This window comes from Kribbella orskensis (genome assembly GCF_004342085.1).
Classification (GTDB): Bacteria; Actinomycetota; Actinomycetes; order Propionibacteriales; family Kribbellaceae; genus Kribbella; species Kribbella orskensis.
This window is the reverse complement of the sequence record NZ_SLWM01000020.1, coordinates 57672-112729: the sequence shown is the minus strand read 5'-3', so window position 1 is coordinate 112729 and position 55058 is coordinate 57672. Positions and strand designations below refer to the sequence as shown.

The following is a 55058-nucleotide window of genomic DNA, read 5'->3' as shown; positions in this document are numbered from 1 at the left end:
CCGTAGTCCCAGGCCGACTTGGTACCACCGTAGATCTCGCCGCACGGGTAGACGAAGCCTCTCCGCTTACTGAGGCTGACGACGGCATCGACGGTATCCACGGGCACTTTTCGACTCCAGTTTGGTGGTACGGGAAGGGTCCAGGCTATCGGGCCGGGGAGGCCCTCGTCGCATTCGTGCTCGCGACGATCGATCGCCGCTCAGCGCAGCGGGGCGAACTCGCTCAGGTCGTCGTAGGCGGTCGGCTCGTCGATCGCCTGCGACAGCAGCGGCACCGCCGCCAGCTTCACCTCGTACGGCGAGAGCGCGCGGCGGTAGCTGCCGATGTTCTCCCACTCCATGCTCAGCGCGAGAAGTTCGGGGTCGTCCGCGTTCCGCCCGGTCCGGGCCGCGACGAATCCCTTCTGCCGCGACAACACCTCGACAGCTGTCTCCAGCCGCCCCAAGAACTCCGGCTGCGCGGTCTCGTCGACCCGGAACCTGATCACCACGAACACGCGCGCAAGCGTACGGCGTCACGCTCCGCGATCCACACCGCCCCGGTACGGCGTACTCCCGGCGGGCGTCAGCGTTCCTGCTGCGGCGCACTCCGCGATGGTCCGGCGGAGGTGGTCTGACCACGCCGGCCGAACTGCGACGCATCAAGTGGCCGCGAACTCGACAGCGGCTGCTGCCCGGCCCAAGCCTGAGCCACCGCCCGCTTCGCATCGAGCTCAGCCTGCCGCTGCGCCTGATTGCCGCCCGACGAGGCCGGGCGGTCGCCGAATCGGTTCAGGCCGGGCTGCCGGTCGTTGGGGTGCCGGTTCAGGCGGGCACAGGTGTGCTCGTAGATATTGCCGCTCCCCTGCCGCGGCTTGATCGCCAGCAGCTCGCGCCGCGGCTGACCACCTGGCGTGGCAGGACCGCTCTCACGGAAGACCAGCCGGTGGTCGGCCTTCTTCTGCGGATCCGACTGCACATAAGCCGTCACGCAGTCCCGCAGATCCCCCTTTCCCGCCTCATACCCCAACGGATGATGCCCGTCGGTCTTGCCCGCACGCAGCTTCTCGATCTCGCGCAGGGTCTCGCGATAGAGGTTGCCGTGGCGGGCGGGATCGGCCATCGCTCTGCTCCGGAGTAGTTGCAGGTCCTGCGCGAACTTTGGGCTTGCCGAGATCGAGTAACCGCTCTGCTCACTGGTCACGTGGCGGCAGGCCCTCCTCCGTGCGGATCTCGTCGAGGATCTGCTGGGTGAAGGGGTCGTCAGCCGCCCACTCGTCGAGATCGAACGGCTTGCTGTCGGGGAGGGGTTCGGTGGTGTAGGTGCGCTGGGTGGGGTCGTCGACTACGCCGGCTGGGGGCTCGTCGTCGCCGCGGAGGAAGCGGTACTGCGCTGTCGACAGCACCACCGCCTCCGGCTCGCCTTCCTCGCCCCACACCAGCGGGGTCGGGGAGGCTCCGGCGCGGATCGCCGTGAGCAGCCTCGGCAGCTCGGCCGCCACCTGCGGTGGCTCCAGCACCGACGGCGCGAGGTCGAACTTGGCCTCACCACCGAGATCCTCGAACTCGTCGTACGTCAGCACCACGGCCTCCGGCACCCCGTCGCCGAAGCTGAAGGCACGGGTGGACCCAGCGCGGAACCGGCCCAGGATCCCCGGCAGGTCGCGGCTGATGTCGTCGACTGATGGCAAACCGTTCATCCACAGACTGTAACCAGAATGCGGTCAGCGCGGAGGCGACTATCCACAGACGACCAGGGGGCTGGAACACTGTGGAGATGAGCAGCGCATCTCCCAGCAGTGAGCCGTCGAGTCCGCTTCGCACGCGGATCACGAAGTTGAGCTACCCGGTGGTGGCCAAGCTGCACGAGATGCCGAAGCTGACGCTGCCCGCGATCACCCTGGTGCTCGCCCTGATCGGGGTCTTCGCGCCGGTCGCCGCCGGCGTCCCCGCGCTGATCCTGCTCGCACTGCTGCTCGCCTGGCTCGGCTTCCTGTCGTGGCCGGTGGTGTCGAACGGCCAGCGCGCCATCCGGATCTTCTCCGTTCTCGTCATCCTGCTCTTCGGCGTCTCCCGCATCGCCAACGGCTGAGCGACACCAACTGGGTCTGGCCTGCAGGGTGCGAGCCGAGTCAGGCCCGCAGGGTGTCGACGGCGGCTGCGACGGCGGCGGCTCGGAGGTCGGCGGGATCGACGTGTTCGAACATCACCGCGCAGTCGGAGAGACCGCCGAGGGCGACCATGCCGCGGACCTGATGGTCCAGGGACGGATCCGGGCCGATCAGTAAGGCGATCAACCGCTGCCGCCAGTCGATGAACTTCGACGCCAGGTCCAGTTGGTGCAGCACGGTCATGTCGCTGATTGCGACCTGGATCAGCCGCCGGTGCTTGTAGGCCAGGTCGAAGTACGACTCGAGCAACGCGCGCGGATCCGCTGACGCCGTGGCCTCCTGCTCTTCGACATAGGTGTTGAAGTCGTCGAACAGCGGTGTCACCAGACTGCTGACCAGTTCTTCGCGGGACGCGAAATGGTAGTACAGCGCGGGCTTGGTCACGCCCAGCCGGTCGGCGATCTGCCGGAGGCTGGTCTGCTGCATGCCCTGCTCGGCGAACAGGTCCAGCGCCACCGCCTGGATCCTCGCCTTGGTGTCCCCGCTTCGTGCTCTCGGCATGCTGCGAAGTTTAGCTGACCTACCGTTAAGTAAGCCATTGACAAGCCCCCTCACGATTGCTTACCTTCCGTTAAGTAAGCAATCGGGCAAGGGGGTGGAGGCAATGCAGAAAGTGCTGATCTCCGGCGCGAGCGTGGCCGGACCAGTGCTCGCCTACTGGCTGCGGCAGTACGGTTTCGAGCCGACGATCGTCGAGCGCACGCCGGCTCTGCGCCACGGGCTCGGAGGTCACGCGGTCGACCTGTTCGGCTCGGGCGTCGAGGTCGCCCGGCGGATGGGGATCGACGAAGCCGTCCAAGCGGCGCGGACACGGACTGAGTGGATGACGCTGTTCCGCAACGGCAAGAAGCCGGTCGAGATCAACGTCGACAAGCTCAGCTCCGGCATCTCCGACCGCCACGTGGAGATCCTCCGCGGCGAGCTCACCAGCCTCCTGTACGACGCGACGCGCGACCGGGTCGAGTATCTCTTCGGGGACTCCATCGCCACCCTGAACGACGACGGCCACGGGGTCGACGTCACCTTCGAGCACGGCGAGCCCCGCCGGTTCGACCTGGTGATCGGTGCCGACGGCATGCACTCCACGGTCCGGCGGCTCGCGTTCGGACCGGAGGAGTCGATGCGCCGGCCACTCGGTGGCTACCTCGGGGTGTACTCGATGCCGGATGAACTCGCACTGGGCAACCGAATGTTCGTGCACATGGAGATCGGCAAGATCGCCAGCACCTACGGCGTTCACCAGACGGGCCAGGCCCGGGCCGCCTTCCTGTTCCGCCGGCAAGAGGAGTTGCGGTACGACTACCGCGACAAGGACCAGCAGAAGCGGATCCTGGCGGACGAGTTCCGCGACTACGGCTGGGAGGTCCCTCGCCTGCTGAAGCACCTGGACGCGGCCGAGGACTTCTACTTCGACTCGATCACCCAGATCACCCTCGACTCCTGGCAGCGCGGGCGGATCGGCCTGGTCGGCGACGCGGGGTACTGCCCGGGTCCGGCCGTCGGTGGCGGGACCAGCCTCGCCGTCGTCACGGCGTACGTGCTGGCTGGTGAACTGGCGGCGGCTCGCGCCGACCTGCCGTCCGGGCTGCGGAACTACGAGAACAAGATCCGGCGCTTCGTCGACCTGAGCCGGGCGGTCGGGCCGAAGGTGATGGGCTCGATCATCCCGGGCAGCGCGACCGCGCTGCGGGCCGTCCCACTCGTGGCGAGCGTGCTGCCGCACCTGCCACTGTGGGCGCAGCGCAAGGTGTGGTCGCAGAACGGCGTCGGCAAGGCGCTCGACTCCCTGCCGCTCCCCGACTACAGCGATCTGGTCAGAGTGCCTCAGTCGTAGTCGTCATTCGCGAATCGGCCTGAGCCCCGGCGTTTCCGGCTGGATCAGGCGGTTATGGCTGGATCAGACGGTTCCCGCGGGATCAGAGCATCTTCTCGGCGCCGGACTCCGCACCGGGCGGAACGGACTCCGGCAAGCCGACCAGGTCGCGGGAGCGGTCGGCGACGGCCAGCGCGGCGAGCGCCGTGGTGAGCGGGACGGCGGCGATGATGCCGAGGCTTCCCACCAGGCCGCGGACGATCTCCTGGGCCACGATCTCGGTGGTGAGGACATAGCCGGTCGACACCCCGCCGATCGCGAAGGTCATCAGGATCGGCAGCGCGGCACCGGCGTACGCGAGCACCAAGGTGTTGACGACCGACGCGACGTGGGCGCGGCCGATCCGCAGACCGGCGCCGATCAGGTTCGCGCGGCCGGCTGACGGGTTCGCGGCGGACAACTCCCAGACCGCGCTCGCCTGCGTCACCGTCACGTCGTCGAGCACGCCGAGGGCGCCGATCACGATGCCCGCGACCAGCAGGCCGGTGAGGTCGAGACCAGGCACGTAACTCTTGATCGCCGACGCGCCCTCGGTGGCGAGGCCGGAGAAGTCGCCGACCTTCACGAAGGCCCAGCCGAGGAATGCCGTCAACCCCAGCGAGGCGATCGTTCCGGCCAGCGCCACCGAGGACTGGGCGTTGATGCCGTGCGTCAGATACAGGGCGATCACCATGATCACCGAGCCGCCGACCACGGCCACCAGCAGCGGATTCGAGCCCTGGAGAATCGCCGGCAGGATGAACTGTGTCAGCGTCAGCGCGGTGACGCCCAGAGCGATCAGCGCGCTGACGCCTCGCCACCGGGACAACGCGATCACCGCGACCGCGAAGATGCCGGCCAGCAGCATGAGCGGGATCGAGCGGTCATGGTCGACGTACTGGTACCTGCTCTTCAGCGGCGCGCCCTTCTGTACGCCGAGCAGCACCTTCTCGCCGACCTTGATCGGCACCGCGGCCTGCTTGCCCTTCGGTACCTCGACCGGTACTTCGAGTCCCTTGTCCGAGCCGGGCGCCTTGCGCAGTTTCACGGTCGCCAGATCACAGTCGGCCGGGGTCTTGGCGCACGGCTTGAGCGACACGACCGTGCCGCTCGCGCCGGTCTGCTCGGCCGCCGGCACCTTCAGATCACCGCCCGGCCACATCACGATCATGGCGATCACCGCGGCGGCGATCAGGGGGATCAGAAGGGCCGCGACCACTATTCGGACACGTCGGGCGACCACCGCGTCCGAGTCCACCACCGAGGTATCGACCACCGCGTCGCCATGGCCGTGACCGTGTCCGTGCCCGTGACCATGCGGAATTTCGATCCGGTGCCCGCGGTTCGACCTGTTGTCGGCTCGCCTGCGCCCGACGTTCCGCCTAGCCATCCGTCAACTCCCTGTTTTGACAACCATCCCCACTTAAATGAAAATGATTGTCATGAGATCTAGTACGCGTGCCGTCGTCGCCGGCCTTGCCGCTCTTGCCACCATCACTCTGGCAGGTTGCGACAACTCGTCCCCAGGCGGCTCCGGCGGCAAGCTCGACGTCGTCGCTTCGTTCTACCCGCTCGAGTTCATCGCGAAGTCAGTGGGGGGCGATGCCGTGAACGTCACCACGCTGACCGCCCCCGGCGTCGAGCCGCACGACCTGGAGCTCACCCCCAAGCAGGTCGGCACCATCGCCGACGCCAAGCTGGTGGTGTTCGAGAAGGGCCTGCAGCCGGCCGTCGACAAGGCCATCGAGCAGAACGCGAAGGACGCCGGTTTCGACGTAGCGCCCGCCGCCAAGCTCGAGGCCACCGGCGCGAACTTCGAGGAGCACGAGGAGGGCGAGGCGGCCGGCCCGAGCGGTTCCACCCCGAGCGGCACGACCAAGCCCGCGGCGTACGTCGAGCCGGCCACCGCCACCCAGTCCGCGGCGCACACCGAGTCCGCTGCAGACACCGAGGACGCTGCGCACACCGAGGACGCGCTCGACCCGCACTTCTGGCTGGACCCGGTCCGGTACGCCGGGGTGGTCCAGGCCGTCACCGACAAGCTGGTCGAGGTCGACCCTGCGAACGCTGCGGCCTACAAACAGCGCGCGACCACCTTGCTCGGCGAGGTCACCAAGCTCGATACGGAGTACAAGACCGGTCTGGCGGACTGCAAGCTGAAGACGTTCGTGACCAGCCACGAGGCGTTCGCCTACCTCGCGAAGCGGTACGGTCTCACGATGGTCGGCATCGCCGGTTTCACCCCGGACGCCGAGCCCACCCCGTCGCGGATCAAGGAGGTCCAGGACATCGTGCGCGAGCAGAAGGTGACCACGATCTTCTACGAAGAGCTCGTCAGCCCGAAGGTGGCCGAGTCGATCGCCCGCGACGTCCACGTCAAGACCGCGGTCCTGAGCCCGATCGAGGGGCTCTCGGACGCGAACTCCCAGGAGACCTACCTCTCGCTGATGCGCGAGAACCTGCAGGAGCTCCGGAAGGCGAACAGCTGCGCGTGACACAGGACTCAAGCTCTACGGCGAAGGCCGTCCAGGTCGCCGATCTCTCGGTCGACCTGGGCGGTCGGCTCGTACTCCGGGGCGTCGATCTGCAGATCCGCCAGGGCGAGGTGGTGGCCGTGCTCGGGACCAACGGCTCCGGCAAGTCCACCCTGATCAAGACCATCGTCGGCCTGCTCCCGGCGGCCCGGGGCGAGGTCAAGCTCTTCGGTACACCGGTGCCGCGGTTCCGCCAGTGGCAGCGCATCGGTTACGTACCGCAGCGGATCACCGCGGCGGGCGGAGTACCGGCGACTGTGCAAGAAGTCGTGTCTTCCGGGCTGCTGTCCAAGCGGCTGTTGTTCCGGCCGTTGAAGGCGATCGATCGGGCTGCCGTCGAGGAGGCGCTGGAGATCGTCGACATGGCGGACCGGCGCAAGGACGGCGTCGCCGAGTTGTCCGGCGGCCAGCAGCAGCGGGTGCTGATCGCCCGGGCGCTCGTGTCGGACCCGGACCTGCTGATCCTGGACGAGCCGACCGCCGGGGTCGACCTGGCCAGCCAGGGCATCTTCGCCGAGGCGATCCGCGAACGCGTCGCCCGCGGCACCACCGTGGTCATGGTCAGCCACGACCTCGGCCCGATGGACGCGCTGATCGACCGCTCGGTGGTACTGCGCCGCGGGCGGATCGTGTACGACGGACTGCCGCACGCCTCCCAGACGCACGCACACGTCCACCCGCACGGTTCCGCCGACGACGAGGCGGGGTGGCTGTCATGACGATGTTCGAGCTCGAGTTCATGCAGAGGGCGCTGATCGCCGGGCTGCTGACGGGGTTGTCGGCCCCGGCCATCGGCACGTATCTGGTGCAGCGCCGGCTTTCGCTGATGGGAGACGGCATCGGCCACATCGCGATCACCGGTGTCGCCCTGGGGCTTCTGACGGGGACCGCGCCGGTGCTGACCGCAGTACTGGTCGCCATCGCGGGTGCTACTGCGATCGAGCTGGTCCGGGCGCGCGGGAAGGCCAGTGGTGACGTCGCGCTCGCACTGCTCTTCTACGGCGGTATCGCTGGCGGTGTGTTGCTGATAGGCCTGGCCGGGCAAGGTGCGGCCACGCTGAACACCTATCTCTTCGGCTCGCTGACCACCGTGTCGCCCTCCGACCTGTACGTCGTCGTCGGGCTGGCCGTGACCGTGCTGGTCGTGGCGATCGGGCTGGGACCGCAGCTGTTCGCGGTGTGCCAGGACGAGGAGTTCGCCCGGGTCACCGGGTTGCGGGTCCAGCTGCTGAACCTCCTGATCGCCGTGATGGCCGCGGTCACGGTTACTGTCGCGATGCGGACCGTGGGGTTGCTCCTGGTCAGCGCGCTGATGGTGGTGCCTGTGGCTACCGCACAGCAGTTCACGCGGTCGTTCCGCACGACGTTCATGACCGCGTGTGCCATCGGGGTCACCGCCTGCCTGGCCGGGATCATCACCTCGTACAACGCGAACGTCGCCCCCGGCGCCACCATCGTCGTACTGGCCCTGGCCGGCTTCGTGCTCGCCGCCATCGCCGGCACCCTGGTACGGCGACGCCGTGGCGTCCTCGCGCCGTTGGCCGACGAGGAACCCGAGATCGGCGTACCGGAACCCGCGCCGCACGTCGTGAGCACTGCCCACCAACACGCCCATGACAAGAAGTGCGGCCACCCGGCCGTCGAGCACGGCGACCACGTCGACTACGTCCACGACGGACACCTGCACGCCTCGCATGGAGACCACTGGGATGAGCACTAGTTTGTTGACTTCTGAGAGAATTGGGCGGGTTGCCGGGGAAATCGCGGTGACGGTATGACAGGAGGAACGGTGGCCATCGGAACACGCTCGACCCGTCAGCGCGCAGCGGTCGCTTCCGCGCTCGACAATCTCGACGACTTCCGGACCGCCCAGGAGATCCACCAGGAGCTCCGCGGCGCGGGCGAGGCCGTCGGCCTGACCACGGTCTACCGGACTCTGCAGGCGCTCGCCGACTCCCGCGAGGTCGACGTACTGCGCACGGCCGACGGCGAAACGGCGTACCGGCGGTGCTCCAAGGGCCATCACCATCACCTGGTCTGCCGCAACTGCGGGCGCACCGTCGAGGTGGAGGGCCCGGCCGTCGAGCGCTGGGCGGACAAGGTCGCGGCCGAGCACGGCTACGCCGAGATCAGCCACACCCTGGAGATCTTCGGCACCTGCGCCGAGTGCCAGCAGCCCGGCCAGGCCTGATCAAGCGGGCAGGTGCCGCCGGGACGAGGCCACCACCACGCCGGGTGCATGCCAGCGTGATCAGAGCGACCCCGGCCAGCAGTACGGCGTACGGGGCGAGGCTGGCGATCGCGGCCAGGATCGGCTGGCGAGGTTGGTGAGTGGTGGCGGTCCGGCCGGGTCCGGTGCGCCGTGCCGCCTGTGGGGTTCGGCTGTGGCAGGCGGCCTGTGCGGCGGTGGGTTACTCGATGTTGCCGAGCTCTGCGGCGATTGTCGTGGTGTCGCCGTGGCCGGTGTGGACGACCGTGCCCGTGGGCAGGGTCAGGAGCTTGGTGCGGATCGACGTCAGGATCGTGGGTTTGTCCGAGTACGAGCGGCCCGTTGCGCCGGGGCCGCCGTGGAAGAGGGTGTCTCCGGTGAAGACCGCCTCCAGGTCCTCCGCGTAGAGGCAGGTGCTGCCGGGGCTGTGGCCGGGCGTGTGGATCGCGCGCAGCGTCGTACCGGCGACCTCGAAGACCGTTCCGTCCTCGAGCTCGTGGTCGGGCGCCACCTCGTACTGCGTGTCCCACAGCATCCGGTCGGCCGGGTTGAGCCAGATCGGCGCCTTGGTGGCGTCCCAGAAGCCACCAGCCGCGTTGATGTGGTCGTTGTGGCCGTGCGTGCAGACCAGGGCGACCACTCGGCGGTTCCCCACTGCCTCGACGATCGCGGCGGCGTCGTGAGCCGCGTCGATGACGAGCACCTCGTCGTCGTTGCCGACCAGCCAGACGTTGTTGTCGACGTCCCAGGTCCCGCCGTCGAGGCTGAAGGTTCCCGAGGTGATGAGGCGTTCGATCCTGGCCGTCATCAGAAGAGCACCACCGAGCGCAGTACGTCGCCGCGGTGCATCTTGTCGAACGCGGCCTCCACCTCGTCCAGCGCGATCGTCTCGGACACGAACCGGTCGAGCGGCAGCCGCCCCTGCAGGTGCAGGTCGATCAGCAGCGGGAAGTCGCGGCTCGGCAGGCAGTCGCCGTACCAGCTCGACTTGAGCGAGCCGCCCCGGCCGAAGAAGTCCAGCAACGGCATGTCGAGCTGCATCTCCGGCGTCGGCACGCCCACCAGGACCACGGTGCCGGCCAGGTCGCGCGCGTAGAACGCCTGCTTCCACGTCTCGGGACGTCCCACGGCGTCGATCACCACGTCCGCGCCGAAACCACCCGTGAGCTCCTGGACGGCTTCGACCACACCGTCGTGGTCCAGCCCCTTCGAGTTCACCGTGTGGGTCGCGCCGAGCTCCTTGGCGACGTCGAGCTTCCGCTCGTCCAGGTCGATCGCGATCACCCGGGCGGCTCCGGCGAGCCGCGCGCCGACGACGGCCGCAGTACCGACGCCGCCGCAACCGATCACGGCGACGGTGTCACCGCGGCCGACGTTGCCGGTGTTCACGGCGGCACCGAGGCCGGCCATCACGCCGCAGCCGAGCAGCCCGGCCACCTCGGGCTTGACGGCCGGGTCGACCTTGGTGCACTGACCGGCGGCGACCAGGGTCTTCTCCGCGAAAGCGCCGATGCCGAGCGCCGGCGACAACTCGGTGCCGTCGGCAAGGGTCATCTTCTGCTTGGCGTTGTGCGTGTTGAAGCAGTACCAGGGGCGACCGCGCAGGCAGGCCCGGCAGTTGCCGCAGACCGCCCGCCAGTTCAGTACGACGAAGTCGCCGGGCTCGAGGTCGGTGACGCCCTCGCCGACGGACTCGACGACACCGGCCGCCTCGTGGCCCAGCAGGAAGGGGAAGTCGTCGTTGATGCCTCCCTCCCGGTAGTGCAGGTCGGTGTGGCAGACGCCGCACGCCTGCACCTTCACCACCGCCTCCCCCGGACCCGGATCGGGGATCGTGATCTCTTCGATGGTCACCGGTGCGCCCTTGCTCAGGGCGACTACTCCACGCACGGTCTGGCTCATGTGCCCGAACCTAACCGGCGCCGCCACCTCTCGTCTGCCCCAGCGCGCGTCGTGCCGCGGATTTCCGTACTCCGGACCGCCCGCCCCCGGTACTCCGAGCCGCCGCCGGCGGGCGAATCCCCGGCGCCCGGCAGCTCGTAGTACGGGGAGCACGCGGACCGGAGTACAGAGTCTGTCCCCCGACCGGTGGACAGCCGGTCCGTCGTCCGGCGCTCCCGGGCGGGGGTGCGCGGACGGGAAGGTTGACCCATGACCGAGAACGACAACGCAGTACGGGTTCGCGGACTCGTCAAGCGCTACCCGGACAAGGTCGCCGTCGCGGGCGTCGACCTCGACATCCACCGGGGCGAGGTGTTCGCCCTGCTCGGGCCGAACGGCGCCGGCAAGACGACGACGACGGAGGTGCTGGAGGGGTACCGCCGGGCGGACGAGGGCGAGATCAGCGTGCTCGGCATCGACCCGGCCCGGGGCGACCGGCACTGGCGCAGCCGGATCGGCATTGTCGCCCAGTCCTCGCGGGACGAGGCCGAACTGTCGGTCGCCGAACTGGTCAGCCACTACGCCGGCTACTACCCCTCCCCGCGCGACCCGGAGGAAGTGATCGCGTGGGTCGGGCTGCAGGAGAAGCGCAAGACGCGGACCCGCAAACTGTCCGGCGGTCAGCGCCGACGGCTCGACGTCGCGCTCGGCGTGATCGGGAACCCGGAACTGCTGTTCCTGGACGAGCCGACCACCGGGTTCGACCCCGAGGCCCGCCGCCAGTTCTGGACGCTGATCGAGAACCTGCGCACCGAGGGCACCACCATCCTGCTGACCACTCATTACCTGGACGAGGCTGAGCACCTGGCCGACCGGGTCGGCGTGATCGCGGACGGCCGGATGATCGAGATCGGTACGCCGGAGACGCTCGGCGGCCGCGGCGCCCGCACCGCGCGGGTGTCCTGGCTGGACGCCGACGGAGCGCACGAAGTACGGACCGACAGGCCGACCGCGGAGGTCGCGGCGTTGAGGGCGCGGTTCAACGGCGAGGTACCCGAGCTCGAGGTGCGCCGGCCGAGCCTGGAAGACATCTACCTGGAACTGATCGCGTCCGTGGGCGCCGAGCCCGCTGTCCTCGAAGGAGCCGTCCGATGAGCACGACGACCACCACGACCGCGCCGACGCGCACCGCCAAGCCGTTGCCGACGCCGCTGAAGGTCGGCCTGTCGCGGACCGGGCTGGAGGTGAAGCAGTTCTTCCGGGAGAAGGAGCAGCTGATCTTCACCTTCTTCTTCCCGATCATCTTCCTGGGCATCTTCTCCGCCGTCTTCAGCGGTACGGAATTCGCCGACGGCGTGGACGCGGCGACCTACTTCACGCCGGGCATGATCGCCTCCGGCATCTTCCTGACCAGTTTCCAGTCGCTCGCCATCACGATCGCGATGGAGCGCGACGAGGACCTGCTCAAGCGGCTGCGCGGTACGCCGATGTCGCCGCAGTCCTACTTCATCGGCAAGATCGGCCTGGTCCTGGCGACGTCGGTCATGCAGTTCGCGTTGCTGCTGGTGATCGCCGGGCTCGCGCTCGGGGTGGACCTCCCGACGGAGCCGGTGAAGTGGCTGAACTTCGTCTGGATCTTCGTGCTCGGTACGGCGTCGGGGTCCGTGCTCGGCATCGCGTTCTCCGTCGTACCGAAGTCCGGCAAGGCTGCCTCTGCTGTCGTCACCCCCGTGGTCCTGCTGCTGCAGTTCATGTCCGGCGTGTACTTCGTCTACGGCAGCCTGCCGGCCTGGATGCGGACCGTCGCCGAGTTCTTCCCGCTCAAGTGGCTCGCCCAGGGCATGCGGTCGGTGTTCCTTCCGGACAGCTTCGAAGCGAACGAACCCGGCGGCTCCTGGCAGCTGGGCACCGGCGCGATCGTGCTGAGCCTCTGGCTGGTGGCCGGACTCCTGATCGCCCAGCGGGTCTTCCGCTGGACCCGCCGGGACGCCGGCTGACCGTCATGTGCGAGCGGCGGCGGTACTGGAGCAAGATAGTGACCATGCAGCCCACCAGCGACAAGGTCGACCAGCCGGTCTGGATCCGCACGTTGGTCGCCTGGCACATCGCCTTCTGGACACTGCTGGGCGTCACCGCGATCGCCTCGCTGATCCCGGACCTGAGCAGCCGGGACCAGCTCGTCTACCTGGGCCTACTGGCCACTCTCGCGCTGGGCTACCAGTTCGTCGCCAAGCCCGCGATGCTCTCCCACCGCCTGCTGCCGTCGCACTTGTACCGGCTGCTGATGATCGTGTGCGTCGCCGGAGCGGTCGCGATCTATCCGCAGTCGGTGTTCATCCTGTTCATCGTGTCCCCGCAGATCTGGCTGCTCAGCAACCGGGTCCGCGACGCCATCTTCTTCAGCTTCCTGCTGCTGGCGACGGTCGGCGCGGCCCAGCTCTGGTCGGCCGGCTGGACGCTCGACGCGTTCTGGGAGATCTTGCCGTGGATGCTGATCAGCCTGGTGGTCAGCATGTTGCTCGGCATCTGGATCGAGAAGGTGATCACCCAGAGCGAGCAGCGTGCCGAGCTGATCGAGCAGCTCGAGGCCGCCCGGGACGAGCTCGCCGACGCGCACCACACGGCAGGTGTGATGGCCGAGCGCGAGCGGATGGCCCGCGAGATCCACGACACCCTGGCGCAGGGCATGACGTCGATCGTGATGCTCGCGCAGACCGCGGCCGTGGAGCTGTCCCGGGGAGCCACCGATCCCGCCGCCGCCCGGCTGGCCGCGATCGAGGACACGGCCCGGGAGAACCTGGCCGAGGCGCGGGCACTCGTGGCCGCGTTCACCCCGGTGGCGTTGTCCGGCGCCACGCTGACCGAAGTACTGCGCCGGCAGGCCGAGCGCTTCACAGCGGAGACGGGAGTCGACGTACAGGTGTCTCTCGACATGCCGGACGACGAGGTGGCCGCGTTGCCGCAGGGACAGCAGGTCGTGTTGCTGCGGGCGGCGCAGGAGTCGCTGGCGAACGTCCGCAAGCACGCCGGAGCCACCCGGGTGCGGATCACGTTGGGCATGTCGGCCGACGGGGTGGCGATCGAGATCAGCGACGACGGGTCCGGGTTCGAGCCGTTGGCGCCGGCTGCCGGGTACGGACTGGCGGCGATGCGCGGACGCGTCGAGGAGTCCGGCGGCACGGTGCAGGTCGACAGCGCCCCGGGCCGCGGTACCCGCGTGCAGGTGCTCGTCCCAGCCACAGGTCAGGAGAATTCGTGACGGACAACGTGCGCGTGCTGGTGGTCGACGACCACCCGGTGGTTCGCTCCGGGCTGATCGGCATGCTGGCCGTCACGGACGACATCGAGGTGGTCGGCGAGGCAGGCGACGGCGAGGAAGCACTTGCCCTGGTCGAGTCCACCCGGCCGGACGTGGTCCTGATGGATCTGCGGATGCCTCGCCGTGACGGCGTCTCCGCGACCGGCGCGATCGTGTCGGGCTATCCCGCGACGAAGGTGCTGGTGCTGACGACGTACGACACCGACACGGACATCCTGCACGCGGTCGAAGCCGGCGCTGCCGGGTATCTGCTGAAGGACACCCCGCACGCTGAACTCCTGGACGGGATCCGCGCCGCATCCCGTGGTGAGACAGTCCTCGCACCACCGGTCGCAGCCCGGTTGATGAGTCGCCTCCGTACTCCGGCCGCCCCCACCGGGGTACAACCGTCCCCGCGCGAACTGGAGGTCCTGGCAGCGGTCGCCCGGGGCCTGAGCAACGCCGAGATCGGCCGCGAACTCTTCATCGGCGAGGCCACGGTGAAGACCCACCTCCAACGCCTCTTCACCAAACTAGACGTCGACGACCGCACCCGCGCGGTGACAGTCGCCTTGGAACGAGGCCTACTACCGTCGCCCCGCCGCTAAGCCCGGCATCTACCTGTCTCGGTCCGCGCCCTGGGTCGGGCCGGTTGACCGGTGCCTCAGGTCCTGCTCGGCGGCGCCTTCGCTGACACGTTGCGCAGCGGCCGGCGTCGGGTTCAGCCCGGCACGCGCCGCCGTCGCCAACTCGACGCTCTCCCGCGCGGCGGCGTTGGCCTCCTGGCCAGCATCCTCGAGACCCTGCTGGAGACCGCGCAACCCACCGCGGACGTCCATCACCCCTTCGTCGACGTACCGACCGGCGCGCCTGATCGCGTCGGCTGCCTCTTCGCGATCCTGCACGCGCTCGGGAGACTGACGCAGCCGGTCGAGATCCCGGCTCGTCTCCGTCAGCCGCTCGCCCGCGCGGTCAGTACCCCGCCCAGCCGCCTCGACGACCTCACTCAGCGAATCCAGCCGATGCCGCAACCGCGTCGTCGCCTCACCCTGCTGCCCCGGCAGCTGCTCGAGCTCCCCGAGCGACCGCCGTCCCGCTTCCAGCGCGCCGGAGGCCCGGCCCAACTGTCGCCGGACTTCGTCGAGCCCCTCGTGCCCACGCCCGATCCGCCTGCCGATCTCCCCGGCCGCTTCCTGGGCATACATCATCTGGCGATCCGGCAGGTCCGAGTCGTACATCCGGTTGGCCTGGCTGGCGAGCTCGCCGATCTCGTCCTCGGCCCGCCGCAACCCGGCGTCGACGTCCTGCGCGGCATCCGCTGCCAGCGTCAACGCCGTCTTCGCCGTAACCAGCGCGCTCGCGGTCTCGTCGGTCAGCTGGGCCGCGGCCTGCTCCTGCTGGGTGCTCATCGTCCCGCGTCCTCGTGCCCGGCGAGCTTGTCGTCCTCGGCGATCGCCTTCCGCAGCATCGACTCGACGTCGCGGATCTCCTTCCGCGTGGCTCGAAGACTAGGGTCCGGCGCCTGCTCGTCCGGTACTCCGGGCATCGGCTCCGTCGGCTGATCCTGCACGCTCGGCCCTTCCTCTCGATCACGCTGAACAATCCCAAGGAGCCTAGACGCCCCGCGGTCCACCGTCGTTCCCACCAGATGCGCCCTCGCGGAACATCCTGCGCGAGGTTGCGACTGCTTGCGCAGTACCGGCAACTGCACCCCGCCCGCGCAGTACCGGTGTCCGAGCGTCGGCACAGACGAGTGCGGTCGCCCCGCGTACGCAGTACTGGTCAGGCGGGCTTGACCTCGTTGGGGATGGCGCCGCCGTAGCGGCGGTCGCGCTGGGCGTAGAGCTCGATCGCGCGCCAGAGGTCGCGGCGGTCGAAGTCCGGCCAGAGCGTGTCGAGGAAGACCATCTCGGCGTACGCGAGCTGCCACACCAGGAAGTTCGAGGTGCGCTGCTCACCCGACGAGCGGATGAACAGGTCGACCTCGGGGATGTCCGGCGCGTAGAGATGCCGCGCGATCGTCTTCTCGGTGATGCGATCCGGCTTGAGCTTGCCCGCGGCAACTTCCGCCGCGATCGACTTCATCGCGTCGGCGATCTCCGCCTGCCCGCCGTAGTTCACGCAGAACTGCAGCGTGATGGTGTCGTTGTCCTTGGTCCGCTCCTGCGCGTACTCGAGCTCGGAGATCACGCTCTTCCACAGCCGCGGCCGCCGCCCCGACCAGACCACCCGCACGCCCATCGCGTCGAGCTCGTCGCGCCGCCGGTGGATCACGTCCCTGTTGAACCCCATGAGGAACCGGACCTCCTCCGGCGAGCGAGCCCAGTTCTCGGTCGAGAACGCGTACGCCGAGATGTACTTGACGCCGATCTCGATCCCGCCCTTGATCACATCCAGCAGCGAAGCCTCGCCGGCCCGGTGCCCCTCGGTCCGCGGCAGATTCCGGGCCTTCGCCCACCGCCCGTTCCCATCCATCACGATCGCCACATGCCTCGGCACCAACTCCCGCGGAATCGCCGGCGGCCTGGCCCCCGAAGGATGCACCTCCGGCGCCACCACCGGCCCCCGCCGACCCAACCCCACCACACCCCGACGACGACCAATAGGCGACATACCCAGATCTTCTCTCATCTCCGTCCTACCCCCAGCAACGCCCCAGGCAGTTGTCCACAGGCCCTCCGACGGCAGCCTCGAGATCCTGTCAGGCTGGGTCTCGTCACTGTCCGCGATCGAGGGAGACATACGCCTTAGCGCCATTTGTATATACGGAGGTGCGGCGATGACCAAGACGCTGATCGACATCGACGATGCCCTCCTCTCCAAGGCAGCCGAGGCGCTCGGGACCACCACCAAGAAGGACACCGTCAACACCGCGCTGGCCGACGTACTGCGGACGCGCGCGGCCGGTCAGTTCCTGCAATCCGCTCAGGACGGCCTGTACGACGATCTGCTCGACCCCGAGGTGATGAAAGGCGCATGGCGGTAAGGCGCTTCCTGGTCGACAAGAGCGCGCTGGCCCGGGCCGGGAGTCCGCCCGTCCAGCCGGTCCTCGCACCACTGCTGGAACGCGGTCTGCTCGCGATCTGCGGCGTGATCGAACTGGAGATGCTCTACGGCGCCCGCAACGGTGACGCTCATCAGCAGATGCGGTAGGAACTCGAGTCAGGCCTCGAGTGGCTGGCGACCGAAGACGCCGACTTCCGCCGCGCGACGGAGGTCCAGGGGCTCCTGACCACGACGGCGAAGCACCGAGCGGCCTCGATCCCCGACCTCCTGATCGCCGCCGTCGCCGAACGCCACCGCGTCACGCTCCTCCACTACGACGCCGACTTCGACCTGATCGCTCGCCACACGGCCCTACCGGCCCGCTGGATCGTCCCCCGAGGCACCCTCCCCTGACCCACCTGCAACTACCTGCAGCCTGTGGACAATGTCCGCGATGAACACCCTTCGTATGGCAACCTTGTACGGCCTGCAACACCCAGCGAACGGAGCCCTCCCGCATGATCCGCCGACCGCTTCTCCCCGCCGCGGCTCTGTGCGCCACCCTCGCCCTGACCGCCTGCAACCACTCCCCCGAAGCCGGTCGCCCAGACACCACCCCACCTAGCACCCCGACATCCGCCACACCGACCGCATCAGCCACCCCGAAATACACAGCCGAAGAAGAGGCCGCAATCGCCGCAGCCAAAGCCCGGTACGTCGCCGCCCGGACCGCGGTCATGGTGGCGCTGCGGAATCCGCGGAAGGCGACCAGAGCCGCGCTGCTCCAGGCCGGCAATGGCGACCCTTGGCTGATCTCGATCCTTGGGGAGGTCAAGTTCCAGACAGACCACGGCTGGCATCTGACCGGTGATGTCAAGATCACCCCGCTCAGCCAGGCGGTGAAGCTCGACGGTGAGCGACCACAGGTGGATCTCGTCTCGTGTCTCGACGCCTCGACGGTATCGACCAAGTACGAGGCGACGGGCAAGCCTGTCCCGGCGGGCAAGAACGACGGACCGCGACACAAGGTTCAAGCCCGTCTCGTGTACGCGCCACCGACCGGCAAAGTCGCGAAGATGTGGTTCCTCATCGAAGAGAAGCGCGTAGCAGGCAAATGCTGACGCTCTTTGCGCGCGTCCTGATGGTCAGTGCATTCCTCCTGGCCTTGGCCCCGAGTCCCTTGGCGGTGGCCGGCACCTCTGAAGATCCGGTCCTGGTGGAGCAGTGCTCGACCGTCACCTCGATCTGCACGTACTACCTGGAGTCTGTCGTCAACCTTGACGGGAGCGAGACCAAGAAGGCCGGTGCGGCCGGCAAGCGTGTCTGTGAGTTCGGTGGTGCCGCGCAGGCCTGCACTTCTGCCCTCGGTAACTGGTCGAACGGCCAGCAGTGCTATCTCCAACGCCTGGAGCCGCAGCCGCTGTTCTCGGATCCGGCGTGGCAGGGCCATACCGATGGCGCGGTGTGGGCTTGTGTGCGGGAGCAGGGATACGACGAAGGGCGGCATTTGGTGACTAGGTGGGTTTGGTTGCCGGGGGCGCCGGACACGGTGGTGGCTGATCCGGTGACGTTGGCTTATCAGGCCATCCCGGAGATGCAACTTGCGCCTCCGCAGGTTAAGAGTGCGCCGGGGGTTGGGCAGGTTGGGTTGGTGAATATGCCTGTGTGGTTGTGGGTGGTGAGGTCGGAGAACACGTGGGGGCCGATCGAGCGGGAAGCCAGTGTGCCGGGGTTGACGGTGACTGCCAGGGCGCAGGTTAAGGCGATCAATTGGAACATGGGGGACGGGAAAACGATCCGTTGCGAGGGAGCCGGCACGGCGTACAGCAAGGCGATGGGGGTCAAGGACTCGCCGGACTGTGGGCATCGGTATCGGAAGACTTCGCGGGAGCAGACCGGCTGCAAGTACAAGGTGACTGCTACGGCTGAGTGGGATATCACCTGGCAGAGCACGCTTGGGGACACCGGGCAGATCGCGATGACGCAGCAGGCCTCGACCCAGATGCAGATTGGTGAAGCTATCCCGGTGCTTGTTGATCCGGATGGGGATCAGGCCAGTCAGCCGAGCCAGTCTGCCGGATGCTGATCAGCTGGCAGGTCAGCACGTTCTGCCGCTCGCTCGTTGGTGCACCGACCTCGACGACGGCCAGTACTCCGTCCGCCAGCGGGAGACCAGCGCCTCAGTCCTCGGGGAGACGAGGAAGATGCATTCGGCGGAGCCCGCGGGGAGGTCTGAGGCGGAGCGGGTTGAAGGTCGCGGAGTGGGGCGTACCGAGCGACAGGCGGTACCGAGCTGCTTGCTGAGGTTCCGGGCGTGAGCCGGCCGTCGGCGGGATCTGCGCGGCGGGTACTTCCTGTTCTTCGGTACGCCGACGGTCCCCGGGATGGGTTTCGCCCGGTGGGTGGTGGGTTGCGCCGGGTCAGGAGCTGGTGCCGGCAGCTTGGTCGATCACTGGCTGGCTGTTCGAAGGCTGGCGGCTTGTAAGGCGCCAGCGGCCGAGCAGCCCGTCATCGGACGGCTGGATCGCCGGCCTGGAGCCGATGCTGTGCGGTTGTGGGGGCCGGGGACACACCCTGGGGATCTGGGACAGGATATTCGAGGCCGCACCTGTGCACCGGGTGAGCGTCTGGAGCGTCGGGATCTGCTCAGGCGGTGCACAAAAGTGCCGGTTTGGGGAAGGCCGGCTGCCCTGCGGGGAGAGGCGGAACTCGGACGCGGTCGCGATACCTCTAGCGGGTTCGGATGGCGGCAGGTGATCGGGGCGGGGCGGTCAGGCTTCGGCGGAGCGTGCTGGCTTGGGGGTTAGGTCCAGGTAGGGCAGGGAGCGGAGTTGGCGGTCTAGGTGCCAGGTTACGAAGGCGGAGACCAGGCCGGAGGCTTCTCGGCGGGTTCGGGGGTCGGTGGATTCGGCGGTGGGCCAGTCGCCGGAGAGGAGGGCGGCTAGGAGGGTGACGGTGGCGGGGGCCGGCATGGCGGAGGCTGGGGGGCGGCAGGTGGTGCAGACCATGCCGCCGGCGGCTGGGTTGAAGGCTCGGTGGGGGCCTGGTTCGCCGCATTTCGCGCAGTCGGCGAAGGACGGGGCGTAGCCGGAGATCGCCAAGGAACGAAGCAGGAAGGAGTCGAGCACCAGGCCGGGGGTGCGTTCCCCGCTGGAGAGAACGCGGAGGGCGCCGGCCAGCAGGAGGTGTTGCTGGGTGGCGGGTTCCTTCTCCTCGACGACGAGGCGGTCGGCCGTCTCCAGCAGGACCGTGCCGGTGGTGTACCGGGCGTAGTCGCCGACGATGCCCTCGCCGTACGCCGCGATCGACTCGGCCTGGGTGACCACGTCGAGGGTCCGGCCGGTCGCGAGTTGCAGGTCCACGTAGCTGAAGGGTTCGAGCCGGGCGCCGAAGCGGGACGACGTACGGCGGACGCCCTTCGCGACGGCGCGGACCTTGCCGTGGCCGCGGGTCAAGAGCGTGGCGATGCGATCGGCTTCGCCCAGTTTCTGGGTGCGGAGCACGATCGCCTCGTCACGGTAGAGCGGCACTGGCCCATTCTCTCAGGTCGCGGACGAATACTCGGTCTCTCAGGTCGCGGACAGGTACTCGGCCAGCCCGATCGGCGGCTGCCCGGTCAGGTCCTCGACGGCACTCGTCACCACGCTGAGCTCCCCGCTCGCGATCGCGGCGTACGACGTGACCCAGCCGGCCACCTCCCACGCCGGGGCGCCGAATCCTTCGCGCGACCGGTAAGCCTCGTCGAGGGTCTCCGCCTCGTACCGCACCGGTCGCCCCTGGGCCTCCGAGATCCACGCGGCAGCCTCCGCCAAGGTGAAAGCGGTCGGCCCGGTCAGGTCATAGGTCATCCCCGAGTGCGCGTCCGAGGTCAGTACCCGTGCGGCGACCGCGGCCACGTCGTCCCGGGCGACAGCGGCGACCCGGCCGTCCCCGGCAGGCCCGCGGATCACCCCGTCCTCACCGGCGAACCCAGGGATGAAGTCCAGGTACATGTTGTCCCGCAGGAAGGTGAAGTCGATGCCGGCGGCCCGCAGATACTCCTCGGTGTGCCAGTGGTCCCGCGCGAAGGTGAAGGTCGCACCCGGCGAAGCACCGACGAACGACGTGTACACGATCCGCCGTACGCCGGCCGCCACCGCGGCGTCAATCGTTGCCCTGTGCAAGGAAACCCGATCGGCGGTCTCGGACGCGCTCACCATCAGCAGCGTGTGCACCCCGTCGAACGCGTCCAGCAGCGCGTGCTTCTCCCCGTACGGCGCCTGGGCCACCTCCGCGTCCCGCAACGACGGAGCGCGCGCCGGATCCCGCACGAGCAACCGCTGCTGTACTCCGGAATCCGCCAGCAGGCGGGCGATCCGCGAGCCGAGCTGCCCGGTCGCTCCGGTGACCCCGATCAGCCCGGGCGCATCTCCGGGCAGCCAGGACCCCGGAGCAGGCTCGGGATCGGTCTCGAAGCTCATCGGTCGACCATCTTCATCCCGCCCGGGGCGTACCGGTCCCCCGCCACCGCGTCCGCCGGGAACGCCTCGTCCAGCGCGGCGAGATCCTCCGCGGTCAGCGTCACGTCCACCGCGCCCAGGTTCTCGGCGAGGTACCTGCGCCGCTTCGTCCCCGGGATCGGCGCGATGTCATTGCCTTGCGCAAGCAGCCAGGCGAGCGCGAGCTGGCTCGGCAGCACTCCCTTGCTCTCGGCGAGTTCCTGCACCTTGGCGACCAGGTCGAGGTTGCGCTGGAAGTTCTCGCCGGTGAACCGCGGGAGCCCGCGCCGCATGTCGTCCGGCTCGAAGTCGTCGGGCGACTTGAGCTGCCCGGTCAGGAAACCCCGGCCCAGCGGGCTGAAGGGGACGAACCCGACGCCGAGCTCGCGCAGCGTCGGCAGCACGCTCGTCTCCGGGTCACGCGTCCACAGCGACCACTCGCTCTGCACGGCGCTGATCGGGTGTACGGCGTGCGCGGCGCGGACGGTGTCACCTGACACCTCCGACAGGCCGAGGTACCGGACCTTGCCCGCCTGGACGGCCTCGGCCATCGCACCGATAGTCTCCTCGATCGGCACCTCCGGGTCGCGCCGATGCAGGTACCAGAGGTCGACGTGGTCCACGCCGAGCCGCCGCAGCGACGCGTCGATGGCGGTCCGCGCGTACTCCGGGCTGCCGTTCACCACGTTCGGCACGGCGACACCGGCCGCGGAGCGCTGGAAGCCGAACTTGGTCGCCAGCACCACCTGGTCCCGGCGGCCGGCCAAAGCCCGCCCGACGAGTTCCTCGTTGGCGCCGTCGCCGTACACGTCGGCGGTGTCGATGAAGGTGCAGCCGGCGTCGATCGCGGCGTGCACGGTGGCGATCGACTCGGCGTCGTCGCCCTGGACACCGTACGACTGGGACATGCCCATGCAGCCGAGCCCGAGGGCGGAAACGGTCAGTTCACCGAGGTGGGATTCACGCATACTCCGAACCTACCTTCGCCGGACCGGCCGCGATCGGAGGGGCCACGGTCAAAGGGGCGAGAGATCACCCTCGGCGACCGCCCGATACCAGCCCGCCACAGACAAACCCGGTGCAAGCAACAACTAGGCATCGTTGTCAGCCGGCTCCCTGATGACGACCCTCACGATCCGTAAGTTTCGGCCGGAGGCAAGAAGTCACGGCGGCTGGGGGTTGTCACGCATGTTCCTGCGGCGAGCGCTGAGCTACCGGAGGTCCCAAGCTCTGGTGCTGGCGGGAGTCAGCCTCCTGATCGGGACCTGCGCGACCTTCGCACCGTGGTTCTCGCGGGCGGTGGAACAAACGGTGACCACCGAGACGCTCAGCAACCAGTACCTCTCGGCCAGCTGGCAGGTGGAGGCCAAACCGCCGAACAGTGTCGGCGCCTCGACCCCGAAGCAGCCCGAGGACCTGACTCAGCTCATCCCGGCAGACCTCAAGCCTCTCTTCACCCCGCCCGCCTACGGCCTGAGCGTGGACATCCTCTGGGGACTCCGCGGCCGGGATCGTGAGATCAGCACCAAGGTGATCTGGCGGGACGGCTACTGCGCCCAGCTCGTGATCGTCCAGGGCCGCTGTCCCCAGGCCGCCGGCGAGGTCGTCGCCTCGACCGTCGACGAGAAGTCGTACGACGCCGAACCGGGCGCGGTGCTCGGCGCGACCTCCGACAACTACGCCGGGGGTGGAACGCTGAAGGTGGTCGGCCTCTACCGGCCGGTGGACCAGAACGCGCCGTACTGGTTCGGGCGCGGGCCGATCGGACGTTCGGGTCCGGCCACGGCCAAGACCCCGGCGACCTCCGACTACCTGCTCACCGTGCGGGAGACCTTCAACACCGGAGTCTGGGGCTACCGCTCCACCATGGACACCCGGCCGATTCCGGGTGTCGCCACCGCGGACCGCCTGCAGCGCATCAAGGCGGTCACCAACCAGGTCGACGGCAATGCGGCCGAGCTGGAGCTGGAGGCCCAGAACAGCACCGGGCTGGACGGCCTGATCGACACGATCCAGGCCGAGCGCAAGCAGGCGACCACGATCATCCCGCTGGTGATGGTGCAGGTCGCCCTGTTCGGGGTGGTCGTCCTCGCCCTCGCGCTGGGCGCAGTGGTCGATCAGCGACGCCCCGAGGTCGCCGTAGCCCGCCTGCGCGGATCGAGCGCACGGCGTACGGGCAGGTCGCTCTTCATCGAGCTCGGCGCGGCGGTGCTGATCGGCACGGTCGCCGGGATCGTTACGGGCTTCGGCCTGCTGTTGATCGTTCGTGCCACCTGGCTGAACGACGGCGCACCGCTCGAGTTCCCCTGGACAGTGCCGGCCGCACTCGCGGTGGCCGCGGTGGCCGGGCTCGCGGTGGTCGCCTGGTCGGTCCGCACCGTCGTCCGGCAGCCGATCTCCACCCTGTTGCGCCGCGTCGCGCCACGCCGCCGCGGTCGAGCCATCGGCATGATCGACCTGTCCATCATCGTGCTGGCTTCGGCCGGCCTCGTCGCCGCGCTGACCGGCGGCGGCGGGGGTCCGCTGCCCGTGCTCACGCCGACTCTGCTCGCGCTGGCGGTCGGCCTCACCTTCGCCCATCTCCTGCTGCCGGCCGCCGGCCTGGTCAGCCGCCAGGCGCTGCGCAACGGACGAGTCGGCCTGGCACTCGGTGCCCTGCAGGTCTCTCGCCGCCCAGCCGTGACTCGCATCGTCGCGGTCGTCGCGGTCGCGACAGCGCTGGTGTCCTTCGCAGGGCAGGCATCGTCGGTCGCCGGCCACAACACTGAGGTCCGAGCCGGGTACGAGACCGGTGCCGACGGCATCCTCTTCATGAAGTTCCTCGACCTGGGCGACTTCACCCGGGCGATCGACAAGATCGACCCGGACCGGCACTGGTTCACCCCGGTGGTGTTCGGCCGGCCGCCATCACCGGATGCGCTGCGGACGCTGATGATCGAGCCGGACAGCTTCCAGCGGATCGCCTTCCGCGGTGACCAACTCACCGATGCGGAGGGATTCCAGCAGCTGAAGGCGCCCACCGGCCTCGGCCCGATCGACCTGCGCAGCGACCGCCTGCAGGTCACGGCGACCCCCGGCAAGATGACGCCGGTGCTGCCGCGGAGTGCCACCGGCGAGGCTCCTCCCCCGCAACCGCCCGCGAAGTCCGTGATCATCGAGGCAAACGTGGTCAGCCTCCGCAACGGCGCGCGGTATCTGGTCCGGTTCGACCCGATGCCGCTGGTCACCGGCAAGACGTTCACCCTGAGCACCTCGATCGACTGCCTGGGCGGCTGCCGGTTGCTCCGTGTCGGGATCGGCCGCGACGTGAACGACTCGTCCGGCGTCCGCGGCGAGATCGCGATCAGCGAGCTCGGTACGCCGCAGCAGCCGTCGCTCCCACTGGGCAAGGCCGCCGACTGGAAGCCGATCCGGCAGCTCGGTGGCGAGCTCGGCTCCCTCGCGACGAAGGACGGACCGGCCGGTGGACTCACGCTCGACGTGACCAGCCTGTCCGCCGAGCAGTTCGTGCAGTACGGCACCGTGCCGCCGACGATGCCCGCGCTCGTCACCCCGGAGTACTCCGTCGACGAGTCGACCTCCACACCAGGCGTCGACGGCGGCGCGATGCTGATCCAGAAGATCGACCGCCTGGGCGGTCCGGTCAACCGGTACTCCGAGAAGACCGCCGTCGTCGACCTGGAGACGGTACGCCGGCTGGGTGGTTCGGTGGACTCGGGCAGCACGGACTTCCAGCTCTGGCTGAACGCCGACGGCCTGGCGAACCTCGACAAGATCACCAAGGGGCTCGCTGACGCGGGAGTCACCGCGAGCCTGGTCGACAGGCGGTCGGACCGGATCGACAGCTACGGGCGCTCCGCGAGCTCGCTCGCCCTGCAGCTGACCCCAGTCGTCGGCGTCGCCGGCTGGTCCCTGGCAATTATCGTGCTCCTGCTGATGGTGGTGACCTCGTGGCGGTCGCGCGCCCAGGACTACGCGAGCCTGCGGCTGACCGGCGTACCGGTGGGCACCACCGGACGGGCTGCTCGGTGGGAGCAGACCGGGCCTGTCGCGCTGGCCACGCTGCTCGGCACGGTCTGCGGCATCGTCGGCGCGCAGATCGCGCTGCCGCTGATCCCGCTGTTCGCAGAGACGTTGCAGGCTTCACCGATTCCGCTCGAGCTGAGTAGGAACTGGCCTGTCGCTCTCGTGCTGTGGTTGATCGGCACCCTGGTGCTCACCACGACTTGGCGGCGCTGTCCGGCATCGGGATCTCCGTGCGGCCCGGCGAGCTGGTCGGGCTGTTGGGACCGTCCGGCGCCGGGAAGTCCACGTTGCTTCAGTTGTGCGGCGGGTTGCTGACGCCGAGCGCCGGGCGGTTGCAGATCGGCGAACACAACGTCGCCACGATGACCGAGGCCGAGCTCGACCGGATGCGGGCCGGCGATGTCGGCATCGTGTTGCAAGGCGCCGCACGCAACCTCGTCCCGTACCTGACGCCCGAGGACAACGTCCGGTACGCCCAGGGCGCCGCTCCCCGGGACCGGACCCTGCCGTCGCCGGCCGAGGTTCTCGAACTCGTTGGCCTGAGCAACCAGGCCCGTACTCCGCTGGGGTCGCTCACGCCCGGGCAGATCCAGCTCTGCGCGGTCGCCGTGGGGATCGCGACCTTCCCCGGGTTGTTGCTCGCCGACGAGCCGACCTCCCAGCTCGACCACCACGCCCGGGACGAGGTGCTGGCCGCGATCTCGACGATCAACGCGACCACCGGAATGACCGTGCTGCTGATCACCCATGACCCCGAGGTCGCGGCCGTCCTCCCCCGAACCATCACCATCCGCGACGGCCGGATCGCATCCGAAGGCCGCGCGGGCGAGGAGTTCGCGGTGGTCGCCACGGACGGGTCGTTGCCGCTGCCGCCGCACGTCGCCGAACTGCTGCCGCCCGGCACGCTGGTCCGGGTCACCACCGCCGACAACGGAGATGTCCGCCTCACCCCGGTCGAGCAGGAAGGCCAAGCATGATCTCGGTGACGAACCTGACCGTCGCGTACGACGAACTGGTCGCCGTGGCGGAGGTGTCCCTGCAGGTGCCGCCGGGGTACGTCCTTGCGGTCAGCGGCCCATCCGGCGCGGGCAAGAGCTCGTTGCTCTGGGCAATCGCCGGAGCGGCGCCGGTGAAGTCGGGCGAGGTACAGGTGGACGGGCTGAGGATCACCGGGCGCCCGGCGGCCGCGGCTCACGGAGTGGTGCTGATCCCGCAGGGCAACGGCCTTGCGCGGGTGCTCACCGCGCGGGAGAACCTGTCGCTGCCGTTGCTTGCCGACCGCAAGCTGTCCGCCGACGAGGTCGAGCGCGAGGAGGCGCTGGAGTCCGTCGACCGGATCATCGAGAGAGCGCTCACGGCGGTCGGGCTAGAGGAGAGCGGCGACCACCTGGTCGAGGAGCTCTCCGGCGGCGAGCAGCAGCGGGTCGCGGTGGCGCGCGGACTGGCCCAGCGCGGCAAGGTGATCCTCGCCGACGAGTCGACCAGCGAGCTCGACAGCTCCAACAGAGAGCGCGTTCTCGAACTGCTTCGCGCCGAGGCGGACCGGGGTGCCGCCGTCATCATCGCCACCCACGACCCGAGCGTGGCCGCCGGCGCCGACGGCCACGCGACCATGGATGAAGGCCGCCTGAGCTGGGAACGGCGGCTCTAGTCGAGCATGTAGAGCAGGACCGAGAGGGCGGCCATCACGACGATGATGCGGACGATCGCGACGAACTCCGGGTCGAAGCGCTGCCGGCGCGCCTTGTGGGGATGCGGGTCATAAGGCTCAACGGCCACCGTGACCTGCCAACACCGAATCCCGCGCCGCCGTCTCGACCGACGCCGGTGCCGGAGTACCGACGTCCGGGCCGACCAGGACCGGGTCGAGCTGGATGATGCTGATCCCGAACGGGGCCAGCAGTTCCCGCAGTACTGACTCGTGCATCCGGATCCACTCCTGCCGCGGCCCGGTTGCCGCCCGCAACAACTCCATACTGCTGAACGCGATGCCCACCCGGACCCCGTCGGGACGTCGCCCGAACTGCAGCGCCGCCACATCAGCGGCGCCGGCAACCCGGGTGGGCACGAATAACGGAACGCTCATCGACTCTCCTGGCAATCGGCAACTCACAGCACCGACGCTAGGCCGCGATCCACCCCCGAACGCCTTCTCTCACAGACTTCCCACACGTTTCTCACACCCTCAAACACCGCTTCAGAGTGCGAGTTGGAGAGGGTGCTCGGGTGGGCCTTCGGCCAGGAGGGTTTCGAGGAGGACGCCTAGAGAGCGGGGCGAGAAGACGGCGGGGCCGGAGTAGGACTTGAGGTCGGACACACTCCACCACTGGTGGCCGTGGACGTTCTCGGCGCGGAGCTCTTCCGGGCTCATGGCGCCGGACGGGGTGAAGGAGTCGAGACGGACGAGGTAGTAGTCATTGATGACACCGTCATAGCCCTTGGCGTGGCCGTCGGCAACCACCACCTGGTGCCACAGATGCGGCGGGTCGTCCGGCGCCTCGATGCCGACCTCCTCGCGAAGCTCCCGGACCAGAGCGTCATGAGCCGACTCCCCCGGCTCGACGCCACCACCCGGCGCGGCCCACACCCTCGGGCGGTCGTCGAACTCGAACCGCAGCAAGAGAATCCGGTCGTCCTGATCCAGTACTACGCCCCGCGCGGCCGGGCGCAGGCGTGGTACCGGGACCTTCAGCTCACACTCGACCAGCTTCTCCACCGGCCGGAAACCGAAGCGGGCATTCACCTTCTGCATCGCCGAGTTCGTCTCGGCGGTCCACGTGTGCAAAAGCTTCTGGGTGGTCCGGTGCCTGGCCAACTGCTCGAGGTTCGCGAGCTTCAGGTGGGCGCCGAGGTTGTGGCCGCGGTGCTCACGCAGTACGAGGGTGTCGAGTTGCTGCGCGGTGTCCGGGTCGGTCCGTGGCAGGTAGATGACCGTATAACCGGCCGGCCGGCCATCGGACGTCCGCGCCAGCGTCAGCAGGGACAGCCAGGTCTTGTCGACCCGCTCCTCCTGGGCACGGAGCTTCTCGACGTGCCAAGGCGCCGGGTCCTTGGTCATGCCACCCGTCGGTACGTCGCGGTCCATCGCGGTCCGCAGGTCGGCGAACGCCTGCAGGTGCTCCTCCGGACACGGCCCCGCCCACGAGGTCAGCTCGTATCCGTCGAGTGCCTCCACCTGCACGGCACCCTCGTACGGCAGCGGCACGACGAGATGATCCTCGATGTGCTGGACGGTGAAGCCGAGCTTGGCCGCGAAGATGCTCCCGGGCCAGGTCTCGGTGGTGAACCCCTCCGGCACGCCCAGCTCGCACTGGAAGATCGTGCGCTCCTCCACTGCGGCGCGGGACCTCGCCCAGCCCCACAGCGCCGTACCGATCCCGCGACGACGTTCGGCCGGTGGGACGCAGATCTCCACCTCGATCGAGTCCAGGTTGCTCTCGGTCCAGGTCTCGAAGAGCATCGCGCCGACGACCCGGTCTCCTGCGAAGGCGGCCACCGGCAGGCGCTGCTTCAGCGGGTTGGGAGTGCGCAACGAGTACGCGAGGGCGTCGTGGCTGCTCAAGATCGCGGCCGGCCGGTCGGCGACCGCGCCGGCCCGGTAGACGTCGTACCAGCCGTCGAAGAGGGTCTCGTCGGACGGGTCGATCTCGCGCACGGTGATCACCCGCCCGACCCAACCAAACGACAGGGCCACCCGCCACTGAATATGGCGGATGGCCCTGGATCGTCAGCGCAGTCAGCGGGTGGCGCGGTTGATGGCGGAGACGACCGCCTTCAGCGACGCGGTGAGGATGTTGGCGTCCTGGCCGACACCCCAGAAGACCTCGTCGCCGACCTCGCACTCGACGTACGCCGCGGCGAGCGCGTCACCGCCGGCCGAGAGGGCGTGCTCGTGGTAGTCCAGCACCCTTACGTCGTACTTCAACGGCTGGATCGCGTCGACGAAGGCCGACACCGGGCCGTTGCCCTCGCCGGTCAGCTCGTGCGGTACGCCGCCGGAGTACACCTGCACGCGGAGCTGGTCGCCCTGGCCCTCGCTGGACGTCGAGTTGACCGTCAGCAGCGACAGCTTGCCCGGCGCGAGGTACTCGGCCGCGAAGATGTCCCACATCTGCTGGGGGCCGACCTCGCCGCCCTCGGAGTCGGTGTGCTGCTGGATCACCCGGCTGAACTCGATCTGCAGCCGGCGCGGCAGGTCGAGCCGGTGCTCCGACTTCATGATGTAGGCGACGCCACCCTTGCCGGACTGCGAGTTGACCCGGATGACCGCCTCGTACGAGCGACCCACATCCTTCGGGTCGATCGGCAGGTACGGCGCCTCCCAGGCGATCTCGCCGACCGGCTTGCCCTCGGCGGCGGCCTGCTTGTCGAGCGCCTCCAGGCCCTTCTTGATCGCGTCCTGGTGGGAGCCGGAGAAGGCGGTGTAGACCAGGTCGCCCGCGTACGGCTGGCGCTCGGGGACGCGCATCTGGGTGCAGTACTCGACGGTGCGGCGGATCTCGTCGATGTCGGAGAAGTCGATCTGCGGGTCGATGCCCTGGCTGAACAGGTTCATCCCCAGCGTGACCAGGTCGACGTTGCCGGTCCGCTCGCCGTGACCGAACAGGCACCCCTCGACCCGGTCCGCCCCGGCCATCAGGGCCAGCTCGGTCGCGGCCACCGCCGTACCGCGGTCGTTGTGCGGGTGCAGGCTGATCGTGCTGTGCTCGCGCCGAGTCAGGTTGCGGCCGAACCACTCGATCTGGTCGGCGTACACGTTCGGGGTCGACATCTCGACGGTGGCCGGCAGGTTGAGGATGATCTCGCGGCCCTCGGCGGGCTGCCAGACGTCGCTGACCGCCTCGCACACCTCGAGCGCGAACTCCAGCTCGGTCCCGGTGAAGATCTCCGGGCTGTACTGGTAGCCGAACTCGCAGTCGCCCAGCATCTCGTCGGCGTACTTCATCACCGTCTCGGTGCCGCGGACCGCGATGTTGCGGCACTCGGCCTTGTCCACGGTGAAGACGACCCGGCGGAACAGCGGCGCGGTCGCGTTGTAGAGGTGGATCGTCGCCTTCGGCGAACCCTGCAGCGACTGCACGGTCCGCTCGATCAGCTCCTCGCGGGCCTGGGTCAGCACCGAGATGGTGACGTCCTCGGGGATCGCGTCCCCCTCGATCAGGCTGCGGACGAAGTCGAAGTCGTACTGGCTGGCGCTCGGGAAGCCGACCTCGATCTCCTTGTAGCCCATCCGGACCAGCAGGTCGAACATCCGGCGCTTGCGGGCCGGCGACATCGGCTCGACCAGAGCCTGGTTGCCGTCGCGGAGATCGGTGGACAGCCAGCGCGGGGTCCGGTCGACGGACTTCGTGGGCCAGGTCCGGTCCGGCAGCTGGATCGGCGGGAACGCGCTGTAGCGCTGGACCGGCATGCCAGAGGTCTGCTGGACTGGCTTGGGCTGATTCTTCGGTGCCATGATGCGGGTTCTCCTCGCGGGAAGCGTGTACTGCGGGGTCGGGATGCGACCGGCGTACGACGAAACTCCGCGGCGAGGGAACCGGCCTACGTCAGGCCTCGCCGCGGCAGCGAAGGAGAAGAAGCTGGTGCCGCATGATGCCAGCGAGTCTATGCACAATCCCATCCAGAGGTCGAGCCGGGGGTCTCGCCAACCGAGACAGGTCCGTCACCGGGAGTAGTACTTCCGAGTATCACGGTCCGGTCCCTGCTCTTGCGTCAGGGCCGGATCAGCGTCACAGTCCGTAAACATGGGGACGTGTTCGAGATCCATGAGACCCAGTCGGCGACAGGTCTTACTGGCCGGCACCGTCGAGACGCCCGCAACGAACTGATCGTCCTGGCACTGGCGGCAGCCAGGTAGGTCACGACCGCGACCGGGCGAGAACTCTCGACTACCATCTTCCGGTCTGGACCCAGGAAACGACCCGGGTCAACCGGGTAAGACGATCGAGGGGAACCGGGTGTCCGAGAAGTCGACGCCGGCCAAGCCGCATGTGGTGATGATGGTCGCCAACGACATCAGCAACGACGCGCGGGTGATCAAGGAAGCAGTGGCGCTGGCGCAGACCGATGTGCGGGTCACGCTGCTCGGCGTCGCCTCGGCCGGCAGCGCGGCCAACCTGGACTCCCTCGACCACCGGGTCGTGATGATGCGGCTGCAGGGCGCCTTTCCCCTGCGGGACGACCGGATCCGGCGGCGGAAGCAGCGGCGGGCCCGCCGGCTTCCGCTGGTGGGGTACCGCCTCACCGCCGACTCGGTCGTGCAGCAGATCCGGATCGACGCCAAGCTGGCCGATCTCAAGGCCGAGTCCGGACGAGCCGCCGCGGACCGCAAGGCGGGATCGGCCGGTGCGCTGGGCTACAAGCTCGGGGTGGTGGGCCGCGGGCTGCGGCAGCGGAGGCTGCGGCTCGGCCAGCAGAGCATCACGGTCCGCAAGGGCCTGACCCGCCGGCAGAACAAGCTGTTCGCGTCCGGCTGGAAGACCTGGGACGACGTCCAGGCCAAGACCGAGCGGCCGGTGAACTGGCGCAAGGTCGTGCCCGAGGCCTACGACTACGAGAAGATCTTCGGTCCGGTGCTCGACGAGCTGGCGCCGGACGTGCTGCACGCCCACGACATGCACCTGATCGGCGTCGCCACCCGCGCCGCCGGTCGCGCATCGCTGCGGGGCCGCACGATGAAGGTCGTCTACGACGCGCACGAATACGTTCCGGGCCTGTCCAGGTACCACCCGCGGACGCCACGCTTCATCGCCGCCTGGGCCCAGCACGAGCGCGAGTACATCCGCAGCGCCGACCGGGTGATCACGGTCAGCCCGGCGATCGCGCGCAGGTTGCAGACCGAGCACCGGCTCGACCGTGAGCCGACCGTCATCATCAACACGCCCAGCCAGTTCGAGGGCACGGCCGACGTCGACGACCTGCGCAGTCAGGTCGGGCTGCCGGACGACGTTCCCCTGCTGGTCTACAGCGGTGGCGTCACCCGCGCCCGCGGCGTCGAGACCGCGGTCCAGGCGCTCCCCCAGCTCCCCGGTGTCCACCTCGCCGTGGTCTGTGTGCCGACCACGAAGATGCGGCCCGTCGACGAGTTGCGGACCCTGGCGGAATCGCTGGGCGTCGAGGACCGGGTGCACTACGTCGAGCCGGTCGGGCCGGACGAGGTCACCTCGTTCCTGCGCACCGCCGACATCGGGCTGATCCCGATCCTGCGGTTCCCCAGCCACGAGATGGCCCTGCCGAACAAGGTGTTCGAGTACATCTTCGCCGGGCTGCCCGTGGTCACCAGCAACATGCCGAGCCTGACCGAGTTCGTCAACGAGACGAAGATCGGCGAGGTCTTCGAGGTCGAGAACCCGACCGACCTGGCCGCCAAGGTCTCCCGCATCCTGGCCGACCCGGCGCCGTACCGGGAGCGGGCCGGCGACGTCGAGCTCCGCCGCGAGGTCTCCTGGGAAGGCCAGGCCGACCAGCTGCGGAACCTGTACGCCGACCTCGTCGGCAGGGAACTGCCGGTGGATGCCGCTCAGCCGGCCGCACGGCAGGTCTTCATCGGCCCCGCCAACACCGCGGGCCAGGCAGGCCAGTGGGCCAAGGCGATCCAGCGCAACAACCCGGGCAGGTCGGCGGTGTCGATGCGGATCGAGGCCGGCCTCCAGGACTTCCCGGCCGACTGGACCGTCAAGCGGGAGCGGTACAAGTCGAGCGCCGCCTGGCGGGCGGAGACCGCGGACTACCTGCTGCACAACGTTTCTCACGTGCTGTTCGAGAGCGGCAGGCCGATCCTCGGTCAGTCGTCCGACGCCTGGTTCGGCAACGACCTGCCCGTGCTCGACTCCGCGGGCATCAAGCACGGCGTGATCTTCCACGGGCCGGAGGTGCGGGACCCGCGCCGGCACGCCGAGGTCTACCCGCACTCGCCGTTCACCGACCGTGAGGACGAGGCGACGACCCAGCTGCAGGTCGCCGTCGACCTGATGCAGGCGCACCTGAAGGACTACGCAGGACCGCGCTTCGTCGCCACCCCCGACCTGCTCGAGTTCGTCGAAGGCAGCGTCTGGCTGCCCGCGGTCGTGGACCTGGATGACGACGCTCCGGCCCAGCCGGTCCTCGAACGCGACAGGCCGGTGGTCCTGCACGCGCTGTCCAAGACAGCTCTCAAGGGCACGGCCGACATCGACGCCGTCCTCACGGAACTGCAGTCGAAGGGCCTGATCGAGTACCAGCGGGTCGAAGGTGTCTCCCACGCCGAGCTGACCAAGCTGGTCCGGGACGCGGACATCGTCGTCGATCAACTGCTGCTCGGCGCCTACAGCGCCTTCGCGGTAGAGGCGATGGCCGCCGGACGAGTCACCGTCGGCCACGTCGCCAAGCATGTCCGGGAGCTGCTCCCGCTGGAACTCCCCATCGTCGAGGCAACCCCGGACACCTTGAGCGACGTCATCGAGCAACTCGTCTCCCAGCGAGGACCGGCCCGGGCAGCAGCCGCCGCCGGACCGCAGTACGTCAAGGAACTGCACGACGGCCGCAAGTCCGCCGAGGTTCTCTCAACCTTCCTGCAGTAACTGGGGAGCTCAGCGGATCGGTTCGAGGAAGCTGAGCACCCGGGTCATCAGGAGGGCGGTCGCGTCCTTGTCGTAGGCCGGCAGGGACGAGTCGGTGAAGAGGTGCTCCTTTCCTGGGTAGAGGAAGAGCTCTGCCTGGTCGGTGGAGGCGACGAGAGCGCGGGCCGAGGCCAGGTCGCCGTCCTCCTCGGTGAAGAACGGGTCGGCGTCCATCCCGTGCACCTGGACGGGAACACCCTCGGGCCAGGCCTCGCCGAACTCCGAAACCGGGACGCACGAGTGGAACAGCAGCGCTCCCTTGGCACCCGGACGGGTCTGGGCCAGCTCCTGGGCCGGCATGCCGCCGAGTGAGAAGCCCGCGTAGACCAGTGCGTCGCCCAGCCCCTCTGCTGCGTCGATCCCGCGCTGACTGACCGTGCCGAAGCCGGTCTGCCGCGCGTAGTCCAGTCCCTCGTCGAGGGTGCCGAAGGTCTTCCCCTCGTACATGTCCGGCAGGTGCACGGTGTGACCTGCCTGGCGCAGTTCATCGGCGAAGGCCCGCACCCCCTCGGTCAGTCCCTGCGCGTGGTGGTACAGCACTACCTCGGCCATGGTCTGCTCTCTTTCGGGCGTGAATGATCCAAATATTTCGAACGAACCATGATGCTAGTCTAATCCGATCATGGCGATCAACCCCCCGGTCCCGGACTACGACCTCGAGGACACCGTCGAACTCACCACGGCCGAGCAGGTGCGGGCGATCAGCGACCCGCTCCGGACGACGATCCTCGGCCTCCTGCACGAGCGCGCCGCGACCGTGACGGAGCTGGCCGCCGCGGTCAAACGGCCCAAGAGCACCGTCGCGCACCACGTCAACGTCCTCGCCGACGCCGGCCTGCTGCGCGTCGTCCGGACCAGGCGGGTCAGAGCGATCGAGGAGCGGTACTACGGACGCGCCGCGCGGATGTTCTACATCGGCCTGGGCCGGCGGCGCTCGGACGGCAAGGAGCTCCCGAAGGACTTCAACGACTTCGAGGTCGCCGCGAAGGAGTCCGCGACCGCCTATGACCTGGGTCAGCTGCGCTCGTTCATCCGGCATGCCCGGATCCCCGAGGAACGCGCGGCCGAGTTCTGGAAACGCGTCGACCAGGTGATCCACGAGTTCGACAAGCTCCCCCGCTCCGGCGACTCCACCTACGGCTTCACCGTCGGTCTCTACCCGATGATCGACTACCCCACTCTCCCGCCCCGCCCCGACGAAGAGGCCTGACCAGGCCCCACGGCACCCGAGGAGTCCTGGTTGAGCAGCGCCAGTGCGACGGCGGGGGACGGCGGAGACTCCCGAAACCGGCACCTTGTGCACCACTTGAGCAGATCCCGGCGCCCCGGCCACTCAACCGGTGCACAAAGTGCCGCCCCCCTGACACTCAGCCGGACCCCGGGGCGGCAGAAACTTCTGCAACGGCACTTTGTGCACCAGCTGAGCAGGTCCCGCGCGAGGAAACTCCCCCGGCCGGACGGGGCGGCGGCAAGTCCCGCGAAACCGGCACCTTGTGCACCGCCTGAGCAGACCCCCGCGCTCCGGCTGCTCACCCGATGCACAAAGTGGCACCTCGGACACCAAGGCGGGGCCTCGGACACCAACTCGGCACCTCGGACACGAACCAACCTGTCCCCAGCCCCCACAAGGTGTCCACGGTCCCCACAACCGCACCGGGCTCCCGGGCTCCCGGGCTCCCGGGCTCCCCGAAAGGTGTCCCAGGCCCCCACAAGGTGTCCCCGGTCCCCATGACTGCACGCCAGCCGGTCTGGGCCGGTGATCGGGGTCCCGATGGCGGGCTGTCCGGCCGCTGGCGCCTTACAAGCCGCCAGTCGGCGAACAACCTGCCAGCGCCAGCAGGACGAGCGGTACCCGCGCGAGAGCCGGTCGTTGTGCTGGGTCTCGGGCATCTCGGTTTGTCCTCCGTGGCCAGGATGTCTGTGAAGACTCAGCGCCGCCAGAGCCCTCAGGCGTTACAGCGGAGGTGGATCCGCCTGCCCGTCGAGCCGGGCTGCAACTCGGGCTGCCTCGTAGCGCTGGTGAATTTCGTCCTGTTCTGTCCAGAATCGGGTGTCAGCTCCGATCACTGGGCGAGCCGGTACACCGTGACCGGACGCAGCCCGAGGAGAGATGGCCGATGAAGTACATGATCATGATGTTCGGCGGCATGGGCGAGACCCTGCAGGACCGGTCGCCGGAGTGGATCAGCGACATGCAGAAGCTGCTGATGGGCCTCGACGCGGAGCTCCGGGAGTCCGGCGAGCTCGTCGACAGCCAGAAGCTGATGGACCCCGCCGCCGCGAAGACGGTCCGGTACGTCGCGTCGAAGGCCGCCCCGACGGACGGTCCGTTCGCCGAGGTGAAGGAGTCGCTGGCCGGCTACTGGATCATCGAGGCGACCGAGCAACGGGCGCTGGAGATCGCCTCCACCGTGGTCGACTTCATCGAGTTCCCGATGGAGGTCCGGCAGCTCATGGACCAGCCCCCGGAGATGTGACGATCCACCATGGAGCAACCTGTCGAGGACCTGCTGCGCGAGCTCGCCCCGCAGGTCCTCGCCACGCTCGCCCGGCAGTACGGGGACCTCGACAGCTGCGAGGACGCCACCCAGGAGGCGTTGCTCGCCGCCCTGACCCAATGGCCGGGTGAGGGTGTTCCGAGCCACCCGCGCGGATGGCTCCTGACCGTCGCCCGCCGATCTCTCGTCGACCACTGGCGCCGTGAGAGCGCCCGTCGGCAGCGTGAAGAGCGGGCCGGCGACTCACAGCCCCGCGCCTTCCCGGTCCCGGGTGCGGACGAGCAACCGGCGGATGCCGACGACACGCTCACCCTGCTGTTCCTCTGCTGTCAGCCGACCCTCGCGCCTGCCGCACAGATCGCGCTGACGCTCAGGGCGGTCGGCGGTCTCACCACGAAGGAGATCGCCGGCGCCTTCTTCGTCTCCGAGGCGACCATGGCCAAGCGCATCAGCCGGGCCAAGCAGAGTATCGGCCACACCTTCGAGCGCCCGAAGGATCTCGCCGCCGGCCTGGGAGCACTGCTCAGCGTGCTCTACCTGATCTTCAACGAGGGATACACCGCGAGCTCGGGGCCCACCCTGCACCGGGTCGACCTGTCCACCGAGGCCATCCGCATCACCAGACTGCTCCGTCGGTTGATGCCCGCCGACGGCGAGGTGGCCGGCCTGCTCGCCCTGATGCTGCTCACCGACGCGCGCCGCCCGGCCCGGACCGACGGCCACGGCTCGCTGATCCCTTTGGAGGACCAGGACCGCTCACTCTGGGATCAGGTTGCGATCCAGGAGGGCATCACGTTGCTGACCGAGACCCTCGGGCGGTTCCCGGTCGGCCAGTACCAGATCCAGGCCGCGGTCGCCGCAGTACACGACGAAGCACCGACGGCCGCCGACACCGACTGGCCACAGATCCTGGCGCTCTACACCACCCTGGAGCACGTCGCGCCCGGGCCGATGGTCACCCTCAGCCGCGCGGTAGCCCTTGCGAACGTCCACGGTCCGCGGGCCGGCCTGGCATTGCTCGAGACCTGGAACGACGAGGACAAGACCACCCACCGCCTGGACGCCGTCCGCGCCCACCTGCTCGAACTCGCCGGCGACAGCGGTCGAGCCCGCGACCATTACCTTCGGGCCGCCCGGACTACCGCCAGCCTCCCCGAACAGCGCTACCTCCACTTGCGCGCCTCCCGACTCAACCCGCGGTCGATGCCAGGGAGCCGCTCATGAACCGGCACGGCGGCGGTGTGATCATCGAAGAGGACCTCAAACCTCCGACGCAGGGCACTAGGAGTGACCGATGCAGGATTACCCAGCGATGAGTACCGCGGTCGACCGGGTGGAGCCGGTGCCTCGGCGGGTGCGGGCGATGGTCGGCGACGAGGTGGTGATCGACACGACCCGGGCGTTGTACGTGTGGGAGTGGCCGAACTACCCGCAGTTCTACATCCCGGTGGAGGACGTCAAACCCGGCGTGCTCGTCGACGAGGACCATGTCCAGAAGCTGAAGCGTGGCACCGCTCGCCGGCAGGCCTTGCGGGTCGGCGACATCCATCGTCCGGAGGCGGCCCGCCTGTACGGCGACGACGCGGTCACCGGGTTGTCCGGCACCGTGCGGTTCGAGTGGAGCGCGCTGGACGCGTGGTACGAGGAGGACGAGGAGGTCTTCGTCCATCCTCGCGATCCCTACACCAGGGTCGACGCGCTCCGTTCCACCCGGCACGTCCGGGTCGAGCTGGACGGCTTGCCGCTCGCTGATTCCTCCTCGACCGTGATGGTCTTCGAGACGGGGCTCCCGACCCGGTACTACTTCAACCGCACCGAGGTCGACTTCAGCCACCTCGAATGGTCGGACACCGTCACGGCGTGTCCTTATAAGGGACAGACCACCGGGTACTGGTCGGTCCGTTCCGGTGACGTCCTCCACAAGGACCTGGCCTGGGCCTACGACTTCACCACTGCGGCGCTGGAGCCGATCGCCGGTCTGATCGCCTTCTACAACGAGAAGGTGGACATCACGATCGACGGCAAGGCATTGACCAGACCGGTGACGCACTTCTCCAAGTGATCCGCTCAGGTGGGCCGGGCAACAGCTCGAGGGCTACCGCGGCCGACGCACGCGCCAGGCCGAGTACGCCGTACTGGCGACGGCCAGGTCCTGCCAGGCCATACCGACGCCCTTGAAGACGGTGATTCCGTCGGCGGGTGGCATCCGCGGCCGATCGACGATGTCGACCAGGCGGTCCGCCTCGAGAGCACCGGCAGCGATGGCTTGGATGACGTCGCCGGCTTCGCGCAGAGCCGTCGCGCGCTCCTCCACGATCACGTGACGCGCACGGCTGAAGACCTTGTCGTCGAGCTCGCGAGCGTCCGGCTCGTGCGACCCGACGGCGACGACGCAGGCGTGGTCGGCGAGCAGCTCGCCATCGAAGAGCGGCTGCCGAGCCGTGGTCGCGCAAACCACGACATCGGCACTACGAACAGCTTCGGCGGTACCAACCTCAGCCACCAGGTCGTCGGCACGGATCCGATCGACGAGTGCCTGCGCTCGTTCGAGGTTGCGTCCGACGACGGTGACCTTGCGAATCGGCCGCACCGCGCGGATCGCCTCCACATGCCCCCACGCCTGCGGCCCGGAGCCGAAGACCACCAGCGATTCCGCGTCCACCGCGGCCAGGTCACGGACGGCCAGTGCAGACTGGGCCGGAGTTCGCAGCGTGGTGAGCGCCGTACCGTCGATGAAGGCCTGCGGCGTCATCGTGACAGCGTCGAACAGCACGTACACCGCCTGGATCCTCGGCAGCCCGGCTGCGGGATTGTCCGGTGCGATCCCGGCCAGCTTGATCCCGACGACCTCAGCGGTGGCGGCCGGCATCAACAGGAGCTCCCCACCCGCTGTGGGCAGGGAGCTCCTGGGTGGACCTGACGCGATCCCCGCGGACAGCGCGTCCGCGATCGCCGTGATCGCGTCGCTCCACGAGACCAGCGACATCAGTTCGGACTCATCGATGTACGGCGGCGTCATCCAGCTCCTCAGGTCGGCGTCAGCGGCTGATCACCTCTCCGAGCATTATCGACGCTCGTCAGAACAGGCGCTCGGCCCTGACTGCCTCCGGCTCCTCGAGGTCGAGCAGCTTCTGCTTGCGCTTGAGGCCGCCGGCGTAGCCGGTCAGTTTGCCGTTCTTCCCGACGACCCGGTGGCACGGCACGATGATGGAGACCGGGTTGTGCCCGACCGCCTGGCCGACCTCCTGGGCCAGCGACTTGTCGCCCAACCGCTCCGCGAGCTCCCCGTACGTCGTGGTCTCACCGAAGGGGATCTCGTCCAGCAGAGCCCAGACCTGCCGCTGGAACTCGTCGCCCGACAGCTCGATCGGCAGGTCGAAGGTGGTGCGCTCGCCCGCGAGGTACTGCTCGAGCTGGCGCGCCGCGTCCGACAGCAGCACATCGGTGTCGACGGCAACCTCTTCGCCGAGCTGTGCGCGTTCCGGCCTGACCCAGTGCTGCGGGAAGTACAGACCGGTGAGCGCGCCGTCCGACGCGACCAGGGTGAGCTCGCCCAACTCGGTCTCGACCACCGCGTGGCGGTTGTTCATGACCTCGAATCCTCTCCTCGATTCAACCCTCACCTGTTGAACGTCCGAGCCCTCGAAGATGTGAGGCTTTCGGGACTAGCGGCGCTTGTTCTGCAGGTGGACCGAGTGCCAGTCGGTGTCGTCGACCGACGGGCCCCAGGTGCCGCGCTCGTACGAGGTGGGCTGGTCGGGGAGGTCGAGGACCGGTTCGACGATCCGCCACTGCTCCTCGATCAGGGCCTCGTGGACGAAGCGCTCGGGACGGCCGTCCATGGCGTCGTCGAGGAGTCGCTCGTACGCCTCCTGCTGCGGGCCGAGGGCGGTGGCGAAGTCGACGAGCAGGTCGATCGGCTGGCTCTCCGTTCGCGGGCCGGGCGTCTTCGCCTGTACTGCGATCGCGACGCCGCTGTCGTGCCCGAGGCGGAAGCGCAGCAGGTTCGCGTCCGGCACCTCGAGGTGGCTCGGGATCAGCCCGCGCGGCGGCTGCTTCAGCTCGACGACCACCTCGGTCGCAGTACCGGGGAGGCTCTTACCGGCTCGCAGGTAGAACGGCACGCCCTCCCAGCGCGGGGAGTCGATCGTCAGCCGGGTGGAGACGAAGGTCTCGGTGGTGGAGTCCGGTGCGACACCCTGTTCGTCCAGGTAACCGGCGTACTGACCCCGGACGGTCGAGTCCGTGGTCATCGCGCGCATCTGGTGCAGCACGGCCACCTGGGCCTGCCGGAACGCATCGTTGCCATCGGCCACCGGTGGCTCCATCGCCAGCAGAGCGGCGATCTGGAGCGCGTGGTTCTGCACGACGTCGCGGATCGCGCCCGCCTGGTCGTAGAACCCGGCGCGGCCCTGCGTCCCGAATTCCTCGGCCAGCGTGATCTGCACACTGGCGATGTGGTCGCGGTTCCACAGCGGCTCGAACAGCGCGTTCGCGAACCGCAGTACCAGCAGGTTCTCGACGGCCTCCTTGCCGAGGTAGTGGTCCATCCGGAAGATGCGCTCGGGATCGAAGGTCGACCGGAGGACCGCGTCGAGCTCCCGGGACGACTGCGGATCGCGGCCGAACGGCTTCTCGACGACCACCCGGCCGCGCGCGGCAAGACCAGCGGCGCCGAGGCCCGCGATCGCGTCACCGAACACCGTCGGCGGGATCGCCAGGTAGAACAAGGGGCGCTCGGCCGTCTCCAGCCGCTGCGCGATCTGCTGATAGGTCACGGGATCCGTGTAGTCGCCGGTGACCATGCTCAACGCCCCGGCCACCTCGCGCCACGCGTCCTCGTCGACGTCTCCACCAGTGGCCTCGACGATCGCCTTCCGGGCTGCCGTCTCCAACTGCTCGTCATCCCACGCCGACCGTGCGACACCGACCACCGGTACGCCGAGCCGGCCGCGGCGGGCCAGCTGGTACAGGGCGGGGAACAGCTTCTTGGAAACCAGGTCTCCGGTGACGCCGAAGATGACCAACGCATCACTGCGGGTACTCATTGACAACCTTCCGATTCAACTCAGGGCGGTACCGCCCCGGGTTATAACAGCGATCGGCCCCGAGATATTCGCTCCGCCGGGGAGCCGTTTTGGCCGGATTCCTAGGCTTGGGGCATGACTTCAGATCTTCTTGGCACTCTCGGGCGCAGCGGGCTGGGTGTACTGGTCACGATCAAGCGGGACGGGCGCCCGCAGTTGTCCAACATCACCTACCTCTACGACGGGGAGCGGATCAGGATCTCGCTGACCGACGACCGGGCGAAGACCAGGAACCTGCGGCGCGATCCGCGGGCGAGTCTGTACGTGAACGGGCCGCGCGGGCGGTCGTACGTGGTGGTCGAGGGGAAGGCCGAGCTGACCCCGGTGGCGGCCGACGAGCAGGACGAGGTGGTCGAGCAGTTGGTCGCCAACTACCGGGACGCGGCCGGCGAGCACCCCGACTGGGACGATTACCGGCGGGCCATGGTGGCCGATCGGCGGTTGTTGTTCACCATGACGATCGACCACGTGTACGGCATGGCCGGCTGAGCAGCGGCGATAACTTGGGCCCAGGAACTTCTTGACCGGCGGTAAATGACTCGCCGTGATCGCCTGTCCTGGTCCACGCTGTGCTCGTGGACACTAAGAGGCTTTCCCCCGACAACGAGGTCGGGTGTGCGGATGCTGTGGCGTTGATGACCGCCGCCGAGAAGGTCGACTGCCCGGAGTCGGTGCTGCCGACCCCTCGAGGCTACGCGGCCCACCTGAAGTACGGCTGGGACGGCAACCCCGGCCAGGCCTATCTGGCGCGCGACGATGACGGCGTCCTGGTGGGCCAGCTCACCGTCCACCTGCCGACGTACGACAACACCCACCTGGCGTGGTGCGGGGTGGACGTCCATCCGGATCACCGCGGCCGCGGCATCGGCGGAGAGCTGATCGCGTACGCCGAGGAGCTGGCGCGGGGCGCCGGGCGGACCTCCATGGGCCTGAGCCAGTGGGACCTGCCGAAGGCGGACGCGTTCGCCCGGCGGTACGGGTTCGAGCGCAAGGCGATCGAGGTGAACCGGCGGCAGGACATCGCCGGCCTCGACTGGACCACCGTGCAGAAGCTGTACGACGAGGCAGTACGGGCGTCGTCAGGCTACGAGTTGGTCCGGGTGACCGGTCGCCTGCCCGAGGAGATGCTCGAGGACATGGTCGCGTTGACCGCCTCGATCAACGATGCGCCGAAGGACGACCTCGACGTCGAGGACGACGAGTTCAGCCCGGAGAGGTTGCGCGCCTACGAAGAGGCCCAACTGGCGCACGAGCGGACCGTGTACCGGGTGATCGCCCGCGAGCGCGCCACCGGAGCGCTGGCCGGGCACTCGACAGTCACGGTGGAGCGGGAGCGTCCGCACATCGGCGAGCAGCACGACACCGCGGTCGACCGCGCGCACCGGGGTCACCGCCTCGGCGCGCTGGTGAAGACCGGGATGCTGCTCTGGATGCGCGAGGCCGAACCGGCGCTGGCTCAGCTGGACACCTGGAACGCCGAGTCCAACAACCACATGATCGCCATCAACGAGCAGCTCGGCTACCGCATCGTCGCCCGCGCGATGGCCTACCAGAAGTCGCTCTGACAGCAGTTCCGTGAGCTGCTAGAGCGGCTCGACCAGGGTGACCGCCATCCGGTTGCTCACGCTGAAGCCGAGGCCCTCGTAGAGCCGGATGGCGTTGACGTTGGTGCCACTGGCGTGCAGGAACGGGCGGTTGCCCTCGGCTTCGATGCCGGCGGCAACCGCTCGCATCAGCCGGCTGGCGAGCCCCTGCCCCCGGTACTTCGGATCGGTGCAGACGGCGCTGATCTCGACGTACCCGGGCGGGCGGAATCGTTCGCCGGCCATCGCGATCAGGTCGCCGCCGCGGCGCAGGCCGAGATACCCGCCGAACTCGATCGTCCGCGACCGGAACGGCCCCGGCTCGGTGAGAGTCGTTAGCGCGACCATGTCCGCGAGGTCGTCGGAACCGAGCCCGACGGCGTCCGTGTCGACGGCGCCGAACGACTCCGGGGCCACCAGTTGCACAAGATCGAAGACGCGGACGACCTTGAAGGCATCAGGAACCAGCAGCTCCGGTCGCATCAGCGCGGCGACGTTCCCGGTGCCGACCAGCGCCGCCGCGTCCGCCCAGTCCTGGTCGGTCACGTCATCCGGCAGCCCGAGGAAGGGCGCCACCTGCGCGGGGTAGCGACGGGCCCGCCCCTTGACCTCGGCCAGACCGGCATGCGCTCCGGCGAGCGCGTAGTACGCCGGGTTGGTCAGCACTTCCATCAGAAGCCGAGCTTGCGGAGGTGCTTGGCGTCGGTCTGCCAGTTCTTGGCGATCTTCACGTGCAGGTCGAGGTAGACCGGCGTACCCAGCAGGGCCTCGATCTGGCGGCGGGCGTTCGCGCCGACCTCGCGCAGCCGGGCGCCCTTGTGCCCGATCACGATGCCCTTCTGGCTGTCCCGCTCGAGGAAGATGTTCGCGTAGATGTCGAGCAGCGGCTTGTCGTCCGGACGGCCCTCGCGCAGGCCCATCTCGTCGATAGTGACGGCGATCGAGTGCGGCAGTTCGTCCCGGACGCCTTCCAGGGCGGCCTCGCGGATCAGCTCACCGACCAGGATCTCCTCGGGCTCGTCCGTGACGTCGCCGTCCGGGTAGAGCGGCTGACCGGCCGGCAGCAGCTTCACCAACTCGTCGGCCACCGTGTCGATCTGGTACCCCGAGGTGGCGGACACCGGTATGACGGACGCCCACTCGATGCCGACGGACTCCCCCAGCGTCTGGATCTCGGAGAGGTGCTCGACCATCCGCTCGGGCGAGACCAGGTCCGCCTTGGTCGCCAGCGCCACCTTCGGGGTCTTGGCCACCTTGGCTGCCTCGGTGACCAGGAACCGGTCGCCCGGGCCGATCCTGTCGCTGGCCGGCAGGCAGATCCCGATCACGTCGACCTCGGCCCAGGTGGTCTTGACCAGGTCGTTCAGCCGCTCGCCGAGCAGCGTGCGCGGCTTGTGCAGACCGGGGGTGTCGACCAGGATCAGCTGCGCGTCGGGGCGGTGCACGATGCCCCGGACCGCGTGCCGGGTGGTCTGCGGCTTCGACGAGGTGATCACGATCTTCTGACCGACCAATGCGTTGGTCAGGGTGGACTTGCCCGCGTTCGGCCGGCCGACGAAACAGGCGAAACCGGAGCGGAACTCGCCGCCGGTCGCCGGGGACTGCTCAGGTGTGGACGACATCACGAACCTCTCCGTTGCCATTGGCAACGACTACCGGAAGAGCGGCGCCGCCGAAGTAGCGGACCACCTCGACATCGACCTCATCGGCCTCGGTGACCACCGCGGCGGCCTCGATCCCCTTCACCCCTGACGATACGGCCATCGCCACCGCGAGCTGCAACGCGCTGAGCCGGACGGTGTCCAGCTGCACGGTGCAGGCGGCGTACGTGCGGCCGTCGGTGTCGCGCACCGAGGCGCCCTCCGCGGCCCGGGTGCGGGCCCGGGCGGCACGCGCCAGGGTGACGAGCTTGGCGTCCTCGGCCGGGAGGTCAGCGGACAAAGGTCACATCCTTGGGGGTCAGGCGGTCTGGGTGTCAGGGGTCTTGGGGAAGTCAGGCGGTCTGGTGGTTGCTGTCCTGGGACTGGTCGGCGAGCTCTCCCCGCCGGACCAGCACGGTACCGACCTGGTTGCGGCGACCGGACGGCCGCTCCGCGGTGAGCGAGAGCCCGAGGCCCTCGATCTCGACCTGGGCGCCGGGGATCGGCACCTTGCCGAGCAGCTTGGCCATCAGCCCGCCGACGGTGTCGACGTCGTCGTCGTCCAGCGGTACGCCGAACAGTTCGCCGAGCTCGTCGATCGGGAACCGGCTGGAGACCCGGTACGCCCCGTCGGACAACGCCTGCACCGCTTCCGGCGCCTCGTCGTACTCGTCGGTGATCTCGCCGACGATCTCCTCCAGGATGTCCTCGATGGTGACCAGGCCGGCGGTCCCGCCGTACTCGTCGACGACCATCGCGACGTGCATCCGGGCCGCCTGCATCTCGCGCAGCAACTGGTCGACCGGCTTGGAGTCGGGGATGTACATGCAGGGGCGCATCACCGACTCGACCCGCTCGGTCGACTCGGACTGCGCGTTGTCGTACACGCGGCGCATCACGTCCTTCAGGTAGACCACCCCGAGGATGTCGTCCAGGGACTCGCCGATCACCGGGATCCGCGAGTAGCCGCTGCGCAGCGCGAGCGAGGTGAGCTGGCGGAGCTTCTTGTGCCGCTCGATGTAGACCATGTCGGTCCGCGGCACCATCACCTCGCGGACGATGGTGTCGCCAAGCTCGAAGACGGAGTGGATCATCCGCCGCTCGCCGGACTCGATCACCGACGACTGCTCGGCCAGGTCGACCAGCGCGCGCAGCTCGGCCTCGGTCGCGAACGGGCCGGCCGCGAAACCCTTGCCCGGGGTGAGCGCGTTGCCGATCAGGATCAGCAGCTTCGGCAGCGGCCCGAGCACGCTGGTCAGCGCCATGATCGGGCCGGCCGAGAGGATCGCGAACCGGTCGGAGTGCTGCCGGCCGAGGGTGCGGGGCGCGACGCCGATGATCACGTACGAGACGACGACCATCACCACCGAGGTGATCAGGATGTGCTGCCAGGTCACCGCGAAGACGTTCGACAGCGCCTGGGTGACCAGCACGATCGCGGTGATCTCGAATGTCAGCCGGACCAGCAGCAACGTGTTCAGGTAGCGCGGCGCGTCGGACAGCAGGTCGCGCAGCTTCACCGCGCGCAGGTTGCCCTGCTCGACCTGCTCGTTGGCGCGCACCTTCGAGTACGACGACAGCGCCGCCTCCGCGCCGGCGAACAAGCCCGCGAGCAGCACCAGCACCGCGGCCACTACCAGCAGAACGCCGTCGTCGTAGGTCACTGGAGGGTCATCCCTGTCCGAGCCTGTGAGTCCCTGTGTGTCACTGTCCGAGACTATTTCCCGGTGCACGCCATGCTTCCAGCAGGCGGCCCTGGACGTCCCACATCTCTGCCTTGTCGGCGGGTTCGGCGTGGTCGTAACCGAGCAGGTGCAGGATGCCGTGCACCGTCAGCAGCTCGAGCTCGGCCCAGGTGCCGTGGCCGGCCTTCGCGCCCTGCGCGGCAGCGACCGTCGGGCAGAGCGCGATGTCACCGAGGTGGCCGAGCGGAGCATCAGAGTCGTCCTCTGAGTCAGTGCCCGGCCGGAGTTCGTCCATCGGCCACGACATCACGTCGGTCGGTCCCGGCAGGTCCAGGAACTCGACGTGGTAGCGCGTCATGGTGTCCTCGTCGACCAGCTTGATCGACAGCTCGCACTCCGGGTGCAGGCGCAGCGACGACATCACGAAGCGACTCAGCCGCATCAGCCCGTTTGCGTCGATCTCGACGCCGGACTCGTTGTTGACCTCTACGTTCATCTCTTGAGCTCAGCGTCACTTTCGAACGATTCGTACGCCGAGACGATCCGCCCGACCAGCTTGTGCCGGACGACGTCGTGCGAGGTGAGCCGGCAGAAGGTCAGGTCCTCGACGCCCTCCAGGATGTCCTGGACCACGCGCAGACCCGAGTTCGTCCCGGTCGGCAGGTCCACCTGGGTGACGTCGCCGGTGACGACCATCTTCGAGCCGAAGCCGAGCCGGGTGAGGAACATCTTCATCTGCTCCGGCGAGGTGTTCTGCGCCTCGTCCAGGATGATGTAGGCGTCGTTCAGGGTCCGGCCACGCATGTAGGCCAGCGGCGCGATCTCGATCGTGCCGGCCGTCATCAGCCGCGGGATCGACTCCGGGTCGAGCATGTCGTGGAGCGCGTCGTACAGCGGCCGCAGGTACGGGTCGATCTTCTCCGACAGCGTGCCGGGCAGGAAGCCCAGCCGCTCACCGGCCTCGACCGCCGGCCGGGTCAGGATGATCCGGTTGACCTCCTTGGCCTGCAGGGCCTGCACGGCCTTGGCGACGGCCAAGTAGGTCTTGCCGGTACCGGCGGGGCCGATGCCGAAGACGATCGTGTTCTTGTCGATGGCGTCGACGTAGCGCTTCTGGTTCAGCGTCTTCGGCCGGATGGTGCGGCCGCGGCTGGACAGGATGTTCTGGGTCAGCACGTCCGCGGGACTCTCGACCGTGGCGGCCTTGATCATCACGATGCTGCGCTCGACCGAGTCCGCGGTCAGCCCGTGGCCGGTCCGGACGACCGCGATCAGCTCGTCGATCAGCCGCTCGGCCAGGGCCAGCTCGGCCGGCTCGCCGTTCAGCGTGATCTCGTTGCCGCGGACCATGATGTCGGCGTCGAACTCCTTCTCGACGATCCGGAGGAACTCGTCCCGGGCTCCGAGCAGGGCCACCATGTCGATGCTGTTCGGCACGACGATCTTGTGGGACGCCTTGTGGCCGTCACTTGCTGCGCTGCGGTCAGCGCGCGCCGCATCCGGGTGCGACGGCTCGATACTGCGTGGCCTGGACAGCCTTTCCTCCTGATGCCGGGTGTACGTGTCCGACCATGCTAGCCGCCCGCTCCGACAGCACCACCCGATAAACCCCCGCACACCCCCGGCGAGACCCCACCCCACCCCATTTCCGCGGTACGGCGGGCTTCAGCGGGGCCGTGTTCCAGGGCGGCTCGGCGGTCGCGTTCTGCCTGCCAGTCGCGGGTGCGGCTGAGGCGGTCGACTGCCAGGTAGGTGACCTCCCGGTGGCCTGACCAGCTTCCGTCGCCGTGCTGCCTCATCCGGCCTCCCCGACCAATGTGGAGGCGAGTCTCCCCTGCCGGTCGGAGATGTTGTCAACCTGGAACGCCGCCTCCGCGTCTCTGTCACGTGGCACAACCGGCTGTGGTGTATGACGAGTGCGTGGCACATGAGTCCTCGTGGGATGCAGACGAGGCGCTGACGGCTGTCTATACGGCGCACTACACGTCGTTGGTCCGCCTCGGCGCCTTGCTGCTGCGTGACACCGGCGCGGCGGAGGAGATCGTGCAGGACGCCTTCGTGGCGATGCACGGCCGCTGGCACCGGCTGCGCGACCCGCACAAGGCCCTCGCCTACCTGCGCACCGCCGTGGTGAACCGCTGCCGGTCCCGACAGCGGCACCTGGTGGTGGTGGACAAGCACACCCCACGCACGCTGCCGGACGAGCCCAGCGCGGAGCAGGCGGTACTGCGAACCGCGGAGACAGACAGGGTGATCGAGGCGATGCGGAAGCTGCCGGAGAAGCAACGCACCGTGATGGTGCTGCGGTACTACGGGGATCTCTCGGAGGCGGAGATCGCCGACACGATGGGGATCAGCCGGGGATCCGTGAAGAGCCATGCCGCGCGGGCGACGAAGTCGCTGCGCCAGGTCCTGGAGCAGAGCATATGAACGACCACCCTGACGACCGGTTCGACGAGCTGATGCGCCGGGCCCTGGCCGAGGAGGCCGACCGGATCGAACCGGCCGACGGCCTGCACGAGATCCAGGCCCGGGTCCGGGACCAGCGCAAGCCGGTCAACCGGAGGCCCTGGGCGCTCGCCGTCGGCGCAGCCGTGGTCGGCACCGCCGCGGCGGTCGGCGCGTTCACGCTGCTCGACGACAACACCCGCAACGCCGACCAGCCCGAGGTCGCCGGCAGCCCCAGCGCCACGGCCAGCGCGACTATCCAGCCGAGCACCGAGGCCTCCGCCGGCCCGTCGGCACTGCCCACCTCGATGCCGTCCGCCAAGCCGTCACAGACGATCAACTCGTCCACCGAGCCCCCGAAGACGGTCGGCGTCCCCGAGGCCGAGGTGAAGGCCAGGGCCGTCCCGGTCTACTGGGTCGGCAGGACCATCGGGAACGACACCGGAGCCGGCGTGCGGCTCTACCGGACCTTCACCAGGATCAGCGGCCGGCCGACCCTGGAGGCGGTCCGGACGATGACCAGCGAGAAGTCCTCCGACCCGGACTACTACTCACCCTGGATCGGCTCGGCCGTCAACTCGGTGACAAAGTCCGGCGACCTCGTCACGGTTGACTTCAAGCTGCTGCCGCGGGAGAAACTCGATCCGGCCGCTGCGAACATCGCCACCCAGCAACTCGTCTACACGGTCCAGGCCGTGCTCGGTGACTCCAGCCAGCAGATCCTGGTGACCGAGCAGGGGCAAGCCACCCGGGAACTGTTCGGACAGGCCCTGTCCGGGCAGCCGCTGAGCCGCGCTCAGGCGATGGACGTCCAGGCGCTGGTGTGGATCGAGTCCCCCGAGCAGAAGGCGACGGTCCGGAGCCCGGTCACCGTGCGCGGTACCGCCGCGGCGTACGAGGCCACGGTGAACTGGCAGGCGACCAACCTGAAGACCAAGACGGTCGTGAAGAACTACACGAACACCCAGGAGGGCATGAAGTTCTCCCCCTTCACCTTCACCACCAAGCTCGCCCCCGGCGAGTGGCAACTCGAAGTCTTCATGCTCTCCGGCGAAGACGGCCACATCACCGACACCGACTCGAAGACCATCTTCGTGAAGTAACCGTCGAGCGGGTCAGTGGGTGAAGGTGAACAGCCGCAGGCCTGGTTCGAGGGGGTGGGGGGTGGTGGTCAGGCGGTTGATGCCTACCGACCACTCGACGTTGTCGGGGGCGTCGAAGGAGAGTTCTTCGAAGCCGGTGTCGGTGAACCAGGCGCGGATGGTGTCGCGGATGTCGGGGTCGTGGCGGCCGCGGGTCCAGATGACCGTGGCGCCGGGGGTGCACAGCTGTGGGAGGGCGCGGACGGTGCGCTCGACGTCCGCCGGGACGATGTTGCCGAAGACGCCGCAGAACAGCACCAGGTCGGCCGGCACCGCGTCGGCATAGCTGTCGATCGCAGCCGCGTCACCCTCGATCACCTCGACGCTGGTCAGGCCGTTGGCGGTCGCTGCCGCGCGGGCGACCGCGACGTTGCGAGGATCGAGCTCGACCAGCCGGGCGGTCACCCGGTCGCGGGCCGGATGGGCAGCGAGCACCTCGATCAGGTCCCGGCCCTGGCCGGCGCAGGCGCTGATCGCACGGATCGGGCCGTCCGGACGGGCGTCGAGATGCGCACGGATGCCGCGCTGGACCGATCTCAGCCGCCCGCTCAGCTCGGACGTCTCGTCCTCGTACGGCGTGTGCCACTCCAGCCAGTCCGTCGAGTCCATCCAGGTCCTCCTCGATTCCAGCGCGAGTCGTCCGTGGTCAGTTCCAGTGCGGGTGAGTCCAGGTGCGGGTCCATGCCGGGAGCGGCCGCCGCTCGGTCAGGTCAGGTCCAGCGGGAGCGGGCGAGGAGGGCTGCTGCAGCGGCTACGCCTGCAGTGGAGGTCCGCAGCACGGTCTCGCCGAGGCGGACCGGGTCCACGTCAAAGGCCTCCAGCTCGGCAGGCGAGATGCCGCCTTCGGGACCGACGACGATGACGACGTCCCCTTCAGCCGGCACCTCCAGCGACGCCAACGGCACCTTCGCCTCCTCATGCAGCACCACCGCGAGTCCGGCGCTTCCGACCAGCCCTGCGACCTCCGCGGTCGAGGCGATCGGCGCGACCTCGCAGAACCACGAGCGCCGCGACTGCTTGCTGGCTTCGAAGGCCCAGGCCTGCCACTTGGTCAGCGTCTTTGCCACCCGCTCGGGACTGGCGCGGAACTGGCTGCGCTCCGCGTTCCACGGGACCACCACGTCCGCGCCGACCTCGGTGAGCATCTCCACCGCGAGCTCCGCCCGCTCCCCCTTCGGCAGCGCCTGGACGACGACCAGTCGCGGGCTCGCCGGAGCGACCTCGCCGCGGTGCTCCACGGACACGGTCAGCCCGGTCTTGGAAGCGGCCGTCACCGACCCTTCCGCGAAGGACCCGCGCCCGTCCGTCAGGCGGATCCGCTCGCCCGGTGCGATCCGTCGTACGACGGCCGCGTGACGGCCCTCGGCGCCGTCCAGCACGAGCTCCGGGCCGGACAGGTCAGGCAGGTAGAAGACGGCGAGTCCCATCGTCGCGCGGCCGTAGGCGTTTTCAGTGCGCGCCGAAAGCGTCGCGCAGGCGTCCGAAGACACCCTTGTGCGCGGCCTGGACCTGACCCTGCGGACGCTCTTCGCCCCGTGCCTCGGCGAGTTGCTTGAGCAGTGCGGCCTGGGAGTCGTCCAGCTTGGTCGGGGTCTCGACGATCACCTGCACGATCAGGTCACCGCGACCCGCGTGCCGCAGCCGGGGAACACCCCGCGCGGTCAGCGTCATCGCCGTACCGGACTGGGTGCCGGGGCGGATCTCCAGCGGAGTGGGCTCACCCTCGAGCGTCGGCAGGTCGATCGTGGTGCCGAGCGCGGCCGCGGTCATCGGCAGCGTGACCGTGCAGTGCAGGTCGTCACCGTTGCGGGTGAAGATCTCGTGCTGCTCGACCTCGATCTCGACGTACAGGTCGCCGGCCGGGCCGCCGCCGGGGCCGACCTCGCCCTGGCCGGACAGCTGCACCCGGGTGCCGCTGTCGACGCCACCGGGGATCTTGACGGTGACGGTACGGCGGGAGCGGACCCGCCCGTCGCCGGCGCACTCGACGCACGGGTTCGGGATGGTCGTGCCGAAGCCGCGGCAGTTCGGGCAGGGACGCATCGTCCGGACCTCACCGAGGAACGAGCGCTGGGTGTGGGTCACCTCGCCGCGTCCGTGGCAGATTTCGCAGGTGACGGGCTCGGACCCGGCGGCCGCGCCGGATCCCGAACAGGTCGGGCACAGCACGGCCGTGTCGACCTTCAGCTCGCGGGTGGTCCCGAAGGCCGCCTCGCCGAGGTCGATCCGCAGCGGGATCAGGGCGTCCTGACCCCGCCGGGTGCGCGGCCGCGGCCCGCGGGTCGCCCCGCCGGTCTGGCCGAAGAAGGCGTCCATGATGTCGGTGAAGGTGAACGCCTGGCCGAAGCCGGCACCGCCGGGTCCCCCTCCTGCCGCGCTGGCGAAGGGATCGCCGCCGAGATCGTGCAGCTGCCGCTTCTGCGGGTCGCTCAGCACCTGGAACGCGCGGCCGATCTCCTGGAACCTGTTGTGCGCGTCCTCGGAGTCGTTGACGTCCGGGTGGTACTGGCGGGCCAGCTTGCGGTAGGCCTTCTTGATCTCGTCCGGTGAGGCGTCACGGCTGACGCCCAGGACGGCGTAGTAATCGGTGCTCATACTCCAGACCAAATGTCGGTGGTAGTCGTCATGAGTCGGCCAGGATCTGGCTGACGTAACGCGCGACGGCGCGGACTGCGCCCATCGTGCTCGGATAGTCCATGTGGGTCGGGCCGACGATGCCGAGCGTGGCCAGCGCCTCCGACTTCGACCCGTACGCGGTCGCGACCACCGAGGTGGTGGCCAGCTCCTCGTACGGGTTCTCGTGCCCGATGCGGACCGTCAGGGTCTGCGGGTTCGTCGCCTCGCCGAGCAGCTTGAGCAGGATGACGTGCTCCTCCAGCGCCTCCAGCACCGGCTTCACGTTGCGCTCGAAGTCGTCGCCGTAGCGGGTCAGGTTGGCGGCGCCGCCGACCGCGATCCGCTGCTCGCCGTCATCGCTGAAGGCCTCCAGCAGCGTCGTCACGATCGCGGCCACCAGCGGCCGGTCGGACGGCGCGAAGGTCTCGGTGACGTTCGCCAGCGAGGTCGCCGCGTCGGACAGCCGCTGGCCGGCCAGCGCGGTGTTCATCCGGGACCGCAGGTCGGCGATCAGGTGCTCGTCGACGTCGTGCTGGGTCTCCACGATCCGCTGCTCGACCCGCCCGGTGCTGGTGATCAGCACCACCAGCAGCCGCCGCGGCGTCATCGTGACCACCTCGACGTGCCGCACGCTGGACCGGATGAGGGTCGGATACTGCACGATCGCGACCTGCCGGGTGATCTGCGCCAGCAGCCGGACGGTACGGCGGACCACGTCGTCCAGGTCGACCGCACCGGCCAGGAAGGACGAGATCGCCTTCTTCTCGGCCGGCGACAACGTCTTCACGGTGCTCAGCTTGTCCACGAACAGCCGGTAGCCGGCGTCGGTCGGGATCCGGCCCGCGCTGGTGTGCGGCTGGGTGATGTACCCCTCCTCCTCCAGCGCGGCCATGTCGTTGCGCACGGTCGCCGGGGAGACGCCGAGGTTGTGCCGGTCCACCAGGGTCTTCGAGCCGACCGGCTCGTGGGTGGCGACGTAGTCCTCGACGATGGCCCGGAGCACGTCCAGTTTTCGTTCGTCCAGCACGCGCACCACCCTCTCTCCACGTCGACACCTGTACCCAGCGCAGGGCACTCCACTGAGGGCACCCTTGGCACTCCCGCGTTTCGAGTGCCAGTCTACCGAGCCGTAGCGACACCTACTCCCGCGTAGCGGCGTGGGACGCGTCTCAGACGCGGAGGAGTCGTCTCAGGCCGACTCGGGAGACGCTCCCAACGGTACGGCGGCCGGGCGCTCCACCGTGCTCGCCACGTCCACGGGCTGATCCTTGGCCGCCGCCTCGAGCAGCGACTCCAGTACGTCGAGCACGTGGTACGCGAGGGCTCCGTTGGCCCGGTGGTCGCCTCCGGTCCGGATCGCGCGCGCCATGTCCGCCACACCGACGCCCCGGCCAGCTCCCGCGTAGCCGCCGGCTACCGGGAGTTCTGTCCAGTCACGGGCGGTCGCGGTGGCGATCTCCACCTTGCCGTCGAAGTTGTTCGGGTCCGGCACCGACAAACTGCCCTCGGTCCCGTGCACCTCGATCCGCGGCAGCCGCGCCGCCCACACGTCGAAGCTCATCAGCACCGTCGTGAGGGCACCCGACTCGTGCTCGAGGATGCCGGTCACGTGGGTCGGCACCTCCACGGGGAAGGTCTCCCCCGCTCGCGGACCGGTGTGGACCTTCCGCTGGTCATGGGCGCGCCCCGCCCGCCCGGTGACCCGGCGTACCGGTCCTAGCAGCGTCACGAGGCTGCTGACGTAGTACGGGCCCATGTCGAGGAGCGGGCCGCCGCCGGGCTGGTAGTAGAACTCCGGCGCCGGGTGCCACAGCTCGTGCCCGGGCGTGACGAACGAAGCCGTCGCAGCAGTCGGTACGCCGATGTCGCCCCGGTCGAGGGCGGCTCGTGCGGTCTGGGTTCCCGTGCCGAGCACAGTGTCCGGAGCACAGCCGATCCGGAGGTTGCCGGCGGCCGCGAGCTTCAGGAGCGGCTCGGCCTCGGCACGGTCGACCGCGAGCGGCTTCTCGCCGTACACGTGCTTCCCCGCCTGCAGGGCGGCCTGGTTCACCGAGGCGTGGGCCGCGGGAATGGTCAGGTTGAGGACGATGTCGACCTCGGGGTCGGCCAGCAGGTCCTCGGATGACAGCGCCCGGAGGCCCTGGTGCTGGTCGGCGATCGCCTGGGCCCGGCTGAGGTCCAGGTCGGCGACCGCGACCACGTCGACGCCGGGCAGCCTGGCGAGGTGGTCGAGGTAGGTGCCGCTGATGACGCCAGTGCCGACGATGCCGATGTTGGTCACTTGCTCGCCCACAGCAGTCCCCGCTCGATGATGGTGCGGACCTCGGGCACGTGCAGGTCCTCGAGGCT

General features: G+C 69.0%; 60 protein-coding genes and 1 pseudogene (2 of these 61 cut by a window edge). 27 read left to right on the top strand and 34 right to left on the bottom strand.

The features are described from left to right. The 4 genes from EV644_RS34975 to EV644_RS34960 form a co-directional block, all read right to left on the bottom strand. Positions 1-107, bottom strand: the beginning of a protein-coding gene (locus EV644_RS34975) for a glycine--tRNA ligase (protein WP_132194174.1). The gene continues 1279 nt to the left of window position 1, outside the view; 107 of the gene's 1386 nt are visible here — the first part of the coding sequence; its start codon is at positions 105-107; its stop codon lies off the left edge, out of view. 93 nt (positions 108-200) lie between these two features. Then, a complete protein-coding gene (locus EV644_RS34970) occupies positions 201-497 on the bottom strand; it encodes an antibiotic biosynthesis monooxygenase family protein (protein WP_132194176.1) in 297 nt (98 codons plus the stop codon). Positions 498-565: 68 nt separating this feature from the next. Further along, positions 566-1102: a hypothetical protein gene (locus EV644_RS34965; RefSeq protein ID WP_132194178.1), complete on the bottom strand. Its 537-nt coding sequence runs from the start codon at positions 1100-1102 to the stop codon at positions 566-568. 70 nt (positions 1103-1172) lie between these two features. After that, positions 1173-1679 carry a hypothetical protein gene (locus EV644_RS34960; protein WP_132194180.1) on the bottom strand — a complete coding sequence of 169 codons (507 nt, stop codon included), beginning with the start codon at positions 1677-1679 and terminating at the stop codon, positions 1173-1175. 77 nt (positions 1680-1756) lie between these two features. Here EV644_RS34960 and EV644_RS34955 point away from each other — a divergent pair, with 77 nt between their 5' ends. Then, entirely contained in the window at positions 1757-2071 is a 315-nt protein-coding gene (locus EV644_RS34955) for a DUF6703 family protein (protein WP_132194182.1), read from the top strand. Positions 2072-2111: 40 nt separating this feature from the next. Here the strand turns inward: EV644_RS34955 and EV644_RS34950 are convergent, their stop codons facing one another. Further along, positions 2112-2651, bottom strand: coding sequence for a TetR/AcrR family transcriptional regulator (locus EV644_RS34950; RefSeq protein ID WP_132194184.1), 540 nt, complete (start codon positions 2649-2651; stop codon positions 2112-2114). A gap of 103 nt (positions 2652-2754) precedes the next feature. On the opposite strand from EV644_RS34950, the gene EV644_RS34945 reads away from it, so the two are divergent. Further along, entirely contained in the window at positions 2755-3984 is a 1230-nt protein-coding gene (locus tag EV644_RS34945; RefSeq protein WP_132194186.1) for an FAD-dependent monooxygenase, read from the top strand. A gap of 82 nt (positions 3985-4066) precedes the next feature. On the opposite strand, the gene EV644_RS34940 is transcribed toward EV644_RS34945, so the two are convergent. Further along, positions 4067-5392 (bottom strand): YibE/F family protein, encoded by a 1326-nt coding sequence (locus EV644_RS34940; RefSeq protein ID WP_132194188.1) that lies wholly within the window; start codon positions 5390-5392, stop codon positions 4067-4069. A 52-nt stretch (positions 5393-5444) separates the two neighbouring features. Between EV644_RS34940 and EV644_RS34935 the strand changes: the two genes are divergently transcribed. From EV644_RS34935 to EV644_RS34920, 4 genes are all read left to right on the top strand, one after another. Beyond that, on the top strand, positions 5445-6497 hold the full coding sequence (locus EV644_RS34935) for a metal ABC transporter substrate-binding protein (protein WP_132194190.1): 1053 nt from the start codon (positions 5445-5447) through the stop codon (positions 6495-6497). Then, the gene (locus EV644_RS34930) at positions 6494-7255 is read left to right on the top strand and encodes a metal ABC transporter ATP-binding protein (RefSeq protein ID WP_132194192.1); all 762 of its coding nucleotides are present in this window, start codon (positions 6494-6496) and stop codon (positions 7253-7255) included. The genes EV644_RS34935 and EV644_RS34930 overlap by 4 nt, the downstream gene beginning before the upstream one ends. Beyond that, a complete protein-coding gene (locus EV644_RS34925; protein WP_132194194.1) occupies positions 7252-8256 on the top strand; it encodes a metal ABC transporter permease in 1005 nt (334 codons plus the stop codon). Before EV644_RS34930 ends, EV644_RS34925 begins: the two co-directional genes overlap by 4 nt. A gap of 69 nt (positions 8257-8325) precedes the next feature. Continuing rightward, on the top strand, positions 8326-8727 hold the full coding sequence (locus EV644_RS34920) for a Fur family transcriptional regulator (protein WP_132194196.1): 402 nt from the start codon (positions 8326-8328) through the stop codon (positions 8725-8727). Positions 8728-8947: 220 nt separating this feature from the next. Here EV644_RS34920 and EV644_RS34915 read toward each other — a convergent pair whose 3' ends face one another. Together EV644_RS34915 and EV644_RS34910 are read right to left on the bottom strand one after the other, a co-directional pair. Beyond that, a complete protein-coding gene (locus EV644_RS34915; RefSeq protein ID WP_199240164.1) occupies positions 8948-9553 on the bottom strand; it encodes an MBL fold metallo-hydrolase in 606 nt (201 codons plus the stop codon). Continuing rightward, positions 9553-10647 (bottom strand): S-(hydroxymethyl)mycothiol dehydrogenase, encoded by a 1095-nt coding sequence (locus tag EV644_RS34910; RefSeq protein ID WP_132194198.1) that lies wholly within the window; start codon positions 10645-10647, stop codon positions 9553-9555. The genes EV644_RS34915 and EV644_RS34910 overlap by 1 nt, the downstream gene beginning before the upstream one ends. 249 nt (positions 10648-10896) lie before the next feature. Here EV644_RS34910 and EV644_RS34905 point away from each other — a divergent pair, with 249 nt between their 5' ends. The 4 genes from EV644_RS34905 to EV644_RS34890 are packed head-to-tail and all read left to right on the top strand — an operon-like array spanning position 10897 to position 14532. Further along, on the top strand, positions 10897-11781 hold the full coding sequence (locus tag EV644_RS34905; RefSeq protein ID WP_132194200.1) for an ABC transporter ATP-binding protein: 885 nt from the start codon (positions 10897-10899) through the stop codon (positions 11779-11781). After that, positions 11778-12623, top strand: coding sequence for an ABC transporter permease (locus tag EV644_RS34900; protein WP_132194202.1), 846 nt, complete (start codon positions 11778-11780; stop codon positions 12621-12623). The genes EV644_RS34905 and EV644_RS34900 overlap by 4 nt, the downstream gene beginning before the upstream one ends. Before the next feature lie 44 nt (positions 12624-12667). Next, the gene (locus EV644_RS34895; RefSeq protein ID WP_241999195.1) at positions 12668-13885 is read left to right on the top strand and encodes a sensor histidine kinase; all 1218 of its coding nucleotides are present in this window, start codon (positions 12668-12670) and stop codon (positions 13883-13885) included. Next, on the top strand, positions 13882-14532 hold the full coding sequence (locus EV644_RS34890; RefSeq protein WP_132194204.1) for a response regulator: 651 nt from the start codon (positions 13882-13884) through the stop codon (positions 14530-14532). The genes EV644_RS34895 and EV644_RS34890 overlap by 4 nt, the downstream gene beginning before the upstream one ends. Positions 14533-14541: 9 nt before the next feature. Here the strand turns inward: EV644_RS34890 and EV644_RS34885 are convergent, their stop codons facing one another. From EV644_RS34885 to EV644_RS34880, 3 genes are all read right to left on the bottom strand, one after another. After that, positions 14542-15333 (bottom strand): hypothetical protein, encoded by a 792-nt coding sequence (locus EV644_RS34885; RefSeq protein WP_132194206.1) that lies wholly within the window; start codon positions 15331-15333, stop codon positions 14542-14544. Continuing rightward, positions 15330-15494, bottom strand: coding sequence for a hypothetical protein (locus EV644_RS44850; RefSeq protein ID WP_158293010.1), 165 nt, complete (start codon positions 15492-15494; stop codon positions 15330-15332). The genes EV644_RS34885 and EV644_RS44850 overlap by 4 nt, the downstream gene beginning before the upstream one ends. A 212-nt stretch (positions 15495-15706) precedes the next feature. Continuing rightward, positions 15707-16537, bottom strand: a complete 831-nt coding sequence (locus tag EV644_RS34880; RefSeq protein ID WP_199240163.1) for an isoprenyl transferase — start codon at positions 16535-16537, stop codon at positions 15707-15709. 166 nt (positions 16538-16703) lie between these two features. On the opposite strand from EV644_RS34880, the gene EV644_RS34875 reads away from it, so the two are divergent. From EV644_RS34875 to EV644_RS34860, 5 genes are all read left to right on the top strand, one after another. Further along, entirely contained in the window at positions 16704-16910 is a 207-nt protein-coding gene (locus tag EV644_RS34875) for a type II toxin-antitoxin system VapB family antitoxin (protein ID WP_132194208.1), read from the top strand. After that, a complete protein-coding gene (locus EV644_RS45660; RefSeq protein ID WP_199240162.1) occupies positions 16901-17077 on the top strand; it encodes a PIN domain-containing protein in 177 nt (58 codons plus the stop codon). Before EV644_RS34875 ends, EV644_RS45660 begins: the two co-directional genes overlap by 10 nt. 24 nt (positions 17078-17101) lie before the next feature. Next, on the top strand, positions 17102-17323 hold the full coding sequence (locus tag EV644_RS47945) for a PIN domain-containing protein (protein WP_369410578.1): 222 nt from the start codon (positions 17102-17104) through the stop codon (positions 17321-17323). Between the two features lie 104 nt (positions 17324-17427). Next, on the top strand, positions 17428-18030 hold the full coding sequence (locus EV644_RS34865; RefSeq protein WP_132194210.1) for a hypothetical protein: 603 nt from the start codon (positions 17428-17430) through the stop codon (positions 18028-18030). After that, entirely contained in the window at positions 18024-18995 is a 972-nt protein-coding gene (locus EV644_RS34860) for a hypothetical protein (RefSeq protein WP_132194212.1), read from the top strand. The genes EV644_RS34865 and EV644_RS34860 overlap by 7 nt, the downstream gene beginning before the upstream one ends. Before the next feature lie 685 nt (positions 18996-19680). On the opposite strand, the gene recO is transcribed toward EV644_RS34860, so the two are convergent. Genes recO through EV644_RS34845 form a run of 3 tightly spaced genes read right to left on the bottom strand, consistent with a single transcriptional unit; the run spans position 19681 to position 22355 of the window. Next, positions 19681-20439: a DNA repair protein RecO gene (gene recO, locus EV644_RS34855; RefSeq protein ID WP_132194214.1), complete on the bottom strand. Its 759-nt coding sequence runs from the start codon at positions 20437-20439 to the stop codon at positions 19681-19683. 39 nt (positions 20440-20478) lie between these two features. Further along, entirely contained in the window at positions 20479-21369 is an 891-nt protein-coding gene (locus tag EV644_RS34850) for an SDR family oxidoreductase (protein ID WP_132194216.1), read from the bottom strand. Then, entirely contained in the window at positions 21366-22355 is a 990-nt protein-coding gene (locus tag EV644_RS34845; RefSeq protein ID WP_132194218.1) for an aldo/keto reductase, read from the bottom strand. The genes EV644_RS34850 and EV644_RS34845 overlap by 4 nt, the downstream gene beginning before the upstream one ends. Positions 22356-22506: 151 nt before the next feature. Here EV644_RS34845 and EV644_RS47940 point away from each other — a divergent pair. The 3 genes and pseudogenes from EV644_RS47940 to EV644_RS34830 form a co-directional block, all read left to right on the top strand. Next, positions 22507-23703: pseudogene (locus tag EV644_RS47940) on the top strand (ABC transporter permease); the annotation flags it as partial. 1877 nt (positions 23704-25580) lie between these two features. Then, positions 25581-26390 (top strand): ABC transporter ATP-binding protein, encoded by an 810-nt coding sequence (locus EV644_RS34835; protein ID WP_241999201.1) that lies wholly within the window; start codon positions 25581-25583, stop codon positions 26388-26390. Further along, the gene (locus tag EV644_RS34830) at positions 26387-27064 is read left to right on the top strand and encodes an ABC transporter ATP-binding protein (RefSeq protein WP_132194224.1); all 678 of its coding nucleotides are present in this window, start codon (positions 26387-26389) and stop codon (positions 27062-27064) included. Before EV644_RS34835 ends, EV644_RS34830 begins: the two co-directional genes overlap by 4 nt. Here the strand turns inward: EV644_RS34830 and EV644_RS47320 are convergent. From EV644_RS47320 to leuA, 4 genes are all read right to left on the bottom strand, one after another. After that, on the bottom strand, positions 27061-27192 hold the full coding sequence (locus EV644_RS47320; protein ID WP_255511394.1) for a hypothetical protein: 132 nt from the start codon (positions 27190-27192) through the stop codon (positions 27061-27063). The two genes, EV644_RS34830 and EV644_RS47320, sit on opposite strands and share 4 nt — an antisense overlap. Continuing rightward, entirely contained in the window at positions 27182-27499 is a 318-nt protein-coding gene (locus EV644_RS34825) for an SAV_915 family protein (RefSeq protein ID WP_132194226.1), read from the bottom strand. The genes EV644_RS47320 and EV644_RS34825 overlap by 11 nt, the downstream gene beginning before the upstream one ends. Before the next feature lie 111 nt (positions 27500-27610). Continuing rightward, the gene (locus tag EV644_RS34820; RefSeq protein ID WP_241999204.1) at positions 27611-29107 is read right to left on the bottom strand and encodes a GNAT family N-acetyltransferase; all 1497 of its coding nucleotides are present in this window, start codon (positions 29105-29107) and stop codon (positions 27611-27613) included. A 42-nt stretch (positions 29108-29149) separates the two neighbouring features. Further along, the gene (gene leuA, locus EV644_RS34815) at positions 29150-30868 is read right to left on the bottom strand and encodes a 2-isopropylmalate synthase (RefSeq protein ID WP_132194228.1); all 1719 of its coding nucleotides are present in this window, start codon (positions 30866-30868) and stop codon (positions 29150-29152) included. Between the two features lie 502 nt (positions 30869-31370). Between leuA and EV644_RS34810 the strand changes: the two genes are divergently transcribed. Continuing rightward, positions 31371-33971, top strand: coding sequence for a glycosyltransferase family 4 protein (locus tag EV644_RS34810; protein WP_132194230.1), 2601 nt, complete (start codon positions 31371-31373; stop codon positions 33969-33971). 9 nt (positions 33972-33980) lie between these two features. Here the strand turns inward: EV644_RS34810 and EV644_RS34805 are convergent, their stop codons facing one another. Continuing rightward, positions 33981-34598: a dienelactone hydrolase family protein gene (locus EV644_RS34805; protein WP_255511409.1), complete on the bottom strand. Its 618-nt coding sequence runs from the start codon at positions 34596-34598 to the stop codon at positions 33981-33983. Positions 34599-34632: 34 nt separating this feature from the next. On the opposite strand from EV644_RS34805, the gene EV644_RS34800 reads away from it, so the two are divergent. From EV644_RS34800 to EV644_RS34785, 4 genes are all read left to right on the top strand, one after another. Beyond that, positions 34633-35220, top strand: coding sequence for an ArsR/SmtB family transcription factor (locus tag EV644_RS34800; RefSeq protein ID WP_132194234.1), 588 nt, complete (start codon positions 34633-34635; stop codon positions 35218-35220). 907 nt (positions 35221-36127) lie between these two features. After that, entirely contained in the window at positions 36128-36487 is a 360-nt protein-coding gene (locus EV644_RS34795; protein ID WP_132194236.1) for a YciI family protein, read from the top strand. Between the two features lie 9 nt (positions 36488-36496). Continuing rightward, complete coding sequence (locus EV644_RS34790; protein ID WP_132194238.1) at positions 36497-37732, top strand: RNA polymerase sigma factor; 1236 nt, start codon at positions 36497-36499, stop codon at positions 37730-37732. Positions 37733-37802: 70 nt separating this feature from the next. Further along, complete coding sequence (locus EV644_RS34785; protein WP_132194240.1) at positions 37803-38570, top strand: DUF427 domain-containing protein; 768 nt, start codon at positions 37803-37805, stop codon at positions 38568-38570. A gap of 33 nt (positions 38571-38603) precedes the next feature. On the opposite strand, the gene EV644_RS34780 is transcribed toward EV644_RS34785, so the two are convergent. The 3 genes from EV644_RS34780 to zwf form a co-directional block, all read right to left on the bottom strand. Continuing rightward, complete coding sequence (locus EV644_RS34780; protein ID WP_132194242.1) at positions 38604-39527, bottom strand: ornithine cyclodeaminase family protein; 924 nt, start codon at positions 39525-39527, stop codon at positions 38604-38606. Between the two features lie 58 nt (positions 39528-39585). Further along, positions 39586-40098 (bottom strand): methylated-DNA--[protein]-cysteine S-methyltransferase, encoded by a 513-nt coding sequence (locus tag EV644_RS34775; protein ID WP_132194244.1) that lies wholly within the window; start codon positions 40096-40098, stop codon positions 39586-39588. A 75-nt stretch (positions 40099-40173) separates the two neighbouring features. Next, entirely contained in the window at positions 40174-41556 is a 1383-nt protein-coding gene (zwf, locus tag EV644_RS34770) for a glucose-6-phosphate dehydrogenase (protein WP_132194246.1), read from the bottom strand. Between the two features lie 114 nt (positions 41557-41670). On the opposite strand from zwf, the gene EV644_RS34765 reads away from it, so the two are divergent. After that, a complete protein-coding gene (locus EV644_RS34765) occupies positions 41671-42084 on the top strand; it encodes a PPOX class F420-dependent oxidoreductase (protein WP_132194248.1) in 414 nt (137 codons plus the stop codon). Positions 42085-42170: 86 nt separating this feature from the next. Next, complete coding sequence (locus EV644_RS34760) at positions 42171-43160, top strand: GNAT family N-acetyltransferase (RefSeq protein WP_241999205.1); 990 nt, start codon at positions 42171-42173, stop codon at positions 43158-43160. An 18-nt stretch (positions 43161-43178) separates the two neighbouring features. Here the strand turns inward: EV644_RS34760 and EV644_RS34755 are convergent, their stop codons facing one another. Genes EV644_RS34755 through EV644_RS34730 form a run of 6 tightly spaced genes read right to left on the bottom strand, consistent with a single transcriptional unit; the run spans position 43179 to position 47922 of the window. Further along, positions 43179-43850 (bottom strand): GNAT family N-acetyltransferase, encoded by a 672-nt coding sequence (locus EV644_RS34755; RefSeq protein WP_132194250.1) that lies wholly within the window; start codon positions 43848-43850, stop codon positions 43179-43181. Continuing rightward, entirely contained in the window at positions 43850-44800 is a 951-nt protein-coding gene (gene era / locus EV644_RS34750; protein WP_132194252.1) for a GTPase Era, read from the bottom strand. Before era ends, EV644_RS34755 begins: the two co-directional genes overlap by 1 nt. Continuing rightward, complete coding sequence (locus EV644_RS34745) at positions 44784-45119, bottom strand: cytidine deaminase-like protein (protein ID WP_132194254.1); 336 nt, start codon at positions 45117-45119, stop codon at positions 44784-44786. Before EV644_RS34745 ends, era begins: the two co-directional genes overlap by 17 nt. Before the next feature lie 52 nt (positions 45120-45171). Then, positions 45172-46482: a hemolysin family protein gene (locus EV644_RS34740; protein WP_132194256.1), complete on the bottom strand. Its 1311-nt coding sequence runs from the start codon at positions 46480-46482 to the stop codon at positions 45172-45174. 40 nt (positions 46483-46522) lie between these two features. After that, positions 46523-46999, bottom strand: a complete 477-nt coding sequence (ybeY, locus tag EV644_RS34735; RefSeq protein WP_132194258.1) for an rRNA maturation RNase YbeY — start codon at positions 46997-46999, stop codon at positions 46523-46525. Next, positions 46996-47922 (bottom strand): PhoH family protein, encoded by a 927-nt coding sequence (locus EV644_RS34730; RefSeq protein ID WP_241995638.1) that lies wholly within the window; start codon positions 47920-47922, stop codon positions 46996-46998. Before EV644_RS34730 ends, ybeY begins: the two co-directional genes overlap by 4 nt. A gap of 501 nt (positions 47923-48423) precedes the next feature. Here EV644_RS34730 and EV644_RS34725 point away from each other — a divergent pair. Together EV644_RS34725 and EV644_RS34720 are read left to right on the top strand one after the other, a co-directional pair. Continuing rightward, entirely contained in the window at positions 48424-48933 is a 510-nt protein-coding gene (locus EV644_RS34725) for a SigE family RNA polymerase sigma factor (RefSeq protein WP_241999207.1), read from the top strand. Further along, positions 48930-50054: a Gmad2 immunoglobulin-like domain-containing protein gene (locus tag EV644_RS34720; RefSeq protein WP_132194260.1), complete on the top strand. Its 1125-nt coding sequence runs from the start codon at positions 48930-48932 to the stop codon at positions 50052-50054. Before EV644_RS34725 ends, EV644_RS34720 begins: the two co-directional genes overlap by 4 nt. Before the next feature lie 12 nt (positions 50055-50066). Here EV644_RS34720 and EV644_RS34715 read toward each other — a convergent pair whose 3' ends face one another. The 6 genes from EV644_RS34715 to EV644_RS34690 form a co-directional block, all read right to left on the bottom strand. After that, positions 50067-50702, bottom strand: coding sequence for a methyltransferase domain-containing protein (locus EV644_RS34715; RefSeq protein ID WP_132194262.1), 636 nt, complete (start codon positions 50700-50702; stop codon positions 50067-50069). 101 nt (positions 50703-50803) lie between these two features. Then, positions 50804-51520, bottom strand: a complete 717-nt coding sequence (locus tag EV644_RS34710) for a 16S rRNA (uracil(1498)-N(3))-methyltransferase (RefSeq protein ID WP_132194264.1) — start codon at positions 51518-51520, stop codon at positions 50804-50806. 22 nt (positions 51521-51542) lie between these two features. Next, positions 51543-52688 carry a molecular chaperone DnaJ gene (dnaJ, locus tag EV644_RS34705; protein WP_132194266.1) on the bottom strand — a complete coding sequence of 382 codons (1146 nt, stop codon included), beginning with the start codon at positions 52686-52688 and terminating at the stop codon, positions 51543-51545. Positions 52689-52716: 28 nt separating this feature from the next. Then, positions 52717-53736: a heat-inducible transcriptional repressor HrcA gene (gene hrcA, locus EV644_RS34700; protein WP_132194268.1), complete on the bottom strand. Its 1020-nt coding sequence runs from the start codon at positions 53734-53736 to the stop codon at positions 52717-52719. Positions 53737-53898: 162 nt separating this feature from the next. Next, positions 53899-55002 (bottom strand): Gfo/Idh/MocA family protein, encoded by a 1104-nt coding sequence (locus EV644_RS34695; RefSeq protein ID WP_132194270.1) that lies wholly within the window; start codon positions 55000-55002, stop codon positions 53899-53901. Next, positions 54987-55058, bottom strand: partial view of a ThuA domain-containing protein gene (locus EV644_RS34690; RefSeq protein ID WP_241999208.1) — the final stretch only. It continues 570 nt past the right edge of the window; only the last 72 of its 642 coding nucleotides appear in the window; the start codon falls outside the window, past its right edge — the gene reads right to left on this strand; its stop codon occupies positions 54987-54989. Before EV644_RS34690 ends, EV644_RS34695 begins: the two co-directional genes overlap by 16 nt.

Bases quoted from the DNA above. Each gene is read 5' to 3' on its own strand.
- EV644_RS34965 (WP_132194178.1), bottom strand. From the start codon at position 1,102: ATGGCCGATCCCGCCCGCCACGGCAACCTCTATCGCGAGACCCTGCGC.
- EV644_RS34960 (WP_132194180.1), bottom strand. From the start codon at position 1,679: ATGAACGGTTTGCCATCAGTCGACGACATCAGCCGCGACCTGCCGGGG.
- EV644_RS34955 (WP_132194182.1), top strand. From the start codon at position 1,757: ATGAGCAGCGCATCTCCCAGCAGTGAGCCGTCGAGTCCGCTTCGCACG.
- EV644_RS34950 (WP_132194184.1), bottom strand. From the start codon at position 2,651: ATGCCGAGAGCACGAAGCGGGGACACCAAGGCGAGGATCCAGGCGGTG.
- EV644_RS34945 (WP_132194186.1), top strand. From the start codon at position 2,755: ATGCAGAAAGTGCTGATCTCCGGCGCGAGCGTGGCCGGACCAGTGCTC.
- EV644_RS34940 (WP_132194188.1), bottom strand. From the start codon at position 5,392: ATGGCTAGGCGGAACGTCGGGCGCAGGCGAGCCGACAACAGGTCGAAC.
- EV644_RS34935 (WP_132194190.1), top strand. From the start codon at position 5,445: ATGAGATCTAGTACGCGTGCCGTCGTCGCCGGCCTTGCCGCTCTTGCC.
- EV644_RS34925 (WP_132194194.1), top strand. From the start codon at position 7,252: ATGACGATGTTCGAGCTCGAGTTCATGCAGAGGGCGCTGATCGCCGGG.
- EV644_RS34915 (WP_199240164.1), bottom strand. From the start codon at position 9,553: ATGACGGCCAGGATCGAACGCCTCATCACCTCGGGAACCTTCAGCCTC.
- EV644_RS34910 (WP_132194198.1), bottom strand. From the start codon at position 10,647: ATGAGCCAGACCGTGCGTGGAGTAGTCGCCCTGAGCAAGGGCGCACCG.
- EV644_RS34905 (WP_132194200.1), top strand. From the start codon at position 10,897: ATGACCGAGAACGACAACGCAGTACGGGTTCGCGGACTCGTCAAGCGC.
- EV644_RS34900 (WP_132194202.1), top strand. From the start codon at position 11,778: ATGAGCACGACGACCACCACGACCGCGCCGACGCGCACCGCCAAGCCG.
- EV644_RS34895 (WP_241999195.1), top strand. From the start codon at position 12,668: ATGCAGCCCACCAGCGACAAGGTCGACCAGCCGGTCTGGATCCGCACG.
- EV644_RS34885 (WP_132194206.1), bottom strand. From the start codon at position 15,333: ATGAGCACCCAGCAGGAGCAGGCCGCGGCCCAGCTGACCGACGAGACC.
- EV644_RS34880 (WP_199240163.1), bottom strand. From the start codon at position 16,537: ATGTCGCCTATTGGTCGTCGTCGGGGTGTGGTGGGGTTGGGTCGGCGG.
- EV644_RS34875 (WP_132194208.1), top strand. From the start codon at position 16,704: ATGACCAAGACGCTGATCGACATCGACGATGCCCTCCTCTCCAAGGCA.
- EV644_RS45660 (WP_199240162.1), top strand. From the start codon at position 16,901: ATGGCGGTAAGGCGCTTCCTGGTCGACAAGAGCGCGCTGGCCCGGGCC.
- EV644_RS34865 (WP_132194210.1), top strand. From the start codon at position 17,428: ATGATCCGCCGACCGCTTCTCCCCGCCGCGGCTCTGTGCGCCACCCTC.
- EV644_RS34860 (WP_132194212.1), top strand. From the start codon at position 18,024: ATGCTGACGCTCTTTGCGCGCGTCCTGATGGTCAGTGCATTCCTCCTG.
- EV644_RS34850 (WP_132194216.1), bottom strand. From the start codon at position 21,369: ATGAGCTTCGAGACCGATCCCGAGCCTGCTCCGGGGTCCTGGCTGCCC.
- EV644_RS34845 (WP_132194218.1), bottom strand. From the start codon at position 22,355: ATGCGTGAATCCCACCTCGGTGAACTGACCGTTTCCGCCCTCGGGCTC.
- EV644_RS34830 (WP_132194224.1), top strand. From the start codon at position 26,387: ATGATCTCGGTGACGAACCTGACCGTCGCGTACGACGAACTGGTCGCC.
- EV644_RS34825 (WP_132194226.1), bottom strand. From the start codon at position 27,499: ATGAGCGTTCCGTTATTCGTGCCCACCCGGGTTGCCGGCGCCGCTGAT.
- leuA (WP_132194228.1), bottom strand. From the start codon at position 30,868: ATGGCACCGAAGAATCAGCCCAAGCCAGTCCAGCAGACCTCTGGCATG.
- EV644_RS34800 (WP_132194234.1), top strand. From the start codon at position 34,633: ATGGCGATCAACCCCCCGGTCCCGGACTACGACCTCGAGGACACCGTC.
- EV644_RS34795 (WP_132194236.1), top strand. From the start codon at position 36,128: ATGAAGTACATGATCATGATGTTCGGCGGCATGGGCGAGACCCTGCAG.
- EV644_RS34790 (WP_132194238.1), top strand. From the start codon at position 36,497: ATGGAGCAACCTGTCGAGGACCTGCTGCGCGAGCTCGCCCCGCAGGTC.
- EV644_RS34785 (WP_132194240.1), top strand. From the start codon at position 37,803: ATGCAGGATTACCCAGCGATGAGTACCGCGGTCGACCGGGTGGAGCCG.
- EV644_RS34780 (WP_132194242.1), bottom strand. From the start codon at position 39,527: ATGACGCCGCCGTACATCGATGAGTCCGAACTGATGTCGCTGGTCTCG.
- EV644_RS34775 (WP_132194244.1), bottom strand. From the start codon at position 40,098: ATGAACAACCGCCACGCGGTGGTCGAGACCGAGTTGGGCGAGCTCACC.
- zwf (WP_132194246.1), bottom strand. From the start codon at position 41,556: ATGAGTACCCGCAGTGATGCGTTGGTCATCTTCGGCGTCACCGGAGAC.
- EV644_RS34765 (WP_132194248.1), top strand. From the start codon at position 41,671: ATGACTTCAGATCTTCTTGGCACTCTCGGGCGCAGCGGGCTGGGTGTA.
- EV644_RS34755 (WP_132194250.1), bottom strand. From the start codon at position 43,850: ATGGAAGTGCTGACCAACCCGGCGTACTACGCGCTCGCCGGAGCGCAT.
- era (WP_132194252.1), bottom strand. From the start codon at position 44,800: ATGTCGTCCACACCTGAGCAGTCCCCGGCGACCGGCGGCGAGTTCCGC.
- ybeY (WP_132194258.1), bottom strand. From the start codon at position 46,999: ATGAACGTAGAGGTCAACAACGAGTCCGGCGTCGAGATCGACGCAAAC.
- EV644_RS34730 (WP_241995638.1), bottom strand. From the start codon at position 47,922: ATGGTGGCCCTGCTCGGAGCCCGGGACGAGTTCCTCCGGATCGTCGAG.
- EV644_RS34720 (WP_132194260.1), top strand. From the start codon at position 48,930: ATGAACGACCACCCTGACGACCGGTTCGACGAGCTGATGCGCCGGGCC.
- EV644_RS34715 (WP_132194262.1), bottom strand. From the start codon at position 50,702: ATGGACTCGACGGACTGGCTGGAGTGGCACACGCCGTACGAGGACGAG.
- EV644_RS34710 (WP_132194264.1), bottom strand. From the start codon at position 51,520: ATGGGACTCGCCGTCTTCTACCTGCCTGACCTGTCCGGCCCGGAGCTC.
- dnaJ (WP_132194266.1), bottom strand. From the start codon at position 52,688: ATGAGCACCGATTACTACGCCGTCCTGGGCGTCAGCCGTGACGCCTCA.